Annotated in this window: 48 protein-coding genes (2 of these 48 cut by a window edge); 37 read left to right on the top strand and 11 right to left on the bottom strand. The window is 63.0% G+C overall.

Annotation, left to right across the window (positions count from 1 at the left end; all coding sequences use genetic code 11):
• From LOZ74_RS15605 to LOZ74_RS15585, 5 genes are all read left to right on the top strand, one after another.
• Window positions 1-2,140 carry the 3' portion of a polysaccharide lyase 6 family protein gene (locus tag LOZ74_RS15605; RefSeq protein ID WP_230291934.1) on the top strand. Its footprint begins 113 nt before the window's first position, so only the last 2,140 of its 2,253 coding nucleotides appear in the window; the start codon falls outside the window, past its left edge; it ends in the stop codon at window positions 2,138-2,140.
• Window positions 2,140-4,332 carry an alginate lyase family protein gene (locus tag LOZ74_RS15600; RefSeq protein ID WP_230291933.1) on the top strand — a complete coding sequence of 731 codons (2,193 nt, stop codon included), beginning with the start codon at window positions 2,140-2,142 and terminating at the stop codon, window positions 4,330-4,332. Before LOZ74_RS15605 ends, LOZ74_RS15600 begins: the two co-directional genes overlap by 1 nt.
• Window positions 4,329-5,606: an MFS transporter gene (locus LOZ74_RS15595; RefSeq protein ID WP_230291932.1), complete on the top strand. Its 1,278-nt coding sequence runs from the start codon at window positions 4,329-4,331 to the stop codon at window positions 5,604-5,606. Before LOZ74_RS15600 ends, LOZ74_RS15595 begins: the two co-directional genes overlap by 4 nt.
• A 35-nt stretch (window positions 5,607-5,641) precedes the next feature.
• Entirely contained in the window at window positions 5,642-6,397 is a 756-nt protein-coding gene (locus LOZ74_RS15590; RefSeq protein ID WP_230291931.1) for an SDR family NAD(P)-dependent oxidoreductase, read from the top strand.
• Between the two features lie 377 nt (window positions 6,398-6,774).
• Complete coding sequence (locus tag LOZ74_RS15585; protein WP_230291930.1) at window positions 6,775-9,816, top strand: TonB-dependent receptor; 3,042 nt, start codon at window positions 6,775-6,777, stop codon at window positions 9,814-9,816.
• A gap of 106 nt (window positions 9,817-9,922) precedes the next feature.
• On the opposite strand, the gene LOZ74_RS15580 is transcribed toward LOZ74_RS15585, so the two are convergent.
• Window positions 9,923-12,331 carry a TonB-dependent receptor gene (locus tag LOZ74_RS15580; RefSeq protein ID WP_230291929.1) on the bottom strand — a complete coding sequence of 803 codons (2,409 nt, stop codon included), beginning with the start codon at window positions 12,329-12,331 and terminating at the stop codon, window positions 9,923-9,925.
• Window positions 12,332-12,629: 298 nt separating this feature from the next.
• Between LOZ74_RS15580 and LOZ74_RS15575 the strand changes: the two genes are divergently transcribed.
• Together LOZ74_RS15575 and LOZ74_RS15570 are read left to right on the top strand one after the other, a co-directional pair.
• Window positions 12,630-14,501 carry a DEAD/DEAH box helicase gene (locus LOZ74_RS15575; RefSeq protein ID WP_230291928.1) on the top strand — a complete coding sequence of 624 codons (1,872 nt, stop codon included), beginning with the start codon at window positions 12,630-12,632 and terminating at the stop codon, window positions 14,499-14,501.
• Between the two features lie 117 nt (window positions 14,502-14,618).
• Window positions 14,619-15,281, top strand: a complete 663-nt coding sequence (locus tag LOZ74_RS15570; RefSeq protein WP_230291927.1) for an SDR family oxidoreductase — start codon at window positions 14,619-14,621, stop codon at window positions 15,279-15,281.
• A gap of 30 nt (window positions 15,282-15,311) precedes the next feature.
• Here the strand turns inward: LOZ74_RS15570 and LOZ74_RS15565 are convergent, their stop codons facing one another.
• Complete coding sequence (locus LOZ74_RS15565; protein WP_230291926.1) at window positions 15,312-16,031, bottom strand: Crp/Fnr family transcriptional regulator; 720 nt, start codon at window positions 16,029-16,031, stop codon at window positions 15,312-15,314.
• A gap of 59 nt (window positions 16,032-16,090) precedes the next feature.
• Window positions 16,091-16,615 (bottom strand): flavin reductase family protein, encoded by a 525-nt coding sequence (locus LOZ74_RS15560; protein ID WP_230291925.1) that lies wholly within the window; start codon window positions 16,613-16,615, stop codon window positions 16,091-16,093.
• An 83-nt stretch (window positions 16,616-16,698) separates the two neighbouring features.
• Between LOZ74_RS15560 and modA the strand changes: the two genes are divergently transcribed.
• The 3 genes from modA to LOZ74_RS15545 are packed head-to-tail and all read left to right on the top strand — an operon-like array spanning window position 16,699 to window position 18,861.
• Window positions 16,699-17,514 (top strand): molybdate ABC transporter substrate-binding protein, encoded by an 816-nt coding sequence (gene modA, locus LOZ74_RS15555; RefSeq protein WP_230291924.1) that lies wholly within the window; start codon window positions 16,699-16,701, stop codon window positions 17,512-17,514.
• A 25-nt stretch (window positions 17,515-17,539) separates the two neighbouring features.
• Window positions 17,540-18,235: a molybdate ABC transporter permease subunit gene (modB, locus tag LOZ74_RS15550; RefSeq protein ID WP_230291923.1), complete on the top strand. Its 696-nt coding sequence runs from the start codon at window positions 17,540-17,542 to the stop codon at window positions 18,233-18,235.
• Complete coding sequence (locus LOZ74_RS15545) at window positions 18,229-18,861, top strand: ATP-binding cassette domain-containing protein (protein WP_230293925.1); 633 nt, start codon at window positions 18,229-18,231, stop codon at window positions 18,859-18,861. The genes modB and LOZ74_RS15545 overlap by 7 nt, the downstream gene beginning before the upstream one ends.
• Before the next feature lie 12 nt (window positions 18,862-18,873).
• Here the strand turns inward: LOZ74_RS15545 and LOZ74_RS15540 are convergent, their stop codons facing one another.
• Window positions 18,874-20,040 (bottom strand): nucleotide sugar dehydrogenase, encoded by a 1,167-nt coding sequence (locus LOZ74_RS15540; protein WP_230291922.1) that lies wholly within the window; start codon window positions 20,038-20,040, stop codon window positions 18,874-18,876.
• A gap of 302 nt (window positions 20,041-20,342) precedes the next feature.
• Between LOZ74_RS15540 and rfbA the strand changes: the two genes are divergently transcribed.
• Genes rfbA through LOZ74_RS15510 form a run of 6 tightly spaced genes read left to right on the top strand, consistent with a single transcriptional unit; the run spans window position 20,343 to window position 25,711 of the window.
• Window positions 20,343-21,251: a glucose-1-phosphate thymidylyltransferase RfbA gene (gene rfbA / locus LOZ74_RS15535; protein ID WP_230291921.1), complete on the top strand. Its 909-nt coding sequence runs from the start codon at window positions 20,343-20,345 to the stop codon at window positions 21,249-21,251.
• A 12-nt stretch (window positions 21,252-21,263) separates the two neighbouring features.
• Window positions 21,264-21,809: a dTDP-4-dehydrorhamnose 3,5-epimerase gene (rfbC, locus tag LOZ74_RS15530; protein ID WP_230291920.1), complete on the top strand. Its 546-nt coding sequence runs from the start codon at window positions 21,264-21,266 to the stop codon at window positions 21,807-21,809.
• A 13-nt stretch (window positions 21,810-21,822) separates the two neighbouring features.
• Window positions 21,823-22,680 (top strand): dTDP-4-dehydrorhamnose reductase, encoded by an 858-nt coding sequence (gene rfbD, locus LOZ74_RS15525; RefSeq protein WP_230291919.1) that lies wholly within the window; start codon window positions 21,823-21,825, stop codon window positions 22,678-22,680.
• A complete protein-coding gene (gene rfbB / locus LOZ74_RS15520) occupies window positions 22,673-23,734 on the top strand; it encodes a dTDP-glucose 4,6-dehydratase (RefSeq protein ID WP_230291918.1) in 1,062 nt (353 codons plus the stop codon). Before rfbD ends, rfbB begins: the two co-directional genes overlap by 8 nt.
• A gap of 18 nt (window positions 23,735-23,752) precedes the next feature.
• The gene (locus LOZ74_RS15515; RefSeq protein WP_230291917.1) at window positions 23,753-24,649 is read left to right on the top strand and encodes a hypothetical protein; all 897 of its coding nucleotides are present in this window, start codon (window positions 23,753-23,755) and stop codon (window positions 24,647-24,649) included.
• A 42-nt stretch (window positions 24,650-24,691) separates the two neighbouring features.
• Window positions 24,692-25,711, top strand: coding sequence for an SDR family NAD(P)-dependent oxidoreductase (locus LOZ74_RS15510; protein ID WP_255673823.1), 1,020 nt, complete (start codon window positions 24,692-24,694; stop codon window positions 25,709-25,711).
• A 257-nt stretch (window positions 25,712-25,968) separates the two neighbouring features.
• Here the strand turns inward: LOZ74_RS15510 and LOZ74_RS15505 are convergent, their stop codons facing one another.
• Entirely contained in the window at window positions 25,969-27,411 is a 1,443-nt protein-coding gene (locus tag LOZ74_RS15505; protein WP_230291916.1) for an exopolysaccharide biosynthesis polyprenyl glycosylphosphotransferase, read from the bottom strand.
• Window positions 27,412-27,935: 524 nt separating this feature from the next.
• On the opposite strand from LOZ74_RS15505, the gene LOZ74_RS15500 reads away from it, so the two are divergent.
• A complete protein-coding gene (locus tag LOZ74_RS15500; protein WP_230291915.1) occupies window positions 27,936-29,096 on the top strand; it encodes an isovaleryl-CoA dehydrogenase in 1,161 nt (386 codons plus the stop codon).
• Between the two features lies 1 nt (window position 29,097).
• Here the strand turns inward: LOZ74_RS15500 and LOZ74_RS15495 are convergent, their stop codons facing one another.
• Complete coding sequence (locus tag LOZ74_RS15495; RefSeq protein WP_230291914.1) at window positions 29,098-29,967, bottom strand: LysR family transcriptional regulator; 870 nt, start codon at window positions 29,965-29,967, stop codon at window positions 29,098-29,100.
• 177 nt (window positions 29,968-30,144) lie between these two features.
• Between LOZ74_RS15495 and LOZ74_RS15490 the strand changes: the two genes are divergently transcribed.
• From LOZ74_RS15490 to LOZ74_RS15475, 4 genes are read left to right on the top strand one after another with little or no spacing between them, the layout of a single operon-like run.
• Window positions 30,145-31,752: a carboxyl transferase domain-containing protein gene (locus tag LOZ74_RS15490; RefSeq protein WP_230291913.1), complete on the top strand. Its 1,608-nt coding sequence runs from the start codon at window positions 30,145-30,147 to the stop codon at window positions 31,750-31,752.
• A gap of 5 nt (window positions 31,753-31,757) precedes the next feature.
• Window positions 31,758-32,252 (top strand): nuclear transport factor 2 family protein, encoded by a 495-nt coding sequence (locus LOZ74_RS15485; RefSeq protein WP_230291912.1) that lies wholly within the window; start codon window positions 31,758-31,760, stop codon window positions 32,250-32,252.
• A complete protein-coding gene (locus LOZ74_RS15480) occupies window positions 32,249-34,147 on the top strand; it encodes a biotin carboxylase N-terminal domain-containing protein (RefSeq protein ID WP_230291911.1) in 1,899 nt (632 codons plus the stop codon). The genes LOZ74_RS15485 and LOZ74_RS15480 overlap by 4 nt, the downstream gene beginning before the upstream one ends.
• Before the next feature lie 47 nt (window positions 34,148-34,194).
• Window positions 34,195-35,427, top strand: a complete 1,233-nt coding sequence (locus tag LOZ74_RS15475) for a mechanosensitive ion channel family protein (RefSeq protein ID WP_230291910.1) — start codon at window positions 34,195-34,197, stop codon at window positions 35,425-35,427.
• A 39-nt stretch (window positions 35,428-35,466) separates the two neighbouring features.
• Here LOZ74_RS15475 and LOZ74_RS15470 read toward each other — a convergent pair whose 3' ends face one another.
• The 3 genes from LOZ74_RS15470 to LOZ74_RS15460 form a co-directional block, all read right to left on the bottom strand.
• Window positions 35,467-36,798 (bottom strand): amidohydrolase family protein, encoded by a 1,332-nt coding sequence (locus LOZ74_RS15470; protein WP_230291909.1) that lies wholly within the window; start codon window positions 36,796-36,798, stop codon window positions 35,467-35,469.
• Window positions 36,795-38,117, bottom strand: a complete 1,323-nt coding sequence (locus LOZ74_RS15465) for an amidohydrolase (protein WP_230293923.1) — start codon at window positions 38,115-38,117, stop codon at window positions 36,795-36,797. The genes LOZ74_RS15470 and LOZ74_RS15465 overlap by 4 nt, the downstream gene beginning before the upstream one ends.
• Before the next feature lie 170 nt (window positions 38,118-38,287).
• Window positions 38,288-40,531: a spermidine synthase gene (locus LOZ74_RS15460; RefSeq protein WP_230291908.1), complete on the bottom strand. Its 2,244-nt coding sequence runs from the start codon at window positions 40,529-40,531 to the stop codon at window positions 38,288-38,290.
• A 174-nt stretch (window positions 40,532-40,705) separates the two neighbouring features.
• On the opposite strand from LOZ74_RS15460, the gene LOZ74_RS15455 reads away from it, so the two are divergent.
• Window positions 40,706-41,653 (top strand): complex I NDUFA9 subunit family protein, encoded by a 948-nt coding sequence (locus tag LOZ74_RS15455; RefSeq protein WP_230291907.1) that lies wholly within the window; start codon window positions 40,706-40,708, stop codon window positions 41,651-41,653.
• A 39-nt stretch (window positions 41,654-41,692) separates the two neighbouring features.
• Here LOZ74_RS15455 and LOZ74_RS15450 read toward each other — a convergent pair whose 3' ends face one another.
• Entirely contained in the window at window positions 41,693-42,364 is a 672-nt protein-coding gene (locus tag LOZ74_RS15450; protein WP_230279994.1) for a glutathione S-transferase family protein, read from the bottom strand.
• A 243-nt stretch (window positions 42,365-42,607) separates the two neighbouring features.
• Between LOZ74_RS15450 and LOZ74_RS15445 the strand changes: the two genes are divergently transcribed.
• From LOZ74_RS15445 to dcd, 3 genes are all read left to right on the top strand, one after another.
• Entirely contained in the window at window positions 42,608-43,090 is a 483-nt protein-coding gene (locus LOZ74_RS15445; RefSeq protein WP_230291906.1) for a UPF0262 family protein, read from the top strand.
• Window positions 43,090-43,833: a glycoside hydrolase family 25 protein gene (locus tag LOZ74_RS15440; RefSeq protein WP_230291905.1), complete on the top strand. Its 744-nt coding sequence runs from the start codon at window positions 43,090-43,092 to the stop codon at window positions 43,831-43,833. The genes LOZ74_RS15445 and LOZ74_RS15440 overlap by 1 nt, the downstream gene beginning before the upstream one ends.
• A gap of 93 nt (window positions 43,834-43,926) precedes the next feature.
• Window positions 43,927-44,481: a dCTP deaminase gene (gene dcd, locus LOZ74_RS15435; protein ID WP_230293922.1), complete on the top strand. Its 555-nt coding sequence runs from the start codon at window positions 43,927-43,929 to the stop codon at window positions 44,479-44,481.
• Window positions 44,482-44,535: 54 nt separating this feature from the next.
• Here dcd and yghU read toward each other — a convergent pair whose 3' ends face one another.
• Window positions 44,536-45,369: a glutathione-dependent disulfide-bond oxidoreductase gene (yghU, locus tag LOZ74_RS15430; protein ID WP_230291904.1), complete on the bottom strand. Its 834-nt coding sequence runs from the start codon at window positions 45,367-45,369 to the stop codon at window positions 44,536-44,538.
• Between the two features lie 89 nt (window positions 45,370-45,458).
• On the opposite strand from yghU, the gene LOZ74_RS15425 reads away from it, so the two are divergent.
• The 12 genes from LOZ74_RS15425 to LOZ74_RS15370 form a co-directional block, all read left to right on the top strand.
• On the top strand, window positions 45,459-46,340 hold the full coding sequence (locus LOZ74_RS15425) for an XdhC family protein (RefSeq protein ID WP_230291903.1): 882 nt from the start codon (window positions 45,459-45,461) through the stop codon (window positions 46,338-46,340).
• 10 nt (window positions 46,341-46,350) lie between these two features.
• The gene (locus tag LOZ74_RS15420) at window positions 46,351-46,932 is read left to right on the top strand and encodes an NTP transferase domain-containing protein (RefSeq protein ID WP_230291902.1); all 582 of its coding nucleotides are present in this window, start codon (window positions 46,351-46,353) and stop codon (window positions 46,930-46,932) included.
• 50 nt (window positions 46,933-46,982) lie between these two features.
• Window positions 46,983-48,293: an alkaline phosphatase PhoX gene (locus LOZ74_RS15415; protein ID WP_230291901.1), complete on the top strand. Its 1,311-nt coding sequence runs from the start codon at window positions 46,983-46,985 to the stop codon at window positions 48,291-48,293.
• Between the two features lie 381 nt (window positions 48,294-48,674).
• Window positions 48,675-49,943 carry a site-specific integrase gene (locus LOZ74_RS15410; protein ID WP_230291900.1) on the top strand — a complete coding sequence of 423 codons (1,269 nt, stop codon included), beginning with the start codon at window positions 48,675-48,677 and terminating at the stop codon, window positions 49,941-49,943.
• A 55-nt stretch (window positions 49,944-49,998) separates the two neighbouring features.
• Entirely contained in the window at window positions 49,999-50,337 is a 339-nt protein-coding gene (locus LOZ74_RS15405) for a type II toxin-antitoxin system RelE/ParE family toxin (RefSeq protein ID WP_046903654.1), read from the top strand.
• Window positions 50,338-50,341: 4 nt separating this feature from the next.
• Window positions 50,342-50,665 carry a DNA-binding protein gene (locus tag LOZ74_RS15400; RefSeq protein WP_230291899.1) on the top strand — a complete coding sequence of 108 codons (324 nt, stop codon included), beginning with the start codon at window positions 50,342-50,344 and terminating at the stop codon, window positions 50,663-50,665.
• A 271-nt stretch (window positions 50,666-50,936) separates the two neighbouring features.
• Window positions 50,937-51,287 carry a hypothetical protein gene (locus LOZ74_RS15395; protein ID WP_230291898.1) on the top strand — a complete coding sequence of 117 codons (351 nt, stop codon included), beginning with the start codon at window positions 50,937-50,939 and terminating at the stop codon, window positions 51,285-51,287.
• A gap of 60 nt (window positions 51,288-51,347) precedes the next feature.
• On the top strand, window positions 51,348-52,601 hold the full coding sequence (locus tag LOZ74_RS15390) for a TolC family protein (RefSeq protein WP_230291897.1): 1,254 nt from the start codon (window positions 51,348-51,350) through the stop codon (window positions 52,599-52,601).
• Window positions 52,602-52,612: 11 nt separating this feature from the next.
• On the top strand, window positions 52,613-53,800 hold the full coding sequence (locus tag LOZ74_RS15385) for an efflux RND transporter periplasmic adaptor subunit (RefSeq protein ID WP_119592760.1): 1,188 nt from the start codon (window positions 52,613-52,615) through the stop codon (window positions 53,798-53,800).
• Between the two features lie 46 nt (window positions 53,801-53,846).
• Entirely contained in the window at window positions 53,847-57,110 is a 3,264-nt protein-coding gene (locus LOZ74_RS15380; protein WP_230293921.1) for a CusA/CzcA family heavy metal efflux RND transporter, read from the top strand.
• Window positions 57,111-57,308: 198 nt separating this feature from the next.
• The gene (locus tag LOZ74_RS15375) at window positions 57,309-57,614 is read left to right on the top strand and encodes a zf-TFIIB domain-containing protein (RefSeq protein WP_230293920.1); all 306 of its coding nucleotides are present in this window, start codon (window positions 57,309-57,311) and stop codon (window positions 57,612-57,614) included.
• Window positions 57,538-57,671, top strand: partial view of a hypothetical protein gene (locus LOZ74_RS15370; RefSeq protein ID WP_230291896.1) — the beginning only. Its footprint extends 415 nt past the window's final position; the window shows 134 of its 549 coding nt (coding positions 1-134); the start codon lies at window positions 57,538-57,540; its stop codon lies beyond the right edge, outside the window. The genes LOZ74_RS15375 and LOZ74_RS15370 overlap by 77 nt, the downstream gene beginning before the upstream one ends.

Below are 57,671 nucleotides of genomic sequence, written 5' to 3'. Positions count from 1 at the left end.
CGTCGAGGCTGGCGACATCATCATCCTAGCCAATGGCGAATGGAAGGATTTCGACCTTGTCATCACCGGCAAGGGCACGGCGCAAAAGCCCATCACGGTGATTTCGGAAGAGGCAGGCAAGGTCTTTCTGACCGGCCAGTCCAGCCTGCGCATCGGCGGCGAGCATATCCTTGTGACCGGTCTGGTCTTCAAGGATGGCTACAGCCCGCGCGGCGAAGTCATCTCGTTCCGCCGCAGCAAGGACGATCAGGCGCGCAACAGCCGCGTGACCGAAGTGGTCATCGACCATTTCAGCAAGCCTGACCGCACCGACGACGATTACTGGGTCGGCATTTACGGCAAGAACAACCGGTTCGATCACAACAGCCTTGTCGGTAAGACCAACAAGGGCGTGACCCTTGCCGTCCGGCTCGACAGCGCGGAAAGCCGCGATAACGGGCACCGGATCGACCATAACTATTTTGGCCCGCGCCCTGTCCTGGGATCGAATGGCGGAGAGACGATCCGCATCGGTACCAGCCAGTATTCGATGTATAATTCGGGCACGATCGTCGAAAACAACATCTTCGACCGCTGCGATGGCGAGGTCGAGATCGTCTCGAACAAGTCGGGCGGCAATATCTATCGCGGCAATCTTTTCCTGCGTTCGCGCGGGACGCTGACTTTGCGTCATGGCGACGGCAATCTGGTCGAAAACAATGTCTTTCTGGGCCACGGCAAGGACTACACCGGCGGCATTCGCGTTATCAATCGCGACCAGATCGTGCGCGGCAATTACATGGAAGGGCTGCGCGGCACCGGCTTTTCCAGCGCACTGACCGTAATGAACGGCGTGCCCAATTCGCCGGTGAACCGCTATGTTCAGGTCGAAAATGCGCAGATCGAACGCAATACGGTTATCGACAGCGCGCGGGTGACGCTGGGTGCCGGCGCCGATGAAGAGCGATCGGCGCCGCCCGCCAAAAGCGTGATGCGTGCGAACCTGCTGGGCGGGCTCGACACCGGCACATTTGTCGAAGTGGATGCCGATATCTCGGGCATTCAATTCGCGGACAATGCCGTCATCAAAGGCGATGTGCACAGCGATGCCGCTGCCCTGCGCCGCGTCGATACCGCCATGGCGCGCGCGGGTAACGGGCTGCTGTATCCCGCCGATCCTGCATTGGCGGAAATCGGCGCGCCCCGCGACCTGAAGGTGATGCAGCTTGCCGAAGTCGGCCCGGACTGGTGGCCCAAGCCCGAGGCCGAGGCGGAATTTGCCAGCGGGACCACCACCATGGTGTCGGCGGGGGAAGGCACGCTGGCGGACGCTGCGGCATCAGCCGCGACCGGCGATGTGCTGCAACTGGCAGCGGGCGAATATAGCGTCGATCAGACCATCGCCGTGACCAAGGTGCTGACGATCAAGGGGGCGGGCGCCGACACGGTGATCCGCTTTACCCGCCCGTCGCTGTTCGATCTGCAACAGGGGGGCAATCTGCAACTGCAGAACCTGTCCATCGACGGTTCGATGGCGCCCGATTCGGTTGGAAATTCGGTCATCCGCACCGGTAGCTTTCCGATCCAGTCGAACCTGATCCTGGAGATGGACGGCGTCAGCGTATCGGGTCTCACCGTCAATAAATCGTTCAACGTGCTGACCATCGGGAAATCGGTTTTGGCCGACCGTATCGCGATCCGCGGCAGCAGCTTTGCGGACATCACCGGCACCATCGTTTCCGCTTCGGCGGAAACGGACGATTACGGCCTCTATAATGTCGAATATCTCGACATCGTGGACAGCCGCTTCGCCAATGTCGGAGAGGCGGTGGCGAATGTCTATCGCGGCGGCACCGATGAAAGCACCTTCGGCCCGTCCGTGACTTTTACCGGCAATACGCTGGCCAACATCGGCAAGGCTGCCACTAATGCCGAGGGCGCCTCGCTCTATCTGAATGGCGTGCAAACCGCCGATGTCGCACGCAACACGGTCACCGGTTCCGCACCGTTCAAAGTCGTCCACACGGTCGGCACGCCCGTTACCCGCATTCGCGACAACAGCTTTGCGAAAACACCCGCGCCGGTAGTGACGGAGCTGAATTACGACGGACCCCCGCGTGCCGCGATGCAGGGCAATTCGGTCGACGGAAAGGCCCTGTGATGCGGATTGCGATGCATCGGGCGCTCGCCTCCCTGCTTGCCGCTACCGCGCTGACCTGCGTCGCGCCTGTGCCTGCGCTGGCCTCTGCCGCGACGGCGCAGCAGCCGGCCGAGGGGCTGCCTCCGCTTTATGCCGAAGAGCTTGAGCGGGCGAAAAACTTCGTCGACACCATGATCGAGGCAGGCATCAATGTGCCCGTGCCCAAGGATCCTGGCGGCGGTTATACCCACGAACAGCACAAGCGGAATTTTCAGGCGATCCATCTGGGCGGCGATCTTTATCGCATCACGAAAGACCCGCGCTACGCCGCTTTCGTGCGCGATATGCTGCTGGAATATGCCGAGCTGTACCCGACGCTGAAGGGGGATCATCCGGCTGCCAGCAACCAGTATAGCGGCCGCCTGTTCTGGCAGGTGCTGAACGATGCGATGTGGCTGGTCCATGCGGTTCAGGGCTATGCCGAAATCCGCGATACGCTGTCCGATGCCGACCGCGAACGCATCGACAATGACGTCTTCCGCCGCGCTTCGGACTTTCTTTCGAAGGATCAGGTCAGGACGTTCGACCGCATCCACAACCATGCCACCTGGGCGACCGCGGGCGTGGGGATGACCGGCTATCTGCTGGGCGACCGCGACATGGTGGACCGCGCCCTGTTGGGTTCGGACAAATCGGGCAAAGCGGGCTTTCTGCGGCAGATGGACCTGCTGTTCTCCCCCGACGGCTATTACACCGAGGGGCCCTATTACCAGCGGTTTGCGCTGCTGCCGTTCATGGTGTTCGGTCAGGCAATTGCCGACAACGATCCCGCGCAGCAGATTTTCGAGCGTCGCGACGGCATTCTGCTCAAGGCGCTGCGCGCGACGATCCAGTTGACCTATGCGGGCTATTTCTTCCCGTTTAACGATGCGATGAAGGACAAGAGCCTTCGCACCGCCGAACTCTATGACGGTGTCGCCATCGCCTATGGCCAGACGCGCGACCCCGCGCTTTTGTCCATCGCGCAGTGGCAGGGGCGCACCGTTCTGGGCGAAGACGGCTTGATGCTCGCCCGCGATCTGGAGGCGGGCAAGGCGCAGCCCTTTCCGTTCCGCTCCATGCTGTTCAGCGACGGTCCCGACGGCGATCTGGGCGCGGTCGCGGTTCTGCGCGCGGGTGAGGGGGCGAAGCAGACCGCTCTCGTCGCCAAAAACAGCTCGCAAGGCATGGGGCACGGCCATTTCGACAAGCTGAGCTGGCAGTTTTACGACAACGGGAACGAGATCGTGCGCGATTATGGCGCGGCCCGCTTCCTGAATATCGAGGCGAAGCAGGGCGGGCGCTATCTTCCCGAAAACGAAAGCTGGGCCAAGCAAACCATCGCGCATAATACGCTGGTAGTGGACGAGGTCAGCCATTTCGGCGGCGATGCCAGACTGGCCGACACGATTGCTCCGAAACAGCTCTATTTCTCCGACGCGGACGGCCTGCAGGTTTCCAGCGCGGAAGTGACGGGCGCCTATCCCGATGTTGCGTTTAATCGCACCTTGGTGTTGACCGACATGCCCGGCGGTGGCGGCAGGCTGGTGATCGATCTGCTGCGCGCCGATGCGCAGGGCACGCATGTCTATGATTTGCCGCTGCACTATAACGGCCACATCATGGAGGCCGACTTCGCGATCGAGCGGAATCTGGCGACCCGCCCGGTGCTGGGCGGCGACCATGGTTATCAGCATCTCTGGGTCGACGGCACGGCGACGCCCGATGCGGGCGATGCGGCGCTGACATGGCTGATCGACGGACGGTTCTATAGCTATCGTTTTGTCACCGACGGCACGACGCAGGTTGTGCTGGGCGAAAGCGGGGCGAACGATCCCGAATTCAATCTGCGCCGCGAACCGGTGGTGATGCTGCGCGCACGGGCCGATGGCGGGCACAGCTTTCTGTCGGTGCTGGAAAGTCACGGCCAATATGATGGCGCGGCCGAACGCACCGTCGCCAGCCGCAGCCAGATCGCATCGCTGCGCCATGTCGTGGCGGATGGCAATGACATCGCGGTGATCACGCCCATTGGCGGCGCTCCGTTCGCCATCGCTATCTCGCACGATCCCGATCCGGCCGGGCGCCACCAGGCGAAGCTGGACGGCCAGACGATCCGCTGGACCGGCTTTGCTGCGCGCATTGCCCTTACCCCCAAGGAACAACGCAAATGACGAAGAACCGCCTCCGCTGGCTGGTCGTCGGACTGGTCGCCCTTGCGGGCATCATCAACTATATCGATCGCGGTGCGCTCAGCATTCTCTGGCCCGAAATTTCGGAAGAGCTGGGGATGACGAAGCTCGACTATGCGATCATCCTCAATGTCTTCACCTTCGCCTATGCATTCGGGCAGACCCTGTTCGGCAAGATTTTCGACTGGATCGGCACGCGCCTCGGCTTTGTGCTGTCGATCGCGGTATGGTCGCTGGCGACGATCCTGCATGCCTTTGCGCGCGGATTGTTCAGCTTTGCGCTGTTTCGCGGGCTTTTGGGCGTGGCAGAGGCAGGCAACTGGCCCGGCGCGACCAAGGCCAATGCCGAATGGTTTCCGATCCGAGAGCGCGCATTGGCGCAAGGCATCTTCAATTCGGGCACGGCCATTGGCGGCATCATCTCTGCGCCCGTCGTCGCCTATCTGTTCGTGTTTCTGGGTTCGTGGCACGCGACATTCATCACCATCGGCGTGCTCGGTTTCCTGTGGCTGGTGCCGTGGCTGATCGTTTATAAGAGCGGCCCCGATGCCCATCCGTGGATCGACGCGGAAGAGCGGGACTATATCCTGACCGGGCAGCGCAATGCTGCATCGAACGATACCGCTGACTACGCACCCGGATCGGGCGAGATCCTGTCGCACAAGGAAAGCTGGGGCGTCATTGCCGCATCTTTCTTCATCGATCCGATCTGGTGGCTGTTTGTCGGCTGGTTGCCGCTGTATCTGGCCGAAACCTATGGCTTTGGCGTGACCGATATCGGGCTTTACGCATGGGTCCCCTATGTCGGCGGCATGTTCGGCGCATGGTTCGGCGGGCTGATGGCGCAGAACCGGATCAAGGCCGGCTGGACCGTCAATAAAACACGCAAGGCGACGATCGCGCTGGGCGGGTTGATCATGCTGGTTTCTCTGCTGTTGACGATGAAGGCGGCTACCCCCCTGATGGCGGTGCTGCTGATGGCCGCGATCCTGTTCGGGTTCCAGACCGCCATCGGCAATATCCAGACGCTGCCCAGCGACTTCCTGAGCGGAAGGTCGGTCGGCACGCTGGCGGGCTACGCCGGAACCGCGGCCAAGCTGGCGGTCGTCGGCCTCAACTTCCTCATCCCGATCATCACGATCGACAGTTACACGCCCGCCTTTGGGGTGGGTGCGGCGCTGGCGATCATGACGGTGCTGTCGGTGCTGGTGCTGTGTCCGGAAATCCGGCCGCTCAAGCCCAGGGCCGCTCGCTAATTCCTCTCCTACCCTCTCCAGATCAAAGGTTTGACATGAGCAGATTTACCAACAAGACCGCAATCGTAACCGGCGGCAGCCGCGATATCGGGCGCGCCGTTTCGATCGACCTTGCGAAAAACGGGGCGAATGTCGTCGTGAACTATCGCGGTGACGAGGCTGCCGCCGATGCCACCTTGGCAGAGATCGAGAAGTTCGGCGGCAAAGCCATCAAGGTAAAGGCCGACGTGACCAAAGCGGCCGAGGTCGATGCGCTGGTCGCAGCCGCGCGCGAGGCATTCGGCGATGCGATCCATATTCTGGTCAACGTGGCAGGCGGCATGGTCGAACGCCGTCCCCTGGCCGACATGGACGAAGAATTCTTCAACTATGTGATGCAGCTGAATGTCACCTCGACCTTCCTGACGACCAAGGCGGTCGCGCCCTTCATGCCCGAAGGTTCGGCGATCGTGAACTATGCCTCACAGGCAGGGCGCGATGGCGGCGGTCCGGGCGCCAGCGCCTATGGCACGTCGAAGGGCGCAGTGATGACCTTTACCCGCGCCATGGCGAAAGAGCTTGGTCCCAAGGGCATTCGCGTCAATTCGCTCTGCCCCGGCATGATCGCCACGCTGTTCCACGACACGTTCACCAGGGATGAAGTGCGCGCCAATGTGGCCGCCGCCACGCCGCTGCGCCGTCAGGGCAATGTGGAAGAAGTCGCGCAGACGACGTCCTGGCTGGCGAGCGACGAAGCAGCCTTTGTTACCGGCGCGAATATCGACATCAATGGCGGTATGTTCTTCTCCTGATGGCCGCCACGAAAGGCCCGGCGGTCCCCCTCCCTGCCCGTCAGGGAGCGCCGGGCTTTTCAACGTTTCGGAGAGTATTAAATTGGTATGACAGTTTGGCATTATATAAAATATCAAACTGCACTAGAATAAATATTGACCAGATTGGCCGAATCCCGTAATTTCGGCTTCAAGAATAAAGCAAGGGGAGTCGGCGCGTTTCGGACACGCCAATGCCGGTGTGAAGGGCACACCGGCGGCGCAGGTCCGGCCTGCAACCTGCGGTTAACAGCAATGTATGCGGCCCCTGTCGGGGGTTGCTTGTCACAGTCCCGTCCGCGCGGCGGGGCGCGGGTTTTTGCGCCCGAAAGAACAGAACGATTTTGGGAGAATATGGCATGGCTTTCGATACACGCTCGCAATCCGTCCTGAGAAAGCTGCCCGCCAGCGCGGCGCTGCTGGCCAGCACGGCATTGTTCGCAACCCCCGTTTTCGCACAGGATGCAGAGCCGCAACCCGCGCCTTCCGCAGCGCAATCGGCCCCTGCCGAAAGCGAGGCGATCGTCGTCACCGGCATCCGCAGCTCGCTGCAAAGCGCGCTGAACCAGAAGCGCAGCGCCGACAGCCTGATCGAGGTGATCGAGGCCGAAGACATCGGCAAGCTGCCCGACCAGAATCTGGCCGAAGTGCTTGAAAACATCCCCGGCATCCAGATCACGCGAGAGGCCGGCGTCGGCACCGGCGTGCAGATCCGCGGCACCAATGACAACCGGACCGAAATTAATGGCGTGTCCACTGTCGGTTCGGGCTCGGGCCGCGGCGGGATCAGTTTCGAAGACGTCAGCGCCAGCATCATCTCGTCGGTAGAGGTGATCAAGGCGCCCGAGGCGAAGACCATCGAAGGTTCGGTCGGCGGCACGATCAACCTGCGCACGATCCGCCCGCTCGACCTGAACGAACCGCTGATCGCGGCGCGCGTCCAGGGCGAATATAGCGAGCTGTCCGACAGCACCAAGCCGCGCCTGTCGGGGACTCTCGGCAATCGCTGGGATACGGGCGTCGGCGAAATCGGCATCGTGCTCAGCGGCAGCTATGCCGAGCAGGAAGCCACATCGTTCCGCCCGCGCGTCGACCGCGATGGCGGTCTGGTGGAAAATGTGAATGCCAATGTCGTGCGCAATGGCACCGCGCAGGCCCCGTCAGCCCGCCCTGCCGCGCAGGATTTCGATTTCGTCGGTATCCAGTTCCTCAATCAGGAGCTTGAGAATTTCGAATATGAGACGGTGAATTTCGCCGGCACGCTGGAATGGGCACCGTCGGACAAGCTCAAATTCTATTTCGATACCGTCTATAACGATCAGGAACGCCGTCAGGACAGCTCGCGCGTGCAGGCTTCGGGCGTCAGCGCTCTGGTCGATCACATGGTGCCCGACACGTTCGAAACGGTCGATTTCGGTTCGCTCGACGGGGTTGATCTGGGCAGCATCCAGGTGGCGGAAACTGGCGTGATCGAACCGATCCTCTCGGTCGATGGTGACGATCCCAACCTGCGCTTTTCCAGCGACGTCGGTGCGCGCCTGACCACCAGCGAAATCTATCGCCTGGGCACCGAGTTCGAGGCAGGCCGCTTCTCCGCCCGTGTCGAGGCATCGCGCTCGCTGTCCAATACGACCAGCCCCGACCTCAGCACCACGATCAATTTCATCAACCCGCATACGCCGACCGGAAGCGGAAACGACAATGCGGTGCCTTTTGCCTATGATCTGTCGGGCAATTCGCTGACCTTCGGTATCAACCAGAATTCGCAATATGCGCCGACAGCGGCCGAACTGCTCGATCCCGCGAATGTGGTGTTGCAGCAGATCGTGATCGGCAACGACAGCCAGCGGAACAAGGAAGATGCCTTCCGTATCGATGCTTCGGTCGATGTCTATGGCACCAATCCGTTCTTTACCTCGTTCGACTGGGGCTATCGTTACAGCAAGACGACCAGCACCTATAACGATGTCGGTTCGACGCTGACCCTCAGCCAGATGAACGACAGCCCGCGCGGCACTGCCTTTGCCGAGCTGCTGGTTCCCGGACCCGACAATTTCGGCGATGCCGACGGGCGAGAGCTGTATTTCGGCGACTTCCTGCTGATCGATCCCGACCGCGCCTTCAGCGACCGCGAAGGCACGCTGGCGATCCTGCAGGACGCGCTGAATTCGGTGCCCGGCATGCGCCAGATCGGCGAGGCTTCGGAGAATTCGGCCGGCTATTTCTCGATCGATGAAACGACCCATGCCGTCTATGGTCAGGCGAATTTCGAATATGGCCCGATCCGCGGCAATATCGGCCTGCGCTGGATCGACACCAGCCTCGATTCCACGGGTAATTCGGTGACCGGATCCGACGTTACGCAAGTCGTGACCAAGGGCGGCTATGCCAAGCTGCTGCCGCGCATCAACCTTGCCGCAGAGGTAACCGACGACGTTATGGTCCGCGCCAGCTGGGGCAAGGATATCAACCGGCCCGACTATGACCTGCTGTCGACATCGGTGTCCTTTGTCACCAGCGAGAATGCGGCGGTCCAGATCGGCAATGCAAATCTGAAGCCGGAAACGGTGACGTCCTATGACTTGTCCGCAGACTGGTATTTCGCCCCGTCTTCGGTGCTGAGCGTCGCGTTCTTTCACAAGAACCGCAAGGATCTGTTCGTAACGCAGCTGGAAGATGCGCCGCTGGACGCCAACGGTTTCCGCGACATCACCGCGCCATGCGAAGGGGGCGGCATTTACAACCCCATCGCGTTCCGCAACCAGCTGTCGCCCATCGGCGGTTCGGGCATGTGCGTGCCCATCCTGACCACGATCAACGATACGGGCAGCACGACTCAGACCGGCGTGGAAGTCACCTTCCAGTACGATCTGTCGCAATTTGAAGACACGCTGGGCTTTGCCTCGGGCTTTGGCCTGCTCGCCAATTATACCTATCAGGAATATGGCGGGGGCGAGGCGTTCAATACGTCGGCGACGCGCGGTACCGATATCTTCAACGCGATCAACGGCATTTATGACGATGCGGATTTCGTGACCTATACCGCCAAACAGGGCCTGCTCGATTTCTCGAAGCATGCTTATAACGTGACCGTCTATTACGAAAAATACGGTCTTTCGGCGCGTGCGCGTTACACCTGGCGTGACTCTTTCCGCACGCTCGATACGGTCGGTGGTGCGACACTCAGCAGTACATTGGGCTTTCCGGTCGTCACCGCCGCGCGCGGCCAGCTGAACGGCAGCATCAATTACGACATCACCGAATGGCTGGCCGTCGGGGTCGAGGGCGTGAATCTGACCAAATCGACCATCAAGCAATATTGCGTGAACGACGGCGCATTGCTGTGCGGCGAGGGGCTTCCCGACCGCCGCCTGATCGCGGGCTTCTCGGTCAGGTTCTGACGGGCCGGACGGGAGCCGGCCGACGCGGGAATTTCCCTGATCTGCGTCGGCCGGAAACCGTCTCCCTTTTGCCCGTTACGGCGTTTCGCGACGGGCAAACCCCGCCCTAGAACCCGCCGAACAGCGAATTGCGCAAGGTCAGTTGCAACAGCAGCGTGCGCGGGGTCGAAATGCCGCCCAATATGTCGCCCGGGAACACAGTGTTCGTGCCCGTGCCCCCTGCGGTCGCGCCGACTACCGATCCGGCGACGATGACCAGCTCGTTCGTCAGGTTCCGTCCGATCAGCGACAATTCCCACGGCTTGTCGTCGCCCCCGTTCAGCGAGACAACGCCGTTCAATTGCCAATAGGAATCCTGCTTGTTGCGCGGATTGCCTTCGGTCTGGGTTACGTAGTCGCTGCTGTAATTGGTATCGAGCGCAAGGCTTGCGCCCAGATCGTCGCTGAAGCTGTGGTCATAGACCCCGCCGAAGGTCAGCGCGAATTCGGGCGCGCGGAACAGGCGCTGGCCGGTCTGGTCCTGATCCTGATAGGGGTTGGCTGCGGTGCCGAATGTCGCCGGATCGGCATCGGGATTGCGCGGGTTCAGATTACACCCAGCATCGATCGACTGGCCCGCATAGCAGCCGCCGATAAAGTCGGTGTAGGTCGCATCGTTATAACCGACCGAGGCATTGAGCGTGAACCCGTCAAGCGCGCGCGGGCGGGCCGACATGGTGAATTCCAGCCCCTTGCTTTCCGCCCCGCCGGCGTTCTGCGTCAGCTGGGTAAAGGACGCATTGTCATATCGCGACAGCTGCAGCCCGCTATATTCGAAGTAATAGGCCGTCACGTCGAAGCTGATCTGGCGGTCCGCGACATAGCCTTTCAATCCGACCTCGCCGCCGCGCGCCGTCATCTGGCCATAGGACAGGTCAAGCAGCGGGCGTTCGGGGTTGGCATCGCTGCGCAGCGTGGTCGGGGCCGTGTTGAACCCGCCCGAGGTAAAGCCCTCGCGATAGGCGGCATAGGCAGTCAGGTCGGTGCTGGGCCGCCATGTCAGTGTCACTTCGGGCGAGAAATCGGTATATTTCTTGTCCGGATCGGCCACCTCGAATTCCGCGCCGAAAGAGGTGCCGGTCAGCCGCTTCTTCTCCCACGAATAGCGCCCGCCCGCCGCGAGTTCGAGCGTGTCGAGCAGGTCATAGCGCAATTGTCCGAAGACCGACGCGGCATGGGTCTCGACATTGTAGAAGGTCGATCCGACCAGGAAGGGCGCACCGAAATCGACGGCGAATGCCTGACGGATGGCAAAGTCGGCGTCCTGATAGAAACCCCCGATCAGGAATTGCAGCGGACCGTCGAAGTCGGAGGAAAGGCGAAGCTCCTGACTGAAACCGTCGGCCTTGATATCGTTCGATGCCGCGAAATAGGCGGTATTGGCAAAGGTGAACGGATCGACCGATTCCTCGTCCAGCCGGTAATAGCCCGTGACCGAGGACAGGATCAGCGTGTCGCCCAGATCCTGATCCGCCGACAGGGAGGCAAGGAACTGGCGCGAATCGGTGAATGGCACGCCGTCTCCGAAAGTGGGGTCGAGCGCGGTGACCCGTTCGGGGATGATGACATTATAGAAATTGCGGTCCAGCTTGCAGTCCGCGGCGCCGAAACGGCTGGTTTCGCCCGGACATTCGACGATCTGCGATCCGCCTGTCGGGCCCACGCCGTCGCGCGTGCGTTCGCCATAGTTGATCTTGGCTTTCAGCCGTGTGCCGCCATCGGGCGAATCGAAGGTCAGCGTGCCGCGCGCGAAAATCTGTTCCGCATTATAGCTGTCGGCTCCCGGCCCCGGCGTAACGCCCGGCACGGGCACGGCGATATTGCGGAACCAGCCGTCCTCCTTGGAATAATATCCGATCACCCGCGCGCCGATGGTGTCGGTCACGGGGCCGGACAGCACGGCCTCGACGAATTTCTGGTCGGCCTCGAACTCGTATCCGGTGCGCAGCTTGGCTTCGAAATAATCCGAAGGGTCCTGCGATATCAGGGAAATGATGCCGCCCGGGCTGTTCTTGCCATAGAACAGCGCCTGCGGTCCCTTCAGCACCTCGACCCGCCCCAGATCGAGCTGGCCCAGACGGATCGCATTGCCATAGCTGATCGGCACGCCGTCGACATTGATCGTGACCGCACTTTCGGTCGACGGGTTGGAAATCCCCGCGCCGATTCCGCGCAGATTGATCGAACCGCCGACCTGATTCTGCGATTCCGCGACGATCAGCTGCGGTACCTGCTGGCCGATGGTGGTCAGCGTGTTGGTCTGATAGCGCTCGATCTGTTCGGTCGACAGGGCGGATATGGCCACGGGCACATCCATCAGCCGTTCGTCGCGCTTGCGCGCGGTGACGATGATTTCGCCGGGCGTCGTATCCTCGCTGGCAGCTTCGGGGGCGGCGGTCTGCGCGATGGCGGGTGTGGCCCACAGCGGCGAAACCAGTGCGGCGGCGGCCAGAAGCGCCTGTTTGGACGTCCTCATATCATCCTCTTCCCTGTGCTATTGTTTGGGTGCGAATGTGCGGCAAATCGCGGCGCAGGATGAAATAGTCCGGACAAATTTCGCCGGGGCGATATGGGGTCAAGCGGCGCGTTTCCCCTTGCGGCAAAGATTTTTGCAGCCAAAGCGCGCCAAACCATGTATGCGGCGCGGCAACAGCCGTGTGATCGGCTGCGCGATTGCGGTTTCCAGCGATCCGGCCACGGGCCGAACGCCAGCGCAATTCCCCCGTTTATACCGCCCGCCGCCCCAGCGTCCGGCCCGCATTGTTCAGAGCATTATGACTTTTACGAATCTTCCGCCCCTTCTTGGCGACGCATTGGCCGATCGCGGCTATGAAGCCCCCACATCGGTACAGGCCGCCGTGCTGGCGGACGAGGCGCAGGGCCGCGACCTGATCGTCTCGGCCCAGACCGGATCGGGCAAGACCGTGGCGTTCGGCCTGTCGCTGGCCGGCGAACTGCTGGACAGCTTTGGCGAACTGGCCGGTGCGCCGCTGGCACTGGTGATTGCGCCCACGCGCGAACTGGCGCTGCAGGTGGGGCGCGAACTCGGCTGGCTCTATGCCAAGGCTGGCGCGCGCATCGCGACCTGCGTGGGCGGGATGGACCCGTCCAAGGAACGCCGCAACCTGCAGCGCGGCGCGCATGTCGTGGTGGGCACGCCGGGCCGGTTGCGCGACCATCTGGAACGCGGCGCGCTCGACCTGTCGCGCCTGTCCGCTGTCGTGCTGGACGAGGCGGACGAGATGCTGGACATGGGCTTTCGCGAGGATCTGGAAGAAATCCTCGACGCGACGCCTGCCAGCCGCCGCACGCTGCTGTTTTCGGCGACCATGCCTGCCCCCATCGTGGCGCTGGCCAAGCGTTACCAGCGCGATGCGCTGCGCATTTCGACCGCAGGCAATTCGCGCGGCCATGGCGATATCGCGTTTCAGGCTGTCACCGTCGCTCCGGCAGAGATCGAGGCGGCGGTCGTCAACCTGCTCCGCTTGCACGAGGCGGAGACCGCGATCCTGTTTTGCGCCACGCGCGATAATGTGCGCCGCCTGCACGCAACCTTGCAGGAGCGCGGCTTTGCCGTTGTCGCATTGTCGGGCGAACATTCGCAAAGCGAGCGCAACCATGCGCTGCAGGCGTTGCGCGACCGGCGTGCGCGGGTTTGCGTGGCGACCGATGTGGCGGCGCGCGGGATCGATCTGCCCAGCCTGTCTCTTGTCATCCATGTCGAGATTCCGCGCGATGCCGAAACGCTGCAGCACCGTTCGGGCCGCACGGGCCGCGCGGGCAAGAAGGGCACCGCCGTCATCATCGTGCCCTATCCGCGTCGTCGCCGCGTCGAATCCATGCTGCGCGGCGCCAAGATCGAGGCGGAATGGATGGGCGCGCCGACCCCCGACCAGATCCGCGCGAACGATCGCGACCGCCTGCTGGCGGCACTCTTGCAGTCGCAGGAATTCGACGAGGAAGACCGCGCGCTGGCACAAAAGCTGATGGCAGAGCGTTCGGCCGAAGACATTGCTGCAGCGCTGGTGCGCGCGCATCGCGCATCGATGCCGCAGCCCGAGGATATTACCGAGGACACGCCCGAGGCCCGCCGCGCCGCGCAAAAGGAACGCCATCGCCCCGGTTTCGAGGATGTGGTGTGGTTCCGCATGGATATCGGCCGCAGGCAAAACGCCGATGCGCGCTGGATCCTGCCGCTGTTGTGCCGTCGCGGCCATATCACCCGTAACGAGGTAGGCGCGATCCGCATCGGCGGGCACGAGACTTTTTTCCAGGTGCCCCGAGCGATTGCCGACCGCTTTGCCCAATCGGTCCAGCGTACCGCGCAGGACGAAAGCGGCGAGGAAAGCGTGCATATCGAGATGTCGGGACCGCCGCGCGAACAGGCCCGCGAAAATCTGCGCGACAATGCGCGGGGCAGGCCGCGCCCGCACCCCCGCGCCAACCGCGCCGAGCGGCACGACGGCCCGCCGCGCGGAAAGCCGCGTTCAGACCAATCACGCTCTGACAAACCCCGCGCTGACAAACCCCGTGAGGGCAAGCCGTTTGCCGGAAAGCCGAACGGGGGAAAACCGCATGGTGGCAAACCGCATGCCGGCAAGCCGCACGCGCGCAAGCCCAAGCGACCCTCTGGCCCCCGCCATTGATCGGCCCAACTGATCGCGCCGTTGATCGCAGGGCCGTTTAATTGCGCCCTGCGGTCCACATCTGCCGTCAGGCGCGTTAGGGACGCATAGGGCGCAAGCAAGCGGAGGTATCGGACAATGGGCAAGCGGATCGTGGTCACCGGCGCTGCGGGGGCCTTGGGCAAGGCAGTGATCGCTGCGCTGACATCGCAGGGCCATGACATTGTCGGTATCGACATTGGCGACGCACCCGAAGGGGCGGGCGCTTTCGTCGGCGGCGTGGACCTGACCGACGAGGCATCGACCCGCTCCGCGTTCGAGCGGATTGCCAGGGACGGGCCGATCCACGGCCTTGCCAATATTGCGGGCGGTTTCGTCTGGGAAACCGTGGCGGACGGCGATCTGGCCAGCTGGCAGCGCATGTTCGCGATGAATGTGGTCACCGCTCTCAATGCCAGCCGCGCCGCGCTGCCCTTTCTGGGATCGGGCGCATCGATCGTGAATATCGGCGCCGCCGCCACGGCAAGGGCCGGAACGGGCATGGGCGCCTATACCGCCAGCAAGTCCGGTGTTGCCCGCCTGACCGAGGCTTTGGCCGAAGAGGTCAAGGACAGGACCATTCGCGTCAATGCGGTGCTGCCCTCGATCCTCGACACGCCTGCGAACCGCGCCGACATGGGTGAGGCGGATGCGGATAAATGGGTGAAGGGAGAGGAACTCTCTGCCGTGATAGCCTTTCTGCTGTCGGATGCCGCCAGCGCGGTGACGGGGGCCAGCATTCCGGTTACGGGCCGCGTCTGACGCGGCCGTCCGACCCGCGATACGAGGCGGTCAGGCCGCGCGCTCTTCCAGTCCGGCGCGGTCCACGATCACCACTTCGCGGCGCGAGGGCAGGTCGATCAGCCCGTCGGCCTTCATGCGGGTAAACTGGCGGCTGACGGTTTCGATGGTCAGTCCCAATACATCGGCGATCTGCTGACGCGACAGCGGCAAAACCAGCAATTGCGCATGGTCAAGCTGCGCGGGGGCCGCATCGGCCAGCCGGTCGGTCATTTCCAGCAGAAAACTCGCCAGCTTTTGCTCCGCGCTCATCCGGCCCAGCAACAGCATCCAGCGGCGGGTCCGGTCAAGCTCTGCCAGCGTGCGTTCCAGCAGGCGGTGTTCCAGCCGCGGATGTTCGCGGGCAAAGCGGTCGAAATCCTTGCGTTCGAACACGCACACATGCGCATCGGTCAGCGCCTCGACCCCATAGGGTGTCGTCTCGCCAAAGGGGCGGCCAAGAAAGTCGGACGGATAGACAAGGCCAAGGATCTGCGCGCGTCCGTCGGCGGTCTGCGTCGACAGTTTCAGCACACCCTCGATCACATTGGCGACCAGAACGGCTTCTTCGCCTTCCCACAGCAATTGCTCGCCCGCTTTCAACGCGCGGCGGCGGCCAATGCCGTTCAGCAGGTCGATCTCTCCATTATCGAGATCGGCACAGATCGCGCGATTGCGGATCGAGCATGCCTCGCAAAAATGGCGCGCGCGTTGCTGGGTAGTGGCCGACATCGCGCAGCCAATACCCGCTGAAACCGGTTTGGGCCAGTAAAACCGGCAAATGCGGGCGGTTAGACTTTGGTCTGGTCCAGATCGTCGAACCGGCCGTAACCGCCGCGGAAGAACAGCAGCGGGCCGACATCGCGCTCGGTCGTCAGGCTGACGACGCGGCCCAGAACGATCAGATGATCGCCCGCATCGATCTCGTTCTCGATGGTGCACTCGATGGTGGCGACGACATCGTCGAGCACGGGCATGCCGTGGTCGGACAGGCGGTGCGCGATATCGTGGAACTTGTCTTCCTTGCGGCTGGCGATCCGCTTGCACAGTTCCAGCTGGTCCTCGCCCAGAACGTTCACGCAGAAATGCCCGCAATCGCGCACTTGCGGCCAGCTGCTGGATCCCTTGCCGACATAGAACGCCACCAGCGGCGGGTCGAGCGAGACCGAACCAAAGCTGCCGACGACCAGCCCGACCGATCCGGCCTGTTCATGGGTTGCGGTGATCACGCATACGCCGGTGGGGTAATGGCCCAGCACGGTCCGGAAATGGGCCGGATCGATCTCTACGTCGATATGGGGCGTGTCTTGCGTCATCCCTGCTCCTTTGCCGTGCGCATGGTGCCATTCATGTTCCAAGGCGCTTCCCTTGGGGCGCGCCGCGCGATAGGTCGCGGGCCATGTCGCATAAGTTCCGCCCCCAGACAATCGTGCTTTCCCTTGTGGCGGGAGCGTTGATCGCGGCCCTGATCGCTTGGTGGTCAGTGTCCTTCGATGCATCGTCCGGGGATGAAGCGGGGTCCGGCCCCGTCGTGCTGGCAGCGGCAAGCATGCATGACGCGCTGGAGGATGCCGCCGATGCATGGGCGGCGCGCGGCCATGCGCGGCCTGTGCTGTCCTTTGCCGCCAGCTCTGTCATGGCACGCCAGATTCAGGCGGGCGCGCCTGCCGATCTGTTCGTTTCGGCGGACGAGGAATGGATGGACGTGCTGGAGGAGAACGGCCTGCTGGTCGCCCGATCGCGGGCCGTGATGGCCAGCAACAGCCTTGTGCTGATCGCGCCCGCCGCGTCCGGTGTGGCGCTGGAACCCGCCGCCGGTTTTCCGCTGGCCCGTGCGCTTCATGGCGGGCGGCTGGCCGTCGCGGAAACGCAAAGTGTGCCCGCGGGCCGCTATGCCAAAACGGCGCTGGTTCATCTGGGCGTGTGGGACAGCGTGGCCGACCGGCTGGCCCCTGCCGAAAACGTGCGCGCGGCCTTGCAACTGGTGGCGCGCGGTGCGGCGCCTTTGGGTATTACCTATGCCACCGATGCCCTGTCCGAACCTGCCGTGCGGATCGCGGGCACATTTCCCGCGTCGAGCCATCCGCCGATCCTCTATCCCGTGGCGCGGGTGAGCGCGGGCGAGCACCCCGATGCAGAGGCGTTTCGCCGGTTCCTGCTGTCTGACGAAGGCGCGGCGATCCTTGCCCGCCATGGTTTTGGACCTGCCGCTTAATGGGCGGGCGGTATAGGGTGCGCGCATGCTGACGCCTGCCGAATGGCAGATCGTGGCGCTATCGCTGCGCGTCAGCCTTGTGGCGATCGCCGCCGTGCTGCCGCTGGCCTTCGCGCTCGCTTGGCTGCTGGCGCGGCGGCGGTTTCCGGGCATGGTGCTGATCGACGCGCTGGTGCATCTGCCATTGGTGCTGCCGCCGGTGGTAACAGGCTATTTGCTGCTGCTGGCGTTCGGGCCGCAGGGGCCGGCGGGCAGGCTGGCGAAAAGCTTGCTGGGCATCACATTCTCGTTCCACTGGACGGGCGCGGCCCTGGCGGCGGCGGTGATGGCCCTGCCGCTGATGGTGCGGGCGATCCGGTTGTCGATCGATGCGGTCGATACGCGGCTGGAAAGCGCGGCACGCACGTTGGGCGCGGGCCGGTGGGACGTGTTCCGGCGAGTGACCCTGCCGCTGGCCGCACCGGGCGTGCTGGCGGCACTGGTGCTGGGCTTCGCGCGATCGATCGGCGAGTTCGGGGCGACGATCACCTTTGCCTCGAACATTCCGGGCGAAACCCGCACCCTGCCGCTGGGCATCTATACCGCCTTGCAGGTCCCGGGCGCAGAGGGAGAGGTGGCGCGGCTTGCCATGATCTCCATCGCATTGTCGCTGGCGGCGCTGGTCGCGTCCGAATGGCTGGTGCGGCGGGGCACCAACGGCAAGGGGCGGCCGGTATTGTGAGCGGTGCGGCCTTCGACATCGATATCGCGCTCGACCGGCCCGACCGCCGGATCGCGGTGCGCATTGCCGCCAGCGGTAATCTGGTCGCGCTGGTCGGCCCGTCGGGCACGGGCAAGACCAGCGTGCTGGACGCCATCGCAGGGCTGCTGCGGCCCGCGCGCGGCCATATCGCGGTGGGCGGCACCACGCTGTTCGATGCGGCAGCGCGGATCGACCTGCCGCCCGAACGGCGCGGCGCAGGCTATGTGTTTCAGGACAGCCGCCTGTTTCCGCATCTGACCGTCGAACAGAACCTTCGCTTCGGAACGCGCTATACGGCGGGGCAGGTGCCTTTTGCCACGGCAGAGGAATGCGCCGATCTGCTGGGCATCGCCCATTTGCTGCATCGCCGCCCGCGCGCATTGTCGGGCGGGGAAATCCGCCGCACCGCCATCGCCCGCGCCCTGCTGCGCGCACCGCGGTTTCTGTTGCTGGACGAGCCGACGGCCTCTCTCGACGATGCGCGGCGGCAGGATATCTTGCGCATTGTCGAGGAAATCCGCGACCGTGTCGCGCTGCCGATCCTGTATGTCAGCCATGACCGCACCGAAGTGGACCGGCTGGCGGGCCATGTGGTCGAACTTTGACGACGGGCCGGTTCAGTCCGATCCGAACAGGTCGCGGGTGAACACCTTGTCCTTCACATCGGCGATATCGGCAGTCATGCGATTGGCGATGATCACGTCGCATTCGCGTTTCAGCGTATCCAGATCGCGGATCACTTTCGAACCGAAGAAGCTGTCTTCTTCCATCGCCGGTTCATAGATCACGACCTCGATCCCCTTGGCCTTGATCCGCTTCATGATGCCCTGAATCGAGGATTGGCGGAAATTGTCCGATCCCGCCTTCATCACCAGCCGGTAGACGCCGACCTTGCCCGGTTTGCGGGCGATAATCTGGTCCGCCAGGAAATCCTTGCGCGTGCGGTTCGCGTCCACGATCGCGCGGATCAGGTTTTGCGGAACTTCGGAATAATTGGCCAGCAGCTGCTTGGTATCCTTGGGCAGGCAATAGCCGCCGTAACCGAAGCTGGGGTTGTTATAATGCCCCCCGATGCGCGGATCGAGGCAAACCCCGTCGATGATCTGGCGCGTGTCCATCCCGCCCGCGATGGCATAGCTGTCCAGCTCGTTGAAAAAGGCGACGCGCATGGCAAGAAAAGTATTGGCGAACAGCTTGATCGCCTCCGCCTCGTTCGCGTCGGTGAACAGCACGTCGATATCGGTTTTTTCCGCGCCCTCGACCAGCAGATCGGCGAAGATGCTGGCGCGTTCGGACCGTTCGCCCACGATAATCCGCGAAGGGTGAAGATTGTCCCACAGGGCGCGGCCTTCGCGCAGGAATTCGGGGCTGAAAATCACCTGTCCGGTCCCCAGCCGCTGGCGCACGTCCTGTACGAAGCCGACGGGAATGGTCGATTTGATCACGATGGTCGCATCGGGCGCATGTTCGGTCGCGGTGCGGATCACGGTTTCGACCGATGACGTATCGAATTTGTTCGTATCGACATCGTAATTGGTCGGCGTCGCCACCAGTACGAAATCGGCCCCTTGCAGCGCCTCTGCCGCATCCAGCGTCGCCGTCAGCTTCAACGGCCTTGTGGCGAGAAATTCCTCAAGCTCGGCATCGATGATGGGCGATTTGCGGTCGTTCAGCATGGCCACCCGCTCGGCCGAAATGTCGACGGCCACGACATCGTTATGCTGGGCCAGCAGCACCGCATTCGACAATCCGACATAGCCGAGGCCAAAGATCGCGATCTTCATTCGGGTATTCTCACCTGTTTTATCCGCACCGTCGACGCTGCACAACGACTGAACGGCCATTAGAAACGAAAGGCAACAGCAATAAGACAATCACGGCCCCGATGATACACGGGGTTTTGCAATGCGTGGCGGCCATGCAGCATAACGGACACGTCAACCTGTTCGCAAATGTTTGACCTGTTTTCTACTGCATTGCAAAATATCATGAACTCGGTTGCCTCATCGAATCCTCTTTCCTATGCTGCGATGCGAAACGGAATATAATTCCGGCCGGCGCCGGACCTGCGGCAATTCGGGGCCTGATGATGAACGTGCAGCGCGGGAATATCTTGCAACGAAAAGGTATCGTGCTCGCAGGTGGCTCGGGCACGCGCCTCTATCCGCTGACCAAGGGCGTTTCCAAGCAATTGGTGCCCGTTTACGACAAGCCGATGATCTATTACCCGCTCGCCGTGCTGATGCTGGCGGGCATCCGCGAAATCCTGATCATCACCACCCCGGAAGACCAGCCGCAGTTCCAGCGCCTGCTGGGCGACGGGTCGGCATGGGGTCTTTCACTTGAATATGCGGTGCAGCCCAGCCCCGACGGGCTGGCGCAGGCATTCCATATCGGTGCCGATTTCGTAAAGGGCCACCCCAGCGCGCTCGTGCTGGGCGACAATATTTTCTATGGCCACGGCCTTCCCGAACAGCTTGCGGCCGCCGATGCGCGGCGCGACGGGGCCAGCGTTTTCGCCTATTGGGTGGCGGACCCGGCGGCCTATGGCGTCGTCGGTTTCGATGATGAGGGAACGGCCACCAGCCTTGAGGAAAAGCCCGCCAGTCCCAAGTCGAACTATGCGGTGACGGGGCTGTATTTCTATGACGATACGGTCGTCGACCGCGCCCGCGATCTCAAGCCTTCTCCGCGCGGAGAGCTGGAGATTACCGATCTCAACCGGCTCTATCTAGACGAAGGGGCCCTGTCGGTGGAAATCATGGGCCGCGGCTATGCATGGCTCGACACAGGCACGCACGGATCGCTGCTGGACGCGGGCACCTATGTCCGCATTACCGAGGAGCGGCAGGGCCTGAAAATCTGTTGTCCCGAAGAGATCGCGTGGCGCAAGGGCTTTATCGGCGACGACCAGCTGCGCGCCATTGCCGAGCCGCTCAAGAAATCGGGCTATGGCCATTATCTGCTGCGCCTGCTCGATCACGGTTTGCGGTAAAGGGGCGGCGCGATGAATATCGTCGAAACCCGCCTGCCCGGCGTGCTGATTATCGAGCCACGTGTGTTCGGGGACGAACGCGGCTTTTTCATGGAAAGCTGGAACAAGGCCCGCTTTGCCGAGGCGGGGCTGGACATCGACTTTGTGCAGGACAACCATTCGCGGTCCAGTCGCGGCGTGCTGCGCGGCATGCATTTCCAGAACCCCGGCCCGCAGGGAAAGCTGGTGCGCGTCGTGTCGGGCGCGGTGTATGACGTGGCGGTCGATCTGCGCCGGTCTAGCGAGACTTTCGGGCAGTGGTTCGGGGTGGAGCTGAGCGCGGCCAACCACCGCATGTTGTGGGTGCCCGAAGGGTTTGCCCACGGGTTCCTGACCTTGGAGGACGGAACCGACTTCCTCTACAAATGTCGCGGCGCATACGATCCGTCGGCCGAACATTCGCTGGCGTGGGACGATCCCGATGTCGGCATCGAATGGCCGCTGGACGGTATCGAACCGATCGTATCGGCCAAGGACGCGCAAGCTGCGCCGCTGGGGCAGGTGGAGGCGTTTGCATGAGGGTCGCGGGCGCGTGAAAATCCTGATCACCGGCGCGAACGGACAATTGGGCAGGGCGCTGGTGGCGACCGCGCCCGATGGTCATGCGCTGGCCGCGCTGACCCGCGCCGATATGGATCTGGCCGACGCGGACAGCATCGCCGCTGCCATGGCGGCACACCGGCCCGATGTGGTCATCAATGCCGCAGCCTATACCGCCGTCGACAAGGCCGAGAGCGAGCCGGAAACCGCGCAGCGGATCAATGCCGATGCGGTGGGCCTGTTGCGGCGGTGCTGCGCCGAAACCGGTGCGCGACTGGTGCATGTTTCGACCGATTTCGTGTTCGACGGGGGCGCATCTCGCGCCTATTGCGCGTCCGACATGCGCAATCCGTTGTCCGCCTATGGCCGCAGCAAGGCAGCCGGAGAGGATATGGCGGGCCCCGACGCGCTGATTGTGCGCACTGCCTGGGTCTATGCAGCGGGCGGTGCCAGCTTTGTCGCAACCATGCTGCGCCTGATGCGCGAGCGGGAGGAGATCGGGGTCGTCGCAGACCAGATCGGCGCGCCGACATGGGCAAGCTCGCTCGCCCGCACGATCTGGGGGCTGGTGGCAGGCGGTGCCAGCGGTATCCACCATTTCTCCGACGCAGGGGTCGCAAGCTGGTACGATTTCGCGGTTGCCATCGGCGAGGAGGCGGCCGCCATCGGGCTGATCGACCGGACTATCGCCGTCAAGCCGATCGCGACCGCCGATTACCCCACGCCCGCCGTGCGACCCGCTTTCTCGCTGCTCGACAGCCGGGAGACGCGCAAGGCCGCGGGCGTCGATCCCGTTCACTGGCGCCAGAACCTGCGCCTGATGCTGCAAGAGGTGAAAGCGCTTGGCTAACCTGCTCGTGACCGGCGGGGCCGGCTTTATCGGCGGTAATTTCGTGCATTACTGGCGCGCGAAATATCCGGACGATGCCATCGTCGTGCTGGATGCGCTGACCTATGCCGGCAATCGTGAGACCATCGAGCATGTCCGCGATGTCGAGCTCGTCGTTGGCAATATCTGCGACACGGCCTTGGTGAACCGGCTGCTGGATGACCGCGGCATCGACACCATCGTCCATTTCGCGGCGGAGAGCCATGTCGACCGGTCGATCAGCGCGCCGGACGACTTTATCGAGACCAATGTGATCGGCACGCACAGCCTGTTAAAGGCCGCGCGCGAGCAATGGGTGGAAAAGGGTTCGGGCCGCCCGCACCGTTTCCACCACGTTTCGACGGATGAGGTTTACGGCTCGCTCGGCCCCCATGATCCGGCGTTCAGCGAGACGACGCAATATCGGCCGAACTCGCCCTATTCGGCGTCGAAGGCAGGGTCCGATCATCTGGTGCGCGCCTATCACCATACTTTCGGTCTGGAAGTGACGACCAGCAATTGTTCGAACAATTACGGTCCGTATCAGTATCCCGAAAAACTGATCCCGCTGTTCCTGCTGAACGCATTGTCGGGCAAGCCACTGCCGATCTATGGCGACGGCATGAATGTGCGCGACTGGCTGCATGTTGAGGATCACTGCCGCGGGATCGAGGCGGTGCTGAAAAACGGCACGCCGGGCGAAACCTATAATATCGGCGGCGGGCAGGAGCTTCCCAACCTCACCGTGATCGAGGAAATCTGCCGCGGCGTCGATGCGATTTTCGCTGCCGATCCGGCGCTTGCCCAGCGCTATCCCGATGCGCCCGCGGCCAATGGCCAGCCGACCGACACGCTGAAGACCTTCGTCACCGACCGCAAGGGGCACGACCGCCGCTATGCGATCGACGAAACGAAAGCGCGCGAGGAAATCGGCTATGCTCCCAGCCGCGATTTTCCGACCGGCTTTGCCGAAACATTGCGCTGGTATCTGGACAACGAGCCGTGGTGGCAGGCGCTGCTGGCCAGGCAGCACTGATCGACGAAGGGAGATTGCATGCAGGCCTGGACTCCGAACCTCATCATGCCGGGCGTGGCCAAATGCGGCACCACCACGCTTTACGACCTGCTGGTCACCCATCCCGAAATCACCGGCGGCAAGGAAAAGGAAGTCCGCTTCCTGATGGATGAGGGCGACGATCTTTGCCGCGAAGCCAATATCCGCAGCAAGGGTCTGGAAGGCTGGGCCGATGAATATGCCGATGGCGGGAAGGGGCCGTTCAAGGTCTGGCTGGACGCATCGCCGCAATATCAGTTCCAGAAGACCGCTTTCGACACGATCGCGGCGCTCGATCCGCAGCCGGTCGTGGTGTTCATGTTCCGCCGTCCCTCGGCGCGGCTGTTCTCGCTTTATCAATATTGCCGCTATCATCAGGGTTCGGTGCCCGAGATCGAGAGTTTTGCGCAGTTCATCGATCATTTGCGCGCGCCGACATCGGCCAATTTCCAGCGTCAGAAAATGCTGAAAAACGGCTGGGAGGACACGCGTTTCGACCGTTGCATCGAGAAATGGAGCGGTATCGTCGCTGCGGACAGGCTGATCTTCACCTCGGCAGAGGCGCTGAATGCGGATCGCGATGCGGTTTTGGCGGGCATTGCCAAGGCGACCGGCATCGATCCGGCGGGTTTCGATCCCGATGCGCCGCGGCAATCGAACCCCACGGTTCGCATCAAATCGAAATGGCTGGCCAAGACCGGCGGCAAGATCGCGCGACGTCTGCCCAACAGCGGGCCGATCCGCAAGATCAAGGACATGGCCAAGGCCTATAACAGCGGCAGCATCGACAAGAGCGAGAAGGCGGAAAATGCCGAATTGCTGCGGCAGCTGGACATCGAATTCGCGCCCGCCATCGCGGCGATGCAGGCGCGCAATCTGTTGCCGCAGGCGCAATGATTTTGTCGCGCGCCATGGGGTGCGGAATGGGAAGGACGGGTTTTGGCGGACGATAATACGGTTCTGATCACCGGTGCGGCGGGCTTTATCGGTGCGGCGCTGGCAAAGGCGCTGATGGACCGGGGACAGCCGGTGCTGGGGATCGACAATCTGAACGATTATTATCCGGTCGCGCTGAAACAGGCGCGGCTGGCGACATTGCGCGATGAATTCGCTGACCGCTTCGCGTTCGAACAGGTCGATTTTTCCGACCATGCCGCGCTGGAAAAGGCGCTGTCCGGCCGCGATTTCGGCGCCATCGTGCACCTTGGGGCGCAGGCGGGGGTGCGATACTCGCTGGAAAATCCGCGCGCCTATGTCGCGTCGAACCTTGCAGGCCATGTCAACATGCTGGAAGTCGCGCGGGCGCGGCAAGTGCCGCATATGGTCTATGCCAGTTCCAGCTCGGTCTATGGCGGGAACGAGAAATTGCCCTTCACGGTCGAGGACAGGGCGGATCATCCCGTCTCGCTTTATGCCGCGACCAAGCGCGCGGACGAGCTGATGAGCGAGACCTATGCCCATCTGTTCCGCATTCCGTTGACGGGGCTGCGCTTTTTCACGGTCTATGGCCCGTGGGGCCGACCGGATATGGCGATGTGGAAGTTTGCCGAGCGCATGTTCGATGGCCGCCCCATCGACGTTTACAACAATGGCGTGATGAAGCGCGATTTCACCTATATCGATGATATCGTATCGGGGGTAATCGGCTGTCTGGATCGCCCGCCCGCCGATGACGGTCGGCCAAAGGCAGGCGGCAGCGTGAAGCCGCACGCGCTGTATAATATCGGCAATAACAAGCCCGAACAGCTGATGCGCCTGATCGAAGTGCTGGAAGACGCCTGCGGGGTAAAGGCGATCAGGAACATGATGCCGATGCAGCCCGGCGACGTTACCGCGACCTATGCCGATATTGACGCGCTGACCCGCGACACAGGCTATCGCCCGACCACGCCCATCGAAACCGGCGTGCCGCGCTTTATCGACTGGTATCGCGCCTATCACCGCATTCAGGCACGTTAGTGTAGTCGTTCGGGTTCAGAAGCTAAGCCCGAACCGCTTGCGCAGCTTGCTCTTGATCCGGAACATCAGCGGCGGGCGGGGCCAGCGCATTTTCAGCAGCGCCTCACGTTCCAGTTTTCGAACAGCCCGTGGCGGTTGAGAATGTAGAAATAAACCTGAACCGACTGATCGAGGCGGTCCTGCTGCTGGGCACCGGCTATTGCGTATGGAAATTCGCAGGCGGCGGCGACACGAAAACAGCCGCCCGGCGCTAAAACCTAGAACGCCTTTTCATGCACCAGAACGCGCACCGTCAGCAGCATGATGTAAAGATCGCGCCACGGGCTCCAGTTCGCGATATATTCCAGATCGGCCTGAAGGCGCATGGACAGGTCCATTTCGCAATCGGTCGCGCCGCGATAGCCGCGGATCTGGGCCAGACCGGTCAGGCCGGGGCGCAGCGAATGGCGATGCCAGTAACGCACGTCGACTTCCCAGAACAGCTTCTCGCCAGCCTGCGAGCCGAGCGCATGAGGCCGAGGGCCGACAAGCGACATGTCGCCCTTTAAGACATTGAGGAGCTGCGGCAATTCGTCGATACTGGTCTTGCGGATGATCCGCCCGATCGGAGTGATCCGGTCGTCATCGCGCGACGCCGACTGAATCCCGTCGGCATCCGAGCGCGCCACCGTCATCGAACGGAATTTATACATGCCAAAAAACCGGTTGCCGCGCCCCATGCGCCGCTGGACAAAGAACACCGGCCCGCCGTCCTGCAGCTTGATCAGCAGGGCAACCACCAGCAACAGCGGGGCCAGAACGATGAGCGATAGGGCGGCGACGCTAAAGTCGATAAAGCGTTTTACCGCGCGATTGCGCAGGTTCAGCGGTTTTGCCGAGACGATCATCGAGGTAAAGGTCTTGTGCTGCCGCAAACCGATGGCGCCAAGTTCGCGCCCCACTTCGGTCACCACCTCGCCATCGATGCCGGCTGCGCGAAGGAAAAACGCCCAATGCTTGCGCTTTTCCATCGGACAGCTGACGATGACCCGGTCCATATTCTCAACATAGCGGCCCAACCGGTCGAGCGCGCGGGGATCGTCGAAACCGATATCCAGCCGGTTGTCGCCCACATTGACCGTATAGGCATGCGGCGAGGCCACTTTCGGCCCGCCATCGTCGATGATTAGAACGTTTTGCGCACCCGGACCCCAGTTCGACCGGACGTATCGCACGATAAAGATGCGCAGTGCCGACATCAGGAGGATCGACAGGGCCGTGCCGACGGTAAAGGCGATGCGCGAGAAATCTTCCGACATCTTGGCATAGAAAGTGACGAAAAGCAGCAAGCCGGTCGCCAGCATGATCGCGGAAATGACGCGCGAAATCGCAAAGCTGGCGCGCGTCAGCGCCTGCGCCGAATAGGTCCGGTTATAGAGCGCCAGCACGGCGAACATGGGCATCAGCAACAGCGCCTGCCGCATGGCTGTCGGCAACAGGAAATTGCCTTCGCGCAGTGCGCCCGAAATCATGAACGAGCCCATGATAATCATCAGATCGCACAGGGCCATCAGCAAATAGGTCTGCAGCCGCAGCCGTTCGAGCGACGGTGCAAAAGGCCGGATGGCAGTGCCGCGCCACGGCGAAATGTTCACATGTGTGTTCATCGCATTGGCATCTCCGGCGGGCACGCGACTGTCGAGGCGATTGGCGCTTGCCATTCTATTGGCTGCAAACCCCGGTACGGCCTGTCTGAAATTTCCATTTCGACATCGTGAAACTACCTTTTGCAGCAAGCTTCCAGTGCATTAACTGCCTTGCGCACAGATAGTCGCGACCGGGCGCTCCGAAAATGTGGCGAAACGTTGTTGACGGCGTAAATCTGCGCACCCATGGCAGACACATCGGTATGCTGCGTGTCGAATATTCCATGTTGGGCCTATGTTGCGATGCGGTATCGTCCGACTTCATAACCGAATTCAATAGCCTTAGATCGCATAGTCTTGCCATTAACCCTAATTTTCTCCGGCTGTTAGGATCGGGCTTCGGCACACAAAAGCGGCGATCAGCAAGTCCGGTGCGGATGTTAACCTTCTATCCCGATGAATGGCGTCGTCATTGACCGGCTGCGGCTTGTCCCGCGCTCTGGCGCTTGGAAAACGGTCGGCCCTTGAAACCAGAACGGCTTTACGCCACGGACGCGGTAAAACAGACCGGTCCGTCCTTCGGGCGGTGAGAGGAATTTATGCGCGCGACCCCCGATTTCGACTTTGCCCTTGGCGAAACCGCCGAGATGATCCGCGAAACGGTGTCCCGTTTTGCCGACGAACAGATCATGCCGCGCGGCGACCGGATCGACCGGGACGACGCATTTCCCCGCGATCTGTGGCAACCGATGGGCGATCTTGGCCTGCACGGTATCACCGTGGACGAACGCTGGGGCGGGCTTGGCCTTGGCTATCTGGAACATCTGATCGCGGTCGAGGAAGTGTCGCGGGCCAGCGCATCGGTCGGCCTGTCCTATGGCGCGCATTCGAACCTGTGCGTGAACCAGATCCACCGCTGGGCCTCTGACGCGCAAAAGGACAAATATCTGCCAAAGCTGGTCAGCGGCGAGCATGTCGGTTCGCTGGCGATGAGCGAAGCCGGTGCGGGCAGCGATGTCGTGTCGATGAAATTGCGCGCCGACAAGGTCGATGGCGGCTGGAAGCTGAACGGCACCAAGTTCTGGATCACCAATGCCCCCTATGCCGATGTGCTGGTCGTCTATGCCAAGACCGATCCCGATGCAGGGCCGCGCGGCATTACGACTTTCCTGATCGAGAAGGACTTCGCCGGTTTCTCGATCGGCCAGAAGATCGAGAAGATGGGCATGCGCGGATCGCCCACGGCAGAGCTGGTGTTCGACGATTGCTTCGTCCCCGACGAGAATGTGATGGCGGGCGTGGGTGAGGGCGTCAAAGTGTTGATGAGCGGCCTCGATTACGAGCGTGTGGTGCTGTCGGGCGTTCAGCTGGGCATCATGCAGGCCTGCCTTGACGTGGTGATCCCCTATCTGCGCGAACGGCAGCAGTTCGGCAAACCGATCGGTTCGTTCCAGCTGATGCAGGCCAAGCTGGCCGACATGTATGTCGCGCTGCAATCGGCGCGGTCCTATTCCTATGCCGTGGCGCGCGCCTGCGATGCGGGGCAGACGACGCGTTTCGACGCGGCGGGCGCGATCCTGTTGGCCAGCGAAAACGCGTTCCGCACCGCGAACGAAGCGGTTCAGGCGCTGGGCGGGGCGGGCTATACGCTCGACTGGCCGGTGGAGCGGTTCCTGCGCGATGCCAAGCTGCTGGATATCGGCGCGGGCACGAACGAGATCCGCCGCATGCTGATCGGGCGCGAATTGCTGAAAGACTGAATTACGCGCCGCTGCCCAGCTGTCGGCGTAAAATGCCGATGGCGGGATGGTCGAAACCGCCCTGCGATCCCCGAATGCGGGCAAGGCCGATGGTGCGGCGATGGTCGAACCCCCTCATGGGGACCATCGCGACCTCGCCGCTGCGATAGCATTCGGGCATCAGCGTAATGCCCAGCCCGCTGGCGACCAGTTGCAGCATCCTCTCGTCATTGTTCGACCGGAACGCGAAATGCGGGCGCACGCCGCGCTGGGTGAAAAAGCGGCTGGTTTCCGACAACACCTCGCAATGGCGGCGCACGAACATCACGTCCTGCGCCACCTGATCGGCTTCTACCATATCCGTCTGTGCCGCGGGGTGGCTGCGGGGCAGGGCAAGCGCATAGCCTTCGTCAAACAGGGGCTCTTCTTCAAAACGGTCGCTGCCCGTGCCGGTCAGCATCAGCGCGCAATCGACCCGCCCGCGCGTCAATGCGTTGGCCAGTTCGCGCTGCGTCCCTTCGACCAGTTCGACCATTGCGTCGGGCGCTTCGGTTTGCAGCGCGGCCATCGCCTGCGCGATCAGGCTGAACGGCACGCTGCGCAGCAGGCCCAGACGCAACATCGGTTCGCCCTTCCGTTCGCTGGCGGCGTGCATCGCAAGGTTGAATTCGTTTTCGATACTGCGCGCATGCGACAGGAAACGCGCGCCCGCGCCGGTCAGCTGTACGCGGCGGCTGTTGCGGATAAACAGCTGCGTTCCCAAATCTTTTTCCAGCTTGGCGATGCCCACCGACAGGGTCGGTTGCGCCACATTGCAATGCGCCGCCGCGCGCGAGAAATTGCCGTGATCGGCCACGGCCAGAAAATAGCGGAGCTGATAGCGGTCAATCATAGACGACATCTATCGTTTGTATTCGTGACTTTCAATTTTGTCCTGACCGGCGGCTGATTTAGAACCCTGCGCAAAGGAGAGTTCGATGCCTGTAACCCCGACCTGTGGCCGCGCTGCCCCGCGCCTTTCCCACGCGCGACCAATCTGTGTGCCCGTCATCAGGCTGCCGGGCGCCTGATGTCGGCCCCTGTCCTGACGACGAAGCTCGACCGGGAGAGCCCCGAGGCGAAGCAGCGCGCCGCGCATAACCGCGCTTTGGCCGAAGAACTGCGCGCAAAGGTCGCCAAGGCCGCGCTGGGCGGTTCGGAACGCCACCGCACCCGCCACGTCAGCCGAGGCAAGCTGCTGCCCCGCGACCGGGTGGAACGCTTGCTGGATCCCGGTTCGCCCTTTCTGGAAATCGGACAGCTGGCCGCCAATGGCATGTATGAGGGCGATGTCAGCGGCGCTTCGATGATCGCGGGCATCGGCCGCGTATCGGGTCGGCAGGTGATGATTGCCGCCAACGATCCCACCGTGAAAGGCGGATCATATTATCCGATGACGGTGAAAAAGCACCTTCGCGCACAGGAAATCGCGCAGGAAAACCGCCTGCCCTGCGTCTATCTGGTCGACAGCGGCGGCGCGAACCTGCCCTATCAGGCCGAAGTCTTCCCCGACCGCGACCATTTCGGCCGCATCTTCTTTAACCAGGCGAATATGAGCGGCATGGGCATCCCCCAGATCGCCTGCGTTATGGGAAGCTGCACCGCGGGCGGCGCCTATGTTCCGGCGATGAGCGACGAGACGGTGATCGTGCGCGAGCAGGGCACGATCTTTCTGGCGGGCCCCCCGCTGGTCAAGGCCGCGACGGGCGAGGTCATCAGCGACGAGGATCTGGGCGGCGGCGATCTGCACGCGCGCAAATCGGGCGTGGTCGATCATCTGGCCGAGAATGACGAGCACGCGCTGACCATCGTGCGCGATATCGTCAGCCATCTGGGGCAGAACACCGGCGCTGCAAAGGATGTAAAACTGCGCGAACCGCGCCCGCCGAAATTCGATGCCGAAGACCTCTATTCCATCATCCCCGACGATGTCCGCGCGCCTTATGACGTGCACGAAGTGATCGCGCGGCTGGTCGACGGCAGCGAGTTTCACGAATTCAAGCCGCTGTACGGCAATACTCTGGTCTGCGGTTTCGCGCATATCTGGGGCATGCCGGTGGCGATCCTTGCCAATAATGGCGTGCTGTTTTCCGAAAGCGCGCAAAAGGGTGCGCATTTCATCGAACTGGCCTGCCAGCGCCGCATTCCGCTGCTGTTCCTGCAAAACATCTCCGGCTTCATGGTGGGCGGCAAGTACGAGGCAGAGGGCATCGCCAAGCATGGCGCAAAGCTGGTGACTGCCGTCGCCACCGCGCAGGTGCCCAAGATCACCGTGGTCATCGGCGGCAGTTTCGGCGCGGGCAATTACGGCATGTGCGGCCGTGCCTATTCCCCGCGCTTCATGTTCACATGGCCCAATGCGCGGATCAGCGTGATGGGCGGTGAACAGGCCGCCAGCGTGCTGGCCACCGTGCACCGCGACGCCGCGACCTGGAGCGAGGAGGACGCCGAGGCGTTCAAGGCCCCGATCCGCCAGAAATACGAGGACGAGGGCAATCCATATTATGCCACCGCGCGTCTGTGGGACGACGGGGTGATCGATCCGGCGCAAACGCGCGACGTGCTGGGCCTTGCGCTTTCGGCTACGCTCGAAGCGCCCATAGCCGAACGCGCCCCGTTCGGCGTTTTCAGGATGTGACGATCATGACCCTTGCTCTTATCGCTTCCGCCGCGCTGGTCCTGTCTGCCAATGCCGCCGTCCCGCCCCCCGCCGAAGGGGACGATCGCACGGCCATCCTTGCCACCGTCAATGCGCTGTTCGACCGGCTGGGCACCGCGAATGGCGAAGAATTCCGCGAAGTGATCGCGCCCGAAGGCATGATCTTCATCCATAACCGGATGGAGCCCGACGCCCCCAAGCTGCTGATCCGGTCCAACGCCATCATGACCGACCGCGAAGGGCCGGACGAGCATATGCTGACCGAGCGGATGGGCATTCCCACCGTGTTGCAGCACGGCGATATGGCCCATGTCTGGGCGCCCTATGCCTTTTGGATCGACGGCGAGAAATCGCATTGCGGCATCGATTCCATCTCTTTGTCGCGCAGCGAGGGCGTGTGGCGCGTGACCAATATGACCTATTCGGTTGAACCCGTCGCCCAATGCGCCGCACTGGGCGCGCCGGAGAATCCCGAATGATTGCCAAGCTTCTTATCGCCAACAGGGGCGAGATTGCCTGCCGCATCATCCGCACCGCACGCGCCATGGGCGTGGCGACGGTCGCGGTCTATTCCGATGCCGATGCCAAGGCGCTGCATGTGCGCATGGCGGACGAGGCGGTGCATATCGGCCCGTCGCCCGCCGCCGAAAGCTATCTGGTGGGCGAAAAGATCATTGCCGCAGCGCAAGCGACGGGGGCAGAGGCGATCCACCCCGGTTACGGCTTCCTGTCGGAGAATGCCGGTTTCGCGCAAGCGGTGATCGACGCGGGGCTGATCTGGGTGGGGCCCAAACCTGCCAGCATCAGCGCCATGGGGCTAAAGGATGCCGCCAAGAAGCTGATGCGCGAGGCTGGCGTGCCGGTGACGCCCGGCTACGAGGGCGAGGATCAGTCGGTCGAGCGCCTGACCGCTGAAGCGGATAAGATCGGTTATCCGGTGTTGATCAAGGCCGTCGCGGGCGGCGGCGGCAAGGGGATGCGCAAGGTGGACGCGCCCGCCGATTTCGCCGCCGCGCTGGAAAGCTGCCGCCGCGAGGCGAAGGCCAGCTTCTCGAACGACGAGGTGTTGCTGGAAAAATGGATCACCTCACCCCGCCATATCGAGGTGCAGGTGTTCGGCGACAGCCACGGCAATGTCGTCCATCTGTTCGAGCGCGACTGCTCGCTGCAACGCCGCCACCAGAAGGTGATCGAGGAAGCACCCGCGCCGGGCATGGACGAGGCGACGCGCGAAGCGATCTGCGCCGCCGCCGTGCGCGCGGCCAAGGCGGTCGATTACGAAGGCGCGGGCACCATCGAATTCATCGCAGACGCGTCCGAAGGGCTACGCGCCGACCGCATCTTCTTCATGGAAATGAACACGCGGCTGCAGGTCGAACATCCGGTGACCGAGGAGATCACAGGCGTCGATCTGGTCGAATGGCAATTGCGCGTCGCGAGCGGCGAACCGATCCCGCTGAAGCAGGAAGAGCTGTCGATCAATGGCTGGGCGATCGAGGCACGGCTTTACGCCGAGGATCCGGCGAAGGGGTTTTTGCCGAGCACGGGAACGCTCCAAATGCTCGATCTACCCCGATCGTGTCGTATCGAGACCGGCGTGCAGGAAGGCAGCGAAGTTTCACCGTTTTACGATCCGATGATCGCCAAGATCGTCGTGCATGAAGAGGGCCGTGAGGGGGCGATTGCCGCGATGGATAGCGCCTGTCGCGCCGTCGCGGCATGGCCGGTCAAGCATAATGCATGGTTCCTGAGCCGTCTTATGCAAATGGATGAATATATCGCAGCGACCATGACGACTGGCTCTATCGGAGATCATCTTGATGGCCTTACTGCAGAACCAGTGCCGTCGCAGGAACTGCTGGCGGCGGCAGCGAACGATGCATTTTTTGCCAATGTCTCGTGGGATGACACCGACCGCGCCAAGGGGCTGGCGGGCTTCAGGCTCAACGGTGCAGCGCGTTGTGGTGCATCTCTGTTGCTTGATGGTGAGCGGGTTGAAGCGCCGCTGGATTTCGATCTGAGCGATGCGTTTTTTGGTGCCGAACATAGCTGGTGGAATACTGCCAGTAACGCGTACACAGAAAACGGTGCTGCATTCACGGTAAAACCGTATCGTTCGGAAGGCACCGGCCACCATTCCGCCGCCGATGGCGCGATCCTCGCCCCCATGCCGGGCAAGGTCATCGCGCTCGACGTGGCCGAAGGCGATAGCGTCATCGAAGGCCAACGCCTGATGGTGCTGGAAGCCATGAAGATGGAGCACGCGCTGACCGCGCCCTTTGCGGGCACGGTGCGCGATCTGGCTGCCAGTGTCGGCGGGCAGGTCGAGGTGGAGGCGATGCTCGCGCGGATCGAGGCCGAGGAAGGCGAGTGACCGGCGCGGGTTGAACCGGCCCGCCATTTCCGGCATCCGCCCGCGCCATGTCCGAACTTCTTACGCTCTTCCACGAACAGCCGCTTTGGGCGCAATCGGCCATCGGCCTTGTGCTGCTGGCGCTGACGGCGCTGGTCGTCAATTTCCTGCTGAAGAAGGTGCTGCTGCGCGCCGCGGCGCCATTCCTCGACACGCGCAGCCTGACGGCGGATCGCGCGGCGGCGCGGCTGGCCAATGTCGCGCCGACCATGGTGGTGGGCAATGGCATCAATCTGGTGCCAAACCTGCCCGACAAGGCGGTGATCGTCGTCCACAATGTCTGCAACGCGCTGATCGTGGTGTTCATCGCCTTCGCCATCAGCGGGGCGCTGGACTATGTGAACGAACTCTACGCGCGCAGGCCCGAGGCGAAGAACCGGCCGATCAAGGGCTATGTGCAGGTGGTCAAGATCGCCGTCTATTGCGGCGCGGCGATTCTGGCCATTGCGACACTGATGGACCGGTCGCCGCTGCTGCTGCTGTCCGGTCTTGGCGCGATGGCGGCGGTGCTGCTGCTGGTGTTCAAGGACACGATCCTGTCGCTGGTCGCATCGGTGCAGATCGCGTCGAACGACATGCTGCGCGTGGGCGACTGGATCGAGATGCCGTCGATGAGCGCGGACGGCGATGTGATCGATATCGCGCTGCACACGGTCAAGGTGCAGAATTTCGACAAGACGATCACCACGATCCCCACGCACAAGCTGATTACCGACAGCTATCGCAACTGGCGCGGCATGACCGAGGCGGGCGGCCGCCGCATCAAGCGCGCGATCCATATCGACCAGAGCGCGATCCGCTTCATGTCGGACGAAGAGGCCGACGGGCTCCGCCGGTTCCGCATTCTTGGTCCCTATCTGGCGGCGAAAGAGGCCGAGCTGGGCGAATGGAACGCGAAAAATGCCGGTGAAACGCATTCAGGCGAAAGCCCCGTCAACGCGCGCCGCCTGACCAATATGGGCACATTTCGCGCCTATGTGGTCGCCTATTTGCAGAAACACCCGCATGTGCGCGCGGATATGACGATCATGGTCCGGCAGTTACCGCCCGCGCCAGAGGGTCTGCCGCTGGAAATCTATTGCTTTACCGACACGACCGCGTGGGGCGAGTATGAGGCGATCCAGTCGGATATTTTCGACCATCTGATCGCGATCCTGCCCGAATTCGGCCTGCACCTCTATCAGCAGCCCAGCGGCATGGATATGCGCGCGGGTCTGGCAGGGGCATCGGACAAGGCATGACCGGCGCGGGCCTGATGCCCGCGCCGGTCGGCACCCTGATTACCAGTCATAGGCCTTGGGCAGATCGCTGCGATCGAGGTCGCGATAGCGGTTGCGCAATGCGCTTTGATGATTGTCGAGCGGTTGTTCCACCCCGTCGATCCACACGCGTTCGGGGGCAGAGGACAGTTCCAGCGGATCGCCGTCCCACACCACCACATCGCCATGCGCGCCGGGGGCGAGCACGCCTGCCTGTCCTTCCATCCCCGCGATCCTGGCGGGGACCGAGGTGATGGCGGCGAACGCTTCGCCCCATGTCAGGCCGGTCGCGCCGGGCACTTTTTGCAGGCCCACCAGATTGCCCGCATATTGCGGGGCCTGACGCGGCTGGAAATCGTCGGAGAACGGGCCGATGGCGACGGTCACGCCCGCGTCCTTCATCCGGCCGATATTGCTTTGCGTCGCGGCCAGCTCCTCGAACGCGACGGGCAGATCGTCCAGCGCAAAGGCGATGACGGGAACGCCCGCCGCCGCGATGTCCTGTGCAGCCAGCCAGCCTTCGTGCGCGCCCACCAGCACAAGGTCGAGCTTGGGAAACTCACCCTTCAGCGCCAGCACCGAACGGATGTCGGCCGCGCGGTCGACCTGCACGTAAAGCGGCTGTGTCCCGTTCACCACCGGCACCAGGGCGGCAGCGTCGAAACGGGTCAGCAGCGCATCGGACCCGCGATCGGCATTGCTTTCCACCATGCGCGGATCCTTGGCCGAAGATGCGCCCGAACGCGCGCCATATTCCTTCGCCTCGCGCAGGGCGTTGCGCAGCAGCGCATGGGCCGCCGTGCGGCTGCCGCCCGCAAGCCGCGCGCCGGTTTCGTCGAGGTTGATGAACTGGAACGCCCGCGCCTTGGTCACCGCATTGGCATCGGACCCAAGATCGATGATCGCGCCCTGGCCCGAAAAGATCGTATTGCCCGCCGTGCCGATCACGCTGGCGCGGGTGACCCCGCCCATGCGGCTGACAAGGATATGCTGCGACTGGGGATTGATCGCGACCGACATGTCGAGCGCGGCGGAAAACGGCGAGCCGTCCGCCTCGCGGTCGTTGCTTTCGCTGACGGCGGCAACGTCCCACAGGCCCAGATCGGTGACGGCGGCGAACAGGCCGGGGGTGACCCATTTGCCGGTGCCGTCCACGACCGGAACGCCGGCCGGCACGGCGACGCCCGCGCCTGCCGCCACGACCTTGCCGCCGCGCACGACGACGGTGGCGTTTTCGACCGGCTCGCTTCCGTCGCCGGTCGCAACGGTCGCGCCGGTGATGGCCATGTCCTGCGCCGCAGCGGGGGCGGCGATGGCGGCGCAAAGCGCAAATGCGCTGATCAGCCTTTTCATTTCACATCTCCCTCACCGGGCTGGCCCAGTTCGAAATCGCTGACGGGGCGGCGTTTGGGATCGCTGGAATCGAACATCAGCGCGCCGTCGATCCACACCTTCTCAGGCCGCGAATAGACCGATAGCGGATTGCCGTTCCACAGCACCACATCGGCGTTCTTGCCGGTTTCAAGGCTGCCGGTAACGCCGTCGATGCCCATGGCCTTCGCCGGATTATGCGTGATCCAGCCGATCACCTTGCCGTCGGGAATATCGATGCCCATGCGCCTGCCCGCGGCCTGCGCCTTGGCAGCTTCCTGATTAAGGCGCTGGATACCGTCCTGATCGTCGGAGTGGATGACGACGCAAGCGCCCGCATTCTCGATCAGGGCGGCATTTTCGAGGATGCCGTCATAGGCCTCCATCTTGAAGCCCCACCAATCGGCCCAGACGGCCGAACAAATGTCGTTCTCGCGCAGCAGGTCGGCGATTTTATAGCTTTCGACCGCATGGTGGAAGGTCGATACCTTATAGCCGAATTCCTTGGCCATATCGATCACCAGCGCCATCTCGTCCGCGCGGTAGCAATGGTTGTGAACCTGTATCTCGCCGTCGAGCACGGCCTTCAGCGTTTCCTTGGCCAGATCGCGGTCGCTGCCGTCGTAATCCTGCGCGTCGATCCACGTCTGCCGGTTCACCGCGAAATTGCCCATGCGGGTCGAAGGCGCCTGCCCCCTGCCGCCATAGACGCGCTTGGGGTTTTCGCCGCAGGCCATTTTCAGCCCATAGGGCGCATCGGGAAATTTCATCCCCTGCACGGTCAGCGCGGGCACGTTCTTCAGCGTAACCGAACGCCCGCCCATCAGATTCGCCGAACCGGGCAGTATCTGCAGCGCGGTAATCCCGCCATTGGCCAATGCGCGCGAAAATCCCGGGTCCTGCGGCCAGACCGAATGTTCGGCCCAGACTTCGGGGGTGGTGGGCGACGTCGCCTCGTTCCCGTCGCTATGCGCGCCGACATCGGGCGAGGGATAGTCGCCAAGGTGCGAATGGATGTCGATGATGCCGGGAGTGACGAACTTGCCCGTCCCGTCGATCCGGTCATAGCCCGCGGGTACGGCGAGCGATGCATCGCCGATGCCGGTGATCCTGCCGTTTTCGAACAGCACGGTGGCATTCGCGATCTCGCCCCCCATGCCGTCGAACACGGTCGCGCCGGTCAGCGCGGTCGGTCGGCCCGGATAGGGGGTGTATGTCGACGGATAGGGCTGGGACGATACCGGCGCGGACGACGCCGATTGCGTGCCCGTCTGGTCGGCGGCGCAGGCCGAAAGCGCCATTGCGGCGCAGGCCAGCAGCGCGGCTTTGGTGACGAAACTTCTGGAAGGCAAGGTCAGGCTCCCTTTTCCGAAAGGGTGGGGCGGTTCGTACCATTCGCGCGATGTGCAAGGATGGTATCAGTTGAACCTATCTCTTGCCTTGGCCGCCGCGGTCAAGGGCTCTTGCGTTCTCACCAGCGGATCAGCGGCAGGATCGATGCGTTGTCGTCGGTCCATGGCTGGTGGCTGGCGGGCGGCAATTGCGCCCATGACGGGCCCTCGGCTTCGACAAGCCGGTTGTATGCATCGCCATCGCGGGTCAGCGCGATCCACAGCGATGGGGTGGTGCCGGCGGCCAGATTGTCGGTATCGGTGCGCATCGCGCCATGCCAGCGGCCCTTTTTCGCCAATGCGGCCACCATGGGCGCAAGGTCGAGATAGCGGTTCGAAACATGGACCAGCAGCAGACCGTCACCGGCCAGCGCATCGCCGTAGATATCGAACGCCTCTTGCGTCAGCAGATGGACGGGGATTGCGTCGGACGAGAACGCGTCGATGGCCAAAAGGTCAAGGCTGTCATGCGCCGCGCGATCCAGCGCGATGCGCGCGTCGCCGATCACGATGCGCGCATCGGGCGTGCAATCGGACAGAAAGCTGAATTCGCCTTTTTCCGAAAAGCGCACGACCTGCCGGTCGATCTCGTAAAAAACCCATTGCTGGGCGGGCTTGCGATAGCAGGCCAGCGTGCCCACCCCCAGCCCGACGATGCCGACCCGCGCATCTTCGGGTGCCTGTTGCAGCGCGATGCCGATACCCGATGTGGTACCGTAATAGCTGGTCGGATCGTCCTTTTTCGCGGGGTCGGTGAATTGCTGGCCATGCAGCGTGGTGCCATGGGTCAGGTAACGCAGCGCGCCGCTGGGCGAGTTTTCGATGTGATAGGCCCCGAAATAGCTGCGCGCCCGGTCTCCGTCGAGGCTGGACCGGATCGTCGACCAGCCCAGATGCCCCAGCATCAGCATCGCCAGCACCGGCACGTAAAGCGCGCGGCGCGATGCGACGACCAGCCCGATGCAGGCGATCAGCCCGATGAAACCCGCGACCCGCGCATTCATGCCGTAAACGGCAGCCTGCGAAAGCTCGTACGCCAGCCACGCCGTCAGCAAAAGCGCACCCGCCGCCAGCGCGGCCGAGCGCCAGTCGCGCCGTTTCAGCAGAGGGGTAACAACGGGCAGCTCCAGCGGCCGCAACAGCATGGCCGCCGCGATCAGCAATATGGCATGTTCATAAATCCAGTCGAACACCAAAGGCGCGATCAGGGCGCAGAAAATACCGCCGATCGCTCCGCCCAGCGCGGTCATCAGATAAAACAGTGTCAGATGGCGCGGATCGGGGCGCAGGTCGAACAGCCGCATGTGCAGCGCTACCGCGACCAGAAACAACAGCGCCGCCATGGCGATGGCGATTTCCATGCTGGCCTGTCCGGCGGGCGACAGGGCCAGCGCGCCGACGAACAGCAGGGTAATCGGCGCGACGGCCGAAAGATGCCCCGCCAGCGTCCCCTCTTCGCTGAACGCGACCGAAAAGCTGAGGAGATAGAGCCCCAGCGGGATAACCCACAGCATCGGCGCGGCCATGATATCGGTCGTCAGCAGTGTGGTGGTCGACAGCATCAGACCCGACGGCACCGCCGCCAGCGCCAGCCATAGCGCCATCAGCCCCGGCGTTACTTCGGGTGCCTCGCGCTCTTCCTCATCGGGCGCGACATATTCGGCGAAATCGCTGCTGGCATGCCAGCGCGACCAGCCAGCAAAGCCGACCATCGCGATCAGCGCGACAAAGCCCGCGCTCCACAAATGGCTTTGCGTGGCCAGCGGCATCGTCGGCTCGAAGATCAGCGGATAGGCGATCAGCCCGCCGAAACTGCCCAGATTGGATGCGCCATACAGCACATAGGGATCGCCCGCTTCGGGAGAGGCGGCGAACCAGCGCTGCATCAGCGAGGCCTGCGACGACAGCATGAAGAACACCGGCCCGATCGACAGCAGGAACAGGGCGGGCACCCACAATGCCTCCCACCCCGGCGCAGCGGACGGCAGCGGGTATAGTGCAATGGGCAGGGTCAGCGCCGCGGCGACCAGCAGCGCCAGATGCAGCACGATCTGCCGCCGCATCGGTTGATGCGCGATGGCATGGCTGTAGAGATAGCCGCCGAGCAACAGCAACTGGAACACCACCATCGCGCTGTTCCAGACATTGGGCGCGCCGCCGACCACCGGAAGCGCGAAACGCGCGACCATCGGCTGGATCAGGAACAGCAGGAAACTGCCGGTCAGGATCGTGGCGACGAACAGGTTCTGGCGCGCGAAAATGCTGCGCGGCGGCCTTGCAACGGCTTCGGTCATCGGGAAATCGCCCTCATCGCCGATATGCATAGGGGATTGGCTGGCCCATGCAATGTGGTGTGCAATTGGGGGCGCCATTGGGGGCGCCAGCCGGATCTGGGGAATATTCCCTGCGTTTGAGCAGTTGCAGGAAGGGGCGCGCTTGGCCTAAGGCGCGGCTTGGTATGAATGGCGGCCACGGGCTGCGACAGCAAAGGGCACGACATGTCGGTTTTGAAGGGCAAGCTTGTCACACTGATTGGCGGTAGCGGCTTTTTCGGAACGCATGTGGCGCAGGCCCTGCTGGAACGCGGCGCGCGGTTGCGGGTGGCATCGCGCAATCCCAAGGATGCGTTCTCGCTGCGTCCGCTGGCCAATCTGGGCCAGATCCAGTTCGCGCGCTGCGACATCCGCAGCGAGGCTTCGCTGGCGGCGGTGATCGACGGGGCCGATGCGGTGGTCAATCTTGTCGGCGCGTTCGCAGGCGATTTAAATGCGGTAATTGGCGAAGGCGCGGGCGATGTCGCGCGGACCGCGGCGGCCAAGGGTGTATCGGCACTGGTCCATGTATCGGCCATCGGCGCCGATGCGGCATCGGACATCGATTACCAGAAGTATAAGGGCGAGGGCGAACAGCATGTTCTGGCCGCTTTCCCCAAGGCGACCGTGCTGCGCCCCTCGATCCTGTTCGGATCGGACGATCACTTCCTCAACATGTTCGGCGGGATGATCGCTGTCATGCCGGTGATGCCCGTGTTCGCGCCCGACGCGAAATTGCAGCCCCTGTTCGTCGACGACGCGGCAGAGGCGGTGGTGGCTGCGCTGGAAGATCCGGCCAAACACGGCGGCAAGATTTACGAGATTGCAGGCCCCGAAGTGGTCACCATGCTGGAACTGAACGAGCGGATTGCCGCCGCGCAGGGCCGCAATCGCCATTTCGCCGCGCTGCCCGATATGGTCGGATCGGCCATCGCCACGGTTTCGGGTTTCCTGCCCGGCGCGCCGATCAGCGGCGACCAGTACAAGATGCTGGCGCAGGGCAATGTGGCCAGCGACGATATGCCGGGGATCGCAAAGCTGGGCATCCAGCCCCGTCCGCTCAGCCTGTTCCTGGACCGCTGGATGGTCCGTTATCGCAAGCATGGCCGGTTCGGCGACGAACGCACGGCCTGAATTCCCGGACCCTGAATTACTGGACCCCGAATTCGTGCTCTAGGCGTTGACGTCGGCGTAATGGCGCGGCGGCGGGACGCCGTCGACCTTGTCCGACAGCAGCGGTTGAAAGCTGGGCCGGCTTTTCAGCACCGAATACCAGCCGCGCGTGGATTCGTGGCCGCGCCAGTCGATCCCGCCCAGATAATCGACCACCGAAATCTGCGCCGCCGCCGTCAGATCGGCCAGGCTCATCGTTGCGCCCGCCAGCCAGCGGCGGTGGTCGATCAGATAATCGCAATAATCGAGATGCTGGTCCGCCAGCCGCATGGCATCGCGCAGCGCGCGCGAATCGGGCGCCTGTTTCAGCACCACCCGCTTGGCATAGCGTTCCGTGAGGAGCGGGGCCGTGACATCGCCCCAGAAATTTTCGTCGAACAGCGCGACCAGACGGCGGATTTCGGCCCGGTTGGCGGCAGGCCCGTTGATCATCGGGTTCTTTTCGACCGTCTCTTCCAGATATTCGGCAATCGCGCGGCTGTCGGCAAGGACGGTGTCCTTTTCCTCATGCCGCAAGGCAGGGGTGCGCCCCGCCGGATTGATCAGATAGAATTCGTCGCGCAAGGCCCACGGATTTTCGGGCTCCAGCGTATAGGGCACGCCCTTTTCGCTCATCAACAAGCGCAGCTTGCGACTGAACGGGCATAAAGCGAAGTGATGAAGCCGCCACATGGCTGTTGAAAATTCGTCCCTCGATTGCCTTTCGCCGGCGATCCCTGTCCCTCTCGCACCGCCTGCGAATCCACTTTTTCGATAGACTCCTGTCATGGGGCCGCGTCAACAAGGCTTACCAATAATAGTGTGCCTGTTCATAAGGTGTTGCGTGGCTTTGCGGCAGCAGGGGGCAGGACAGACGGGCCGTTCTTGCCAAAGGCGCTTGTGCGCCAAGCCGCCATTTGCGATGGCACCGCCCTTATGGCGGACGCACGCATCATCGATATCACTCTGGACGAGGCCACGATCGTGTGGCGCAATCCGGATATCGAGCAGGAACGCCGCGTCGCCATCTTCGACCTGATCGAGGAAAACAGCTTCAAACCGCTGCGGTCGTGGGAGGCGGGGCATCAGGGCCCCTATCGCCTTGCGCTGTCGGTGGTCGACGGCAGGCTGTCGATCGCGGTGAAGGACGAGGATGACCGTCCGCTGGAAACTTTGCTGCTGGGGCTGGCGCGGTTCCGCCGCCCGATCCGCGAATATTTCGCCATATGCGACAGCTATTATCAGGCGATCCGCAAGGCGACGGCGGGCGAGATCGAGACGATCGACATGGCGCGGCGCGGCATTCACAACCGTTCGACCGAATTGCTGATGGAGCGGCTGGAAGGCAAGGTCGAAACCGATTTCGCCACCGCGCGCCGCCTGTTCACGCTGATCTGCGTGCTGCATATCCGGGGCTGATGGCTAAAATCGTGAAGAAATACAGGCGTATATGGCGTGTGGGCGCGGTCGTGCTGGCGGGCGCGTTGCTGACGGGCGCGGGATCGGCATGGTGGCGCGCCGCGCATTGGGAACCGTCCGCCAAAGCCTATCCGGTACAGGGCGCATGGCTGGACCAGCGCCACGATGCGCGCACTGTGCTGACCCTTGCCGAAGGGGGCGCGGATGGCGCGCCGCTGGTCCGTTTTCTCTATGCCACGGCCAGCATCGGCGCATCGGGCCGCAACGACCGCTTTGCCGAAGAGCGCGAGCGGGCGGGGCGTTCGGGCCTGCCCGTCGGGGCGGTGCATGTGTTCGACCCCTGCGTCCCTGCCGACCGGCAATCGGCCAATTTCGTCACTCTGGTCCCGCGCGACGGCGATCTGCTGCCGCCCGCGGTGCGGCTGGACGCCACCGGCGAGGATTGCCCGCGCCCCGTTCGCGCTGCCGAGGTGGAGAGCGAGCTGGTCACCTTCCTCAACCAGATCGAGGCGCATACAGGCCGCCGCGCCATTCTGGCCCCCAGCGCCGCGTTCGAGGAAGCCTATGGCTTTGGCGGGCGGTCCCGGCGTCCGCTGTGGCTGACGCAGGACCGCGCGGAACCGGCCTATGCGGGCGGGAACTGGACGATCTGGACGGCGAACAGCGCGCTCAGCCTGCCGCAACTGGACATGTCCGTCGGCTGGCTGGTGATGCGCAGCGATCCCGCCGAAGAGGCGGGCTGAGGCAATATCTTGCACAGTTAGCTGCATGCCAAGGCTTGCCCCCGCGCGGGGCGATTGGGCAGACCGGCGCGCAAAGTATTGATCGGAGCAATGATGGCGATTCTCTCGGACCGGTGGATCCGCGAACAGGCACAGGCAAGCGGCATGATCGAACCGTTTGTCGAGGCGCAGCGGCGCGACGGCTGTATTTCCTATGGCCTGTCGTCCTATGGCTATGACGCGCGCGTCGCGGACGAGTTCAAGATCTTCACCAATGTCGACAGCGCGGTGGTGGACCCCAAGGATTTCGCCGCCAACAGCTTTGTCGACCGGCAGACCGATGTCTGCGTGATCCCGCCCAACAGCTTTGCGCTGGCCCGCACGGTCGAATATTTCCGCGTGCCGCGCGACGTGCTGGTCATCTGCCTTGGCAAAAGCACCTATGCGCGCTGCGGCATCATCGTGAATGTCACCCCGCTGGAACCGGGCTGGGAAGGGCATGTCACGCTGGAATTTTCCAACACCACACCGCTGCCCGCCAAGATCTATGCGAACGAAGGCGCGTGCCAGTTCCTGTTCCTGAAAGGGAACGAGCCGTGCGAGGTGAGCTATGCCGACCGCACGGGCAAATATATGGGGCAGCGCGGTGTGACGCTGCCCCGATTATAGAACTGGCCCGTCTATAGTTCTGGCTCGCTTATAAGTTCGCCCCGTTAAAGGCGATCAATCCAGATCGGCGGCGCTGTGCCGCTCGGCAATGCCGCCCGCGACACGATCGGGCGAAGCATTGACGCGCAGGCCGCGCCGCACGGCGGCGCGCGCATCGATGGCGCTTGCCCAGCGCTGCACGTTTTCATAGCTGGCGACATCGAGGAACTCGGCCGCGTTATACTGGCGGCCCAGCGCCAGTTGCCCGTGCCATGCAAAGATCGCGATATCGGCAATCGAATAATCGCCCGCCATGAATTCACGGGTCGCCAGGTGCTGGTCCAACACGTCGAGCTGGCGCTTCACTTCCATCGTATAGCGGTCGATGGGATAGCGGTAACGCTCGGGCGCATAGGCATAGAAATGGCCAAATCCCCCGCCCAGCAGCGGCGCGGTGCCCATTTGCCACATCAGCCATGACAGCATCTCGGCCCGAAGCGCGGGATCGGTGGGCATGAACGCGCCGAATTTCTCGGCCAGATGCAACAGGATCGCGCCCGATTCGAATACGCGGAACGGCGTGTTTCCGCTGCGGTCCATCAGCGCGGGAATCTTGGAATTGGGGTTCACCGCGACAAAACCGCTGGTGAACTGGTCCTGCTGCATGATCTCGATCTTCCACGCGTCATATTCCGCGCCTGCGTGTCCGGCGGCCAGCAATTCCTCGAACAGGATCGTCACCTTTTGCCCGTTGGGCGTGCCCAGCGAATAGAGCTGGAACGGATGCTCGCCCACGGGCAGATCGCGCTCTTCGCGCGCGCCTGCGGTGGGACGGTTCAGCGCGGCGAATTGTCCGCCGTTCTCGCCTTCCAGTTTCCAGACCTTGGGCGGGGTATAGATGTCGTTCATTGCGGAAGGCTCCTGCGGAAAATCTCATGGGCCGGTCATGTGCGCGCCGGGGGCTTGGCACGGCGGGATGCGGGGGCGATATGGGGTCGATGATCAAAGACGCAATCGCCGCCGGAATTTACAGCGATAATGCGGCGCTTCGCCGCGCTGCGACAGGTGGAGCGGCACTTTGCACCATCACCGCCATCGACGGCAGCTTTTCGCGCAGGCTGGGCGCGCAAATGGCGATCGGGGCGGACGGTGCCATTACCGGCAGCATGGCCGACGGCTGTCTCGAAGCCGCGCTGACGCATCACGCGGCAGAGGCGGCGGAAGACGGCAAGCCGCGCTTTCTGCATTTCGGCGGCGCGGGCGATCCGATGGATTTGCGCCTTCCGTGCGGATCGCGCATCGCGGTGACGGTCGATCCCGCGCCCGACCGTGCGGTGCTGGCGGCGGCGGTGGAGGCGCTGGATGCGCGCCAATGTGCCGAACTGGCGGTGCCAATGGCCGATGGCGACACATTTTTGCGCCCCTTCCGCCCCGAATTGCGCATCGTCGCCATCGGCACCGGCCCCGAACTCGCCGCGTTCGAGGCATTGGCTGCGGCACATGGCGCGATCGTCGACGCGGTCCGTCCGTTCGGCGAGGGAGTCGGCTGCGGCGTAGCGGATGGCCTGTCGCTGGGCGCCGCGCCCGACCTGCCGCTCGATCCGTGGAGCGCGGTGGTGGTGCTGTTCCACGATCACGAATGGGAACGCGCGATCATCCCGTGGGCGGTTGCCAGCGACGCATTCTATGTCGGCGCACAGGGCGGCGCGCCCACGCGCGATGCGCGGCTGGCGCATCTGGCGGCGCTGGGGCTGGCCGACAGGGCGGCGGGGCGGTTGCACGGGCCGGTCGGGCTGATCGAGCGCGCGCGCGATCCGGCGGTGCTGGCACTGTCGGTTCTGGCCGAGATCGTCGCGCTGTATGAGGTGACCGGCCCGTGAAGGCACGCCGGTGATCGCGCCGCAGCGCGTCTTCGCGGCGACGCTGGCAGCCGGACTGGCGCGCCGTTTCGGCGCGGACAAGCTGGCGCAGCGGTGGGGCGAAACGGATATTCTGGGCGCTTCGCTGGCAGTGCTGGACGGGTTCGACTGGCTGGAGCGCGCGGTTGTTGAGCGGACAGGGCGCGCAATCACGGCGGGACGGATCATCGCCAACGATCAACCCGAACGCGGCATGGGCCATTCGCTGGCCCTTGCCGCGCTAGCGGCCGACGCGGCGGGGGCGGACTTTCTGCTGGTCACTCTGGGCGATATGCCGTGCCTGCGCGCGGCCAGCCTCGACCGCTTGTTGCAAGCCTGTCCCGACCGCGCCGATGCCATGGCGTCGCTTTGCGCGCCAGGCGCGCCGCCCACGCCGCCTGCCGTTTTTGGTCGGGGCTGGTTCGGGCGAATAGCCCGTTTCGACAGCGACAAGGGCGCGCGCGACCTGTTGCGCGATCCCGCGAACGGGGCGGTTCTGGTGCCGCTCGACCCTGCCGAGGCCGTCGATATCGACACGCCCGAAGACCTTGCCCGCCGCCATGGTGACGAATAGGTCCGTGCCTGTCATGTAGCGGTAAGAATTGCGAAATAGCGGAAGCATCCATGACCGATATTAACCGACGCCGCTTCCTTGCGGCCACCAGCGCCTTTGCAGGGCTTGCCGCCAGCGGCTGCACCACCACCCCGTCGGGCCCCGCCGCCCCGCGCGCGCTGGTCTATGGCCAGCTGGCCAAAGACCCGAAGGGCGTGCTCGACCTGCCACAGGGTTTTTCCTATCGCGTGATCTCGAAACTGGGCGATGCGATGGACGATGGCGGCACCGTGCCCGACCGCGCCGATGGCATGGGATGTTTCCAGCTGGCCAATGGCCAGATCGCGCTGGTCCGCAATCACGAGCTGAAGCCGGAAAACGAAGCGGGCGGCCCCCTGACCAGCGGGTTCGGGCGCAGGAAAGACGGCACGGTATTGCCCGGCGGCACGACGACATTGGTGCTTAACCCCGAAACGCTGGCCGTCGAAAAGCAATATCGCTCGCTGGCCGGCACGATCCGCAATTGCGCGGGCGGGACGACCCCGTGGGGCAGCTGGCTGACATGCGAAGAGGCAAAGCTGGACGATGTGACCGAACCCGGCCACGGCTGGGTGTTCGAAGTGCCTGCCGCGCATGAAGGGCTGGTCGATCCCGTCCCGCTCAAGGCCATGGGCCGTTTCAATCACGAGGCTGCGGTGATCGATCCGGTCAGCGGCTATGCCTATCTGACCGAGGATCGCGACGACGGCCTGATCTATCGCTTCATTCCGGACGAACCGGGCAATCTGGCCGCAGGCGGACGGCTTCAGGCGCTGACGGGTATTGCCGACACGCGCAACTGGAAGGGCCGGATCACGATGAAGCCGGGTGAGCCGATCCCCGTCGGCTGGGTCGATCTGGACGACGTAGAGGCGCCCAGGGACGATCTGCGCCTGCGCGGCGCGGCCAAAGGCGCGGCGCTTTTTGCGCGCGGCGAGGGCATCCACATGGGGCCGGACGTTGCCGGTCGCAGCGAAGCCTATTTCTGCTGCACCAGCGGCGGGGCGGCGGGATACGGACAGGTGTTTCGCCTGATCCCCGGCGCGGATGGCGATATGCTGGAACTGTTTTACGAATCGACCGATCGGCACGATTTCTTTTACGGCGACAATCTGACCGTATCGGACAGCGGCCATCTGATCGTGTGCGAGGACAGCTATGACGATGTGGTCGACAACCATATCCGCGGCATCACGCCCGAGGGTGCGGCCTATCCGATTGCGCGGTTGACGATGCAGACCGAACTGGCAGGGGCCTGTTTCTCGCCCGATGGCAAGACTCTGTTCGTCAATGCCTTTAGTCCGACAAGGACATTTGCGATTACGGGACCGTGGGTCGCCTGAAGAACATATAACGCCGGTATCGCAACGGGCCTGCCGCCATGCGCGGTGGGCCCTTTTCCTATGCGCGGCCAGCTTTTTCCGCATGCGCGGAGTTGGGAAATGCGCCGGACGCACGCGCCCTTACGGGCACGTCCCATACATTCATTATGTTCGGAAAATGGAGCGGGCGAAGGGATTCGAACCCTCGACCCCAACCTTGGCAATCCGATTCTAACCTTACGCCACAGTTTCCGCCTATACGACTTTCTATGCTATTTCAAATAGATATTGATTTTCTTCTTCGCCGCCATATCCTGCAATTCGCCACGAAACGGCGTATTCTGGAGACAATATGGAGACAAAAGGTGCTCTCCGGAGCTTTGTCTCCAAATGGAGGCGGCAATGCCGACAGCCAAGCTGAACAAGCGCACGATCGATGCGCTCAAGCCCCCTGCTGAAAAGCAGTTCGTCCTGTGGGATAATGAGATCCGCGGGTTCGGTATTCGGGTGCTGCCATCAGGGCTCAAGACGTTCATTATCCAGTATCGAAACGCCGAAGGCATCAAGCGCCGCGTTAATCTTGGCCGCTTCGGCGTGCTGACGGTGGACCAGGCGCGCGATCTCGCGAAAATCAAGCTCGGCGCCGTGGCATCCGGTGAAGACCCGGCTGAAGACGCACGTCGCGCGCGCAACGAGATGAATGTCGCTGAACTGTGCGAATGGTATCTGACCGAAGCGCGCGCAGGCAGAATCCTCGGTCGCCGAAACCGGCCGATCAAGGAGTCATCGCTTGCGATGGATGAGAGCCGGATTCGGACCCATATCAACCCGCTGATTGGCAAGCGCATTGCCCGCCACCTGACGATTGCCGATGTCGAAGCGATGCAGGACGATGTGGCAAAGGGAAAAACCGGAAAGCCTCGCACCGGCGGACGCGGCGGTAAGGCGACCGGCGGCCGTGGTGTCGCGGCACGCTGCCTAACTACGATCCAGGCGATCCTGGGGCATGCGAAGCATAAAGGCCTGCTCGCAGAGCATCCGACCAAGGGCGCCAAGAAGCTTGCGGGAAACAAGCGGACAAGGCGCCTGAGCATCGCTGAGATCGAGACGCTGGGCAAGGCGATGGTCTTTGCGGAACAGCAAGGCGTAAGCCCAACCGGGATCGCTGTTATCAGGCTGCTGCTTCTGACCGGCTATCGACGCGAAGAAGGGCAAGCCATGCAGCGGGAATGGGTCAATCCGATGGGCGGCTTCGTCGCCTTTCCCGACACCAAGACCGGCGAGCAGGTCCGGGCGATCGGGCCGGAAGCGATCAAGGTGATCGTGGCGCAACCCCGGATCACCGGCAATCCCTATGTGTTTGCGGCGACAACGGGCGATGGACCCTTCACGGCTGTCAGCGCCTGCCTGCAACGCGTTTGCGGTTTTGCTGGCATTACGGGCGTCACACCCCACGTGCTTCGGCACACCTTTGCGAGCATTGCCGCCGAACTCGGTTTCTCGGAACTGACGATCCGCGCGATGCTGGGGCACGCCTCGCAGAATGTTACGCAGGATTACATCCACGTCGATGAAGCGCTGAAGCTGGCCGTGCGACGCACGTCCGACGAGATCGCCAAGTTGCTTGCCCAGGGCGCCGCCAAGCTCGACCGGCTGCGGCTCGTGGCCTGAGCGACAATGGGATCTGGACAAATGGTAACATATACGTTACTCTTAAGGCTGTGAGTTGATTGTACAGGAGTATATCCGCGAGGACGGCTCCTGCCCGTTCCGATCCTGGTTCGATGATCTCGATTCTCAGGCCGGGGCTAAGGTTGCGACGGCGATTGTCCGGCTGGAATTGGGCAATCTGTCGAACGTCAAATGGATCGGCGGCGGGCTCGGAGAATATCGGATCAATTGGGGACCGGGTTATCGGCTCTATCTGGCGCAGGACGGGAATGAGCTGATCATCCTGTTCGTCGGCGGAACGAAGAAGCGACAGCAGGCCGATATCAACGAGGCCACTGCATTGTTGAGGGAATATAAGGGCCGCAAGGCCCCTGCGAAGAAGGCCAGGAAGTAGCGACATGGTGCTGACACGGGATTTCAAGGAAACGGTAAAGGAGCGCGCCGCGCGCGATCCCGCTTTCGCCAAGGCCATGCTCGACGAAGCTGCGACGGCCTTCCTCAATGACGAGCCGCATGTCGCGCGGCTAATTCTGCGTGACCTAGTGAATGCATCGGTCGGTTTTGAAGCTTTGGCGGCCGAAACTCACCGGCCAAGCAAGAGCCTGCATCGAATGCTGTCGGAAAAGGGCAACCCGAGCATGGATAATCTCGCGGCCATTTTCGGAGCAGTGCGCAAGCGTCTCGGCGTCGTGATCGAAGCCCATGTCGTAGAAGCCGTCTGACTTATCAATATTCAGCCACCGCTTATTGTTTGCTTGCATCCAATTAAACAGAACGCCCATATTGTTATGGCGCTTTAAAACTCAAATTTCATACAATTTTTGACCGAACGTTCATCAACTTTTTTTAAACGTTTATTTTCTACAAGTTATTCCAACTTACTAAATCATCTATAATTATTTAAAATATTTTATAGACATCTATCATTTTTGATATAACATAACACTAAATTTATATCTTTACTGTCACGCCTTGGTTCTATATGAGGCAGGCATGGTCCGGCTGATTCGAGCTTTTCCCTTCAGGTCATTCCTGATGCTGCTTGCAGTGATCGGCGTGCTATTTGCCCCGGTCGCGGAAGCTCTGGAATGCTCGGCGGAAGACGTTCCAACGGTCGTCGAAATGATGGCTTCCCATTCGAATGGGGACGGGGAAACCGACAAGCAGCCAGCTGAGAAAAGCGCCACATGCGCACATGGCCATTGTCATCACACATCAACGGCGCTGGAACGCGGTCAAGCGTTTGATGCCCAGAGGTTCATGGCTTCCACGCGCCTTCCCTCGCGTGTGGCACGGCTCGCATCCGTAGAGCGCGACCTGCCGAAGCGCCCTCCTCGCGCCTGAATTTCCGCCACTGCGCCGTTCACGGCGCTTTGCGTAAATTCTTAGAGGAAATCATGATCCATGAACGCCAGTTTCTGGCGGGGCTCCCTTGTATGGGGCTTAAGTCTCGCATTGTTTACCGTGCCGGCCGCAGCGCAGGACACACCCGTCCTGTCGCTCGACGACGCGCTCGAACGGAGCGGAGTCGTTGAGACCGGCTCCGATAACCCTGTCAACCCGCGGCTCATCGGGCCGGTTGAAGACGCTGCGGCAGCCCGCGCGCTCATCGACCAGGCCCGGTTAAGGCCCAACCCCGAGCTCTCCTTCGAAGCTGAAAACTTCGCGGGCACCGGAGCTTTTTCGGGGTTGTCCGCCACCGATTACACGCTTTCGGTGGGCCAACGTCTCGAACTGGGCGGCAAGCGCGGCGCCCGCGTCCGTTCGGCCGAAGCCGAAGCCTTGGTGGCTTCGCTGGAGGGCGAGCTGGCCACGGCCCGGCTCGGCCGCGAGGTTCGCGCTCGCTATGTCGAGGCGGTCGCCGCTGCCTCGCGGCTCGAACTCGCGCGCGATATCGTCGAACGCAACCGCGAACTTGCGCGTATCGCAGGCTTGCTGGTCGAAGTCGGCCGAGAGCCGCCCTTGCGCGCGCTGCGGGCTGAAGCGGCAGTCGCGGAAGCCGAAGCAGAGTTGCAGGCGGCAGAGGCTGCCTCACTCGCTTCACGCACTGCCTTGGCAGCACTGTGGAGCGATACCGCTTCCGCGCCCCTCGTGCCCGCAGATTTCCCGGCAATCGTGCCGCCTGCCAACCTGCTTGTTTCCGAAGGATCCCTGCGTCTCCAGGTCGCCCGTGCCGAGCGCGAGGCGGCCGATGCCGCAATAGACCGCGAACGCTCACTGGCGGTGCCCGACCCGATCATCTCCGCAGGTGTCCGTCGGTTCGAGCAAAGCAATGAGCAGGCGTTTCTCGTTGGCGTCTCGATCCCGCTACCCTTTGCCAATCGCAACCAGGGAAACATCGCCGCCGCGCAGGCACGCCTGCGTGCCGCGAACGCACGCGAGGCTGTAGCGCTGGCTGATTATCGGCTGGAGATCGAGCAGGCGCGCTCGCGCTACCTTGCCGCCGAAACCCGGGTCGAAACTCTCGCTCAGACCTCGCTACCGCAAGCCGAGGAAGCCCTTCGGCTCGTCAATGTCGGTTATCGCAATGGCCGCTTCCCGCTCATCGAGGTGTTGGCGGCCGCCGAGGCACGCGACACCATCCGTGAAGCCCTGATCCAGGCCCGGGAAGACCGTGGCCGTCTCGCGGCCGAGCTCATCTGGCTCGCTGCGCAATGAGGACCTCTATCATGAATCGCAAACGTCTGGCCGTTGCCATCGGCCTCGTCATCCTGATCCTTGCTGCCTTTGTATTCTGGCCCGACAGCGGCGGGGCCCCGCGTGATGCAGGAGAGGAAGAACACGCCGAAGGCGAAGAGAATGGCGGCGGTGATGATCACGCCGATGACGGGGTGCCCGAAGGGTTGGTCGAGATCACCCCCGAGCAGATCCGTGCCTCGGAAATCGTGATCGAAACGGTCGGCAGAGGATCCGTCGTCGAACTCGTCTTTCCCGCAACGGTCACGGCAAGTCCGGCCGCCAGTGCACGGATTGATGCCCGGGCATCGGGTGTTGTGCGCAGCGTCGGGAAGACGTTGGGTGATTACGTGCGGGAGGGCGAAGCCATTGCCCGACTCGAAAGTGCCGATGCCGCCGGGCTCGCCGCGCAAGTAAGCGCAGCACAGGCCCGGGTCGGCGAGTTGTCGGCAATTTATGAACGCGAACAGCGTCTATTCGAAGCCAATGTCACGGCGCGCCAGGATCTCGAAGCGGCACGGGCCAATCTGCAGGTTGCGCAGTCGGAGCTGTCGCGTGCCCGTGCGGCCTCGACAGCGGCCGGCGTCAACGGAGACGGGCGATCGCTAGCGGTGACCAGTCCGCTCTCGGGCCGGGTCACGGCGGCACCAATTGTGCTCGGCTCCTTCGTCAACGCCGGCGAGGAACTCTATCGCGTGGTCAATCCCAGCGGGATTCAGGTCGACGTGGCCCTGCCATCGGCTGATGCTGTCCGTATCCAGCCCGGTGACGAGGCCTCTCTGGAAACAGGGGATGGCCGGGAAGTCGGCGCGCGGGTCCGCTCGGTGACGCCCTCGCTCGATCCCGAAAGTCGCAGCGCGACTGCCGTGCTGTCGCTCGCCAGGCCCATTCCCGGCTTGCAGCCGGGCGCATTTCTCCAGGCCACCATTCGTCCCTCGGGTGAGGTCGACGCGACACGCGTGGCTGTGCCGGAAGACGCGGTCCAGACCATCGATGGGGAAGAAGTGGTGTTCGTGCAGACCCGGCGCGGCTTCCAGGCTCGCGGCGTCGTCGTGGGCTCGCGGTCGGGAGGCATGGTGACCATCGTGTCCGGCCTGCAGCCGAACTGGCACATCGCGACCAAGAACGCCTTCCTGCTCAAGGCAGAACTCGAAAAGGACAGTGCTTCCCATGGCCACTGATAACGCAATCGAAAGCCCCCATCGCGAGGGGCGCCAATCTCATGGCCTGATCGGGATGATCCTCGATGTCGCGGTTCGTTTCCGCTGGGCCATGATCGTCCTGACAGTCGGCGCCGCAATCTGGGGGGCGATGAACCTGCTCAAGCTTCCGATCGATGCTGTGCCGGACATCACCAACGTTCAGGTGCAGATCAACACCGAGGCGCCGGCACTGTCGCCTGCGCAAGTTGAAACCCAGGTGACCTATCCTATCGAGACCGGCCTGGCAGGGATTGAGGGGCTCGACTTCACACGCTCGATCTCGCGCAACGGGTTCAGTCAGGTCACCGCCATCTTCGAGGAGGGGACCGATCTCTATTTCGCACGGCAACAGGTGAACGAGCGTCTGGCTCCCCTGACCGCTGCCCTGCCGGAAGGCGCGGAACCGATCATGGGCCCGATATCGACCGGTCTCGGCGAAGTGCTCATGTACACGATCGAATATGAGCACCCCAGCGGGAACGGCGCCCCAGTAGGCGGTACGACCGGATGGCAGGCGGACGGCAGCTTCGTCACCGAACGTGGCGACAGGCTGGACAGCGATGTCGCAAAGGCCGCGTATTTGCGCACGGTACAGGACTGGATCGTGGCGCCGCTGATGCGCTCGACACCGGGCGTCGCCGGGGTGGATTCCATCGGCGGCTTCGAGAAGAAGTATCTCGTCCAGCCCGATCCGTCGCGCCTGACCGGCTACGGCTTGTCATTCGACGACCTGATCAATGCGCTGGAGGCTGCCAACCTTGCCGAGGGTGCGAACTTCGTCGACCGCGCGGGTGAGGCATTGCTCGCGCGGGTCGATGCCCGGCTCGGTAGCATCGAAGATATCGAGCAGGCCGTTGTCGCGACACGCGAAGGCGTTCCGATCCGCATCGTCGATGTCGCGACCGTCAGCATCGGCGGCGAGCTCAGAACCGGCGCGGCTTCGCTCAACGGCGACGAGGCGGTTGTGGGCACAGTGCTTATGCGTGCAGGCGAAAACAGCCGCACCGTTTCGGCGCAGGCTGCCGAACGGCTTGAGGAGGTGCGCGCTTCGCTGCCGGACGGGGTCGAAGCGGAGATTGTCTACAATCGCTCCTCGCTGGTCGATGCCACCATCGCCACTGTCGAGAAGAACCTCGTCGAAGGGGCGCTGCTCGTTATCGTGGTGCTGTTCCTGCTGCTTGGCAATATCCGCGCCGCGATCATCGCCGCGCTGGTCATTCCGATATCGATGCTGATGGCCGCAATCGGCATGAACCGGCTTGGCGTGTCGGGTAATCTGATGAGCCTTGGCGCACTCGACTTCGGCCTGATCGTCGACGGAGCGGTCATCATCGTCGAAAACAGCGTCGCGCGGCTTGCCGCCCGCCAGCACAGCGAAGGGCGGCTGCTCACGTTGGGCGAGAGGCTAACCGAAGCGAGGCTGGCGGCGCAGGAAATGATCAAGCCGACCGTTTATGGGCAGGCGATCATCCTGCTGGTCTACGCGCCTCTGCTCACCTTCACCGGGGTCGAAGGCAAGACCTTCTCGCCCATGGCCATCACGGTGATGCTGGCGCTGGCTTCGGCGTTCGTCCTGTCGCTGACTTTCGTGCCAGCGATGATCGCCGTGCTGCTCAACAAGAAGCTCACCGAAAAGGAAGTGAAGCCGGTTCGCCTGGCAAAGGAACGCTATGGGCCCGCGCTGCGCCGCGCCATAGCGCGTCCGTGGCCGGTGATCGGCGTAGGGGCGGGACTGTTCGCGGTCGCGGCCTTCATGTTCAGCTTCCTTGGCAGCGAATTCACGCCGCAGCTCGACGAGCGCGACCTCGCCGTGCAGGCCCTGCGCATCCCGTCGACCCCGCTCGAGCGGTCGCTCGAAATGCAGCGCAAGGTCGAAAACCGGCTTGAGCAGTTTCCGCAGGTCGCACTGGTCTTCTCCCGCACAGGTACGGCTGAGGTGGCAACCGATCCGATGCCGCCCAACGCGTCCGATGCCTATGTCATTTTGAAGCCGCGTGACGAATGGCCGGATCCTGGTCTGTCCAAGGATGACCTGGTCGCCGAGATGGAAAGCGCGCTTGGTGCCCTCGTGGGCAATGCCTACGAATTCAGCCAGCCGATCGAGCTTCGCTTCAACGAGCTGATCGCGGGCGTACGCGGTGATCTCGCCGTCAAGCTCTATGGCGACGATCTCACCGCTATGACCGCTGCTGCCAACGAGGTTGCCGGGGTTCTGCAGGGCATCGAGGGCGCGGCCGACGTCAAGGTCCAGCAGGTGACCGGCTTCCCGACGCTCGACATCGCGTTCGACCGGCCCACCATCGCGCGTTATGGCCTTACGGTCGAAGACGTGGCCCAATCGGTCGCCATTGCTCTTGGAGGCAGGCCCGCCGGGCTGGTCTTCGAAGGCGATCGCCGGTTCGATGTCGTCGTTCGCCTGTCGAATGCGGCGCGGGACGATTTCGACCAGCTCGGTGCGCTCCCGATCCTGCTGCCGGGCGGTTCGACGATACCCTTGCGCTCGGTTGCCGAGTTCCGGGTGGTCGACGGGCTGGCAGAAGTTCGCCGCGAGCAGGGCCGCAGGCTCGTGATCGTATCCGCTAATGTCCGCGAGCGCGATCTCGGCTCGTTCGTGGAAGAAGCGCAGGCACAGGTGGGCGACAGGGTCGAACTGCCGCCCGCATCCTTCATCGAATGGGGCGGGCAGTACCAGAACCTGCAGGCCGCGAAGGAACGGCTCTCTATCGTGGTGCCGATCTGCTTCACGGTCGTCCTCTTGCTGCTGTTCATGGCGCTGGGCGGATGGATTCCGGCCTTGTCGGTGTTCAGCGCGATCCCGATGGCGCTTGCAGGCGGTGTTTTCGCATTGGCTCTCAGGGGTATGCCGTTCTCGGTCTCCGCTGCGGTCGGCTTCATCGCATTGTCGGGCGTTGCCGTCCTCAATGGCCTCGTGATGATGACCGCGATCCGCCAGCGGCTCGATGCGGGACTGGCTCTCGACGATGCCATTTGCGAAGGCGCACTGGCTCGCTTGCGACCGGTCCTGATGACGGCTCTGGTGGCATCGCTCGGCTTCGTGCCCATGGCGATAGCCACTGGCACCGGAGCCGAAGTGCAGCGACCTCTCGCGACGGTGGTCATCGGCGGTCTGATCACCGCCACGGCACTCACCTTGTTCGTGCTTCCGGCCATAGCCCGGCTTGTCCTGCACACGGATGAGGACAAACGAAGCTGGCGGGAAAAGTGGTGGGATCGCATTCGGCGCAATCTCACTCGGACAGAGCGCCGCGAGTGGTCTGAAATGACCTGACGATCATCTGCGTCTTCCGGAGGAAGCCCTTTGGTTTCCTCCGGAAGCCCTGATCGTACCGAAAGTAGGATTCTGTTCATGCTGCCCAAGCTCTATGCCCGCTACGGCCAACACATGGAGGAAACTGAACACAACGGGCACACGCAAGTAGGGAGTACAGAGCGCTCCAGCCCACTCTTCGAGAAGGAAGATTATCCCATGGTAGAACGTTCATTGAAGCAAGGGCTTCCCTGTCCTGCCTGCAACGTTGCTCTCGTTATGAGCGATAGGCAAGGCATCGAAATTGACTACTGCCCGCAATGCCGGGGCGTGTGGCTCGACCGAGGCGAACTCGACAAGATTATCGAACGCAGCGCAGTCGAAACAGCCTCGTATTCGGCACGCTCCGCAGGTTTCCAACGCGAAAGGGGAAGCCACGGAAGTGGTTATGACCACGACCGCCATGGTCACGGCCACCATAAGCGCCGCCGTCGTAAGAGCTTTTTTCAAGAGCTTTTCGACTGAGATGTCACTGACTGACCCCCCACAAGCAAAAGCCCCCCTTGCGTGCTTGTGCGAGAA

The sequence above is a fragment of the Croceicoccus sp. Ery5 genome, from assembly GCF_020985325.1.
In the GTDB taxonomy this organism is placed as follows: Bacteria; Pseudomonadota; Alphaproteobacteria; order Sphingomonadales; family Sphingomonadaceae; genus Croceicoccus.
The sequence above is the reverse complement of the archived record's forward strand: the minus strand, read 5'-3'. Positions and strand labels throughout refer to the sequence as shown.

Coding starts and splice junctions, on each gene's coding strand:
- LOZ74_RS15570 (WP_230291927.1), top strand. CDS start 14,619: ATGGGCAAGCGGATCGTGGTCACCGGCGCTGCGGGGGCCTTGGGCAAG.
- LOZ74_RS15445 (WP_230291906.1), top strand. CDS start 42,608: ATGGCGGACGCACGCATCATCGATATCACTCTGGACGAGGCCACGATC.
- LOZ74_RS15505 (WP_230291916.1), bottom strand. CDS start 27,411: ATGGCAAGCGCCAATCGCCTCGACAGTCGCGTGCCCGCCGGAGATGCC.
- LOZ74_RS15460 (WP_230291908.1), bottom strand. CDS start 40,531: ATGCATATCGGCGATGAGGGCGATTTCCCGATGACCGAAGCCGTTGCA.
- LOZ74_RS15375 (WP_230293920.1), top strand. CDS start 57,309: ATGGTAGAACGTTCATTGAAGCAAGGGCTTCCCTGTCCTGCCTGCAAC.
- modA (WP_230291924.1), top strand. CDS start 16,699: ATGTCGCATAAGTTCCGCCCCCAGACAATCGTGCTTTCCCTTGTGGCG.
- modB (WP_230291923.1), top strand. CDS start 17,540: ATGCTGACGCCTGCCGAATGGCAGATCGTGGCGCTATCGCTGCGCGTC.
- LOZ74_RS15390 (WP_230291897.1), top strand. CDS start 51,348: ATGAACGCCAGTTTCTGGCGGGGCTCCCTTGTATGGGGCTTAAGTCTC.
- LOZ74_RS15475 (WP_230291910.1), top strand. CDS start 34,195: ATGTCCGAACTTCTTACGCTCTTCCACGAACAGCCGCTTTGGGCGCAA.
- LOZ74_RS15480 (WP_230291911.1), top strand. CDS start 32,249: ATGATTGCCAAGCTTCTTATCGCCAACAGGGGCGAGATTGCCTGCCGC.
- LOZ74_RS15395 (WP_230291898.1), top strand. CDS start 50,937: ATGGTCCGGCTGATTCGAGCTTTTCCCTTCAGGTCATTCCTGATGCTG.
- dcd (WP_230293922.1), top strand. CDS start 43,927: ATGGCGATTCTCTCGGACCGGTGGATCCGCGAACAGGCACAGGCAAGC.
- LOZ74_RS15425 (WP_230291903.1), top strand. CDS start 45,459: ATGATCAAAGACGCAATCGCCGCCGGAATTTACAGCGATAATGCGGCG.
- LOZ74_RS15590 (WP_230291931.1), top strand. CDS start 5,642: ATGAGCAGATTTACCAACAAGACCGCAATCGTAACCGGCGGCAGCCGC.
- LOZ74_RS15465 (WP_230293923.1), bottom strand. CDS start 38,117: ATGGCGCTTTCGGCCTGCGCCGCCGACCAGACGGGCACGCAATCGGCG.
- LOZ74_RS15495 (WP_230291914.1), bottom strand. CDS start 29,967: ATGATTGACCGCTATCAGCTCCGCTATTTTCTGGCCGTGGCCGATCAC.
- LOZ74_RS15560 (WP_230291925.1), bottom strand. CDS start 16,615: ATGACGCAAGACACGCCCCATATCGACGTAGAGATCGATCCGGCCCAT.
- LOZ74_RS15440 (WP_230291905.1), top strand. CDS start 43,090: ATGGCTAAAATCGTGAAGAAATACAGGCGTATATGGCGTGTGGGCGCG.
- LOZ74_RS15385 (WP_119592760.1), top strand. CDS start 52,613: ATGAATCGCAAACGTCTGGCCGTTGCCATCGGCCTCGTCATCCTGATC.
- rfbA (WP_230291921.1), top strand. CDS start 20,343: ATGATGAACGTGCAGCGCGGGAATATCTTGCAACGAAAAGGTATCGTG.
- LOZ74_RS15595 (WP_230291932.1), top strand. CDS start 4,329: ATGACGAAGAACCGCCTCCGCTGGCTGGTCGTCGGACTGGTCGCCCTT.
- LOZ74_RS15580 (WP_230291929.1), bottom strand. CDS start 12,331: ATGAGGACGTCCAAACAGGCGCTTCTGGCCGCCGCCGCACTGGTTTCG.
- LOZ74_RS15450 (WP_230279994.1), bottom strand. CDS start 42,364: ATGTGGCGGCTTCATCACTTCGCTTTATGCCCGTTCAGTCGCAAGCTG.
- LOZ74_RS15515 (WP_230291917.1), top strand. CDS start 23,753: ATGCAGGCCTGGACTCCGAACCTCATCATGCCGGGCGTGGCCAAATGC.
- LOZ74_RS15415 (WP_230291901.1), top strand. CDS start 46,983: ATGACCGATATTAACCGACGCCGCTTCCTTGCGGCCACCAGCGCCTTT.
- LOZ74_RS15585 (WP_230291930.1), top strand. CDS start 6,775: ATGGCTTTCGATACACGCTCGCAATCCGTCCTGAGAAAGCTGCCCGCC.
- LOZ74_RS15485 (WP_230291912.1), top strand. CDS start 31,758: ATGACCCTTGCTCTTATCGCTTCCGCCGCGCTGGTCCTGTCTGCCAAT.
- LOZ74_RS15490 (WP_230291913.1), top strand. CDS start 30,145: ATGTCGGCCCCTGTCCTGACGACGAAGCTCGACCGGGAGAGCCCCGAG.
- LOZ74_RS15500 (WP_230291915.1), top strand. CDS start 27,936: ATGCGCGCGACCCCCGATTTCGACTTTGCCCTTGGCGAAACCGCCGAG.
- LOZ74_RS15470 (WP_230291909.1), bottom strand. CDS start 36,798: ATGAAAAGGCTGATCAGCGCATTTGCGCTTTGCGCCGCCATCGCCGCC.
- LOZ74_RS15565 (WP_230291926.1), bottom strand. CDS start 16,031: ATGTCGGCCACTACCCAGCAACGCGCGCGCCATTTTTGCGAGGCATGC.
- LOZ74_RS15540 (WP_230291922.1), bottom strand. CDS start 20,040: ATGAAGATCGCGATCTTTGGCCTCGGCTATGTCGGATTGTCGAATGCG.
- LOZ74_RS15455 (WP_230291907.1), top strand. CDS start 40,706: ATGTCGGTTTTGAAGGGCAAGCTTGTCACACTGATTGGCGGTAGCGGC.
- yghU (WP_230291904.1), bottom strand. CDS start 45,369: ATGAACGACATCTATACCCCGCCCAAGGTCTGGAAACTGGAAGGCGAG.
- rfbC (WP_230291920.1), top strand. CDS start 21,264: ATGAATATCGTCGAAACCCGCCTGCCCGGCGTGCTGATTATCGAGCCA.
- LOZ74_RS15400 (WP_230291899.1), top strand. CDS start 50,342: ATGGTGCTGACACGGGATTTCAAGGAAACGGTAAAGGAGCGCGCCGCG.
- LOZ74_RS15575 (WP_230291928.1), top strand. CDS start 12,630: ATGACTTTTACGAATCTTCCGCCCCTTCTTGGCGACGCATTGGCCGAT.
- LOZ74_RS15600 (WP_230291933.1), top strand. CDS start 2,140: ATGCGGATTGCGATGCATCGGGCGCTCGCCTCCCTGCTTGCCGCTACC.
- LOZ74_RS15410 (WP_230291900.1), top strand. CDS start 48,675: ATGCCGACAGCCAAGCTGAACAAGCGCACGATCGATGCGCTCAAGCCC.